The 56,490-nt window shown below is 72.0% G+C and carries 51 protein-coding genes (2 of these 51 cut by a window edge); 31 read left to right on the top strand and 20 right to left on the bottom strand.

All coding sequences use genetic code 11. The features are described from left to right. A protein-coding gene (locus FHX45_RS24290) for an ATP-dependent helicase (protein ID WP_167106374.1) crosses the window boundary here: on the bottom strand, positions 1–3,497 show its 5' portion. 1,135 nt of this gene lie to the left of the window's left edge; the window shows 3,497 of its 4,632 coding nt (coding positions 1–3,497); the start codon lies at positions 3,495–3,497; its stop codon lies beyond the left edge, outside the window. A gap of 109 nt (positions 3,498–3,606) precedes the next feature. Here FHX45_RS24290 and FHX45_RS24295 point away from each other — a divergent pair, with 109 nt between their 5' ends. Beyond that, positions 3,607–5,430, top strand: a complete 1,824-nt coding sequence (locus tag FHX45_RS24295; RefSeq protein WP_167106377.1) for an Hsp70 family protein — start codon at positions 3,607–3,609, stop codon at positions 5,428–5,430. On the opposite strand, the gene FHX45_RS28490 is transcribed toward FHX45_RS24295, so the two are convergent. Beyond that, entirely contained in the window at positions 5,431–5,556 is a 126-nt protein-coding gene (locus FHX45_RS28490; protein WP_279588894.1) for a hypothetical protein, read from the bottom strand. It lies immediately after the preceding gene. Between the two features lie 42 nt (positions 5,557–5,598). On the opposite strand from FHX45_RS28490, the gene FHX45_RS24300 reads away from it, so the two are divergent. The 3 genes from FHX45_RS24300 (at position 5,599) to FHX45_RS24310 (ending at position 7,580) form a co-directional block, all read left to right on the top strand. Beyond that, complete coding sequence (locus FHX45_RS24300) at positions 5,599–5,793, top strand: DUF3046 domain-containing protein (protein WP_167106380.1); 195 nt, start codon at positions 5,599–5,601, stop codon at positions 5,791–5,793. A 206-nt stretch (positions 5,794–5,999) separates the two neighbouring features. Next, positions 6,000–7,040 (top strand): recombinase RecA, encoded by a 1,041-nt coding sequence (gene recA / locus FHX45_RS24305; RefSeq protein ID WP_017983956.1) that lies wholly within the window; start codon positions 6,000–6,002, stop codon positions 7,038–7,040. A gap of 3 nt (positions 7,041–7,043) precedes the next feature. Further along, the gene (locus tag FHX45_RS24310) at positions 7,044–7,580 is read left to right on the top strand and encodes a regulatory protein RecX (RefSeq protein WP_167106383.1); all 537 of its coding nucleotides are present in this window, start codon (positions 7,044–7,046) and stop codon (positions 7,578–7,580) included. 422 nt (positions 7,581–8,002) lie between these two features. On the opposite strand, the gene FHX45_RS24315 is transcribed toward FHX45_RS24310, so the two are convergent. Next, positions 8,003–8,977: an ArsR/SmtB family transcription factor gene (locus FHX45_RS24315; RefSeq protein WP_208406086.1), complete on the bottom strand. Its 975-nt coding sequence runs from the start codon at positions 8,975–8,977 to the stop codon at positions 8,003–8,005. A 67-nt stretch (positions 8,978–9,044) separates the two neighbouring features. On the opposite strand from FHX45_RS24315, the gene FHX45_RS24320 reads away from it, so the two are divergent. Then, the gene (locus FHX45_RS24320) at positions 9,045–10,214 is read left to right on the top strand and encodes an MFS transporter (protein ID WP_167106386.1); all 1,170 of its coding nucleotides are present in this window, start codon (positions 9,045–9,047) and stop codon (positions 10,212–10,214) included. Here FHX45_RS24320 and FHX45_RS24325 read toward each other — a convergent pair. The 5 genes from FHX45_RS24325 to edd form a co-directional block, all read right to left on the bottom strand. After that, complete coding sequence (locus FHX45_RS24325) at positions 10,200–11,291, bottom strand: pyridoxal phosphate-dependent aminotransferase (protein WP_243869208.1); 1,092 nt, start codon at positions 11,289–11,291, stop codon at positions 10,200–10,202. The two genes, FHX45_RS24320 and FHX45_RS24325, sit on opposite strands and share 15 nt — an antisense overlap. Next, positions 11,248–12,732, bottom strand: a complete 1,485-nt coding sequence (locus FHX45_RS24330) for an aminotransferase-like domain-containing protein (RefSeq protein WP_167106389.1) — start codon at positions 12,730–12,732, stop codon at positions 11,248–11,250. The genes FHX45_RS24325 and FHX45_RS24330 overlap by 44 nt, the downstream gene beginning before the upstream one ends. A gap of 10 nt (positions 12,733–12,742) precedes the next feature. Further along, positions 12,743–14,179 (bottom strand): lipase maturation factor family protein, encoded by a 1,437-nt coding sequence (locus tag FHX45_RS24335; protein ID WP_167106392.1) that lies wholly within the window; start codon positions 14,177–14,179, stop codon positions 12,743–12,745. Positions 14,180–14,280: 101 nt separating this feature from the next. Next, entirely contained in the window at positions 14,281–14,904 is a 624-nt protein-coding gene (eda, locus tag FHX45_RS24340) for a bifunctional 4-hydroxy-2-oxoglutarate aldolase/2-dehydro-3-deoxy-phosphogluconate aldolase (protein ID WP_167106395.1), read from the bottom strand. Between the two features lie 23 nt (positions 14,905–14,927). Beyond that, positions 14,928–16,796 (bottom strand): phosphogluconate dehydratase, encoded by a 1,869-nt coding sequence (edd, locus tag FHX45_RS24345; protein WP_167106398.1) that lies wholly within the window; start codon positions 16,794–16,796, stop codon positions 14,928–14,930. A gap of 225 nt (positions 16,797–17,021) precedes the next feature. Here edd and FHX45_RS24350 point away from each other — a divergent pair, with 225 nt between their 5' ends. From FHX45_RS24350 to FHX45_RS24365, 4 genes are all read left to right on the top strand, one after another. Beyond that, positions 17,022–17,312 carry a hypothetical protein gene (locus FHX45_RS24350; RefSeq protein ID WP_167106401.1) on the top strand — a complete coding sequence of 97 codons (291 nt, stop codon included), beginning with the start codon at positions 17,022–17,024 and terminating at the stop codon, positions 17,310–17,312. Next, positions 17,309–18,118, top strand: a complete 810-nt coding sequence (locus FHX45_RS24355; RefSeq protein WP_167106404.1) for a hypothetical protein — start codon at positions 17,309–17,311, stop codon at positions 18,116–18,118. Before FHX45_RS24350 ends, FHX45_RS24355 begins: the two co-directional genes overlap by 4 nt. A gap of 67 nt (positions 18,119–18,185) precedes the next feature. Continuing rightward, positions 18,186–20,099 (top strand): fumarate reductase/succinate dehydrogenase flavoprotein subunit, encoded by a 1,914-nt coding sequence (locus tag FHX45_RS24360; protein WP_167106406.1) that lies wholly within the window; start codon positions 18,186–18,188, stop codon positions 20,097–20,099. Then, the gene (locus tag FHX45_RS24365) at positions 20,096–20,851 is read left to right on the top strand and encodes a succinate dehydrogenase/fumarate reductase iron-sulfur subunit (protein WP_167106409.1); all 756 of its coding nucleotides are present in this window, start codon (positions 20,096–20,098) and stop codon (positions 20,849–20,851) included. The genes FHX45_RS24360 and FHX45_RS24365 overlap by 4 nt, the downstream gene beginning before the upstream one ends. A gap of 7 nt (positions 20,852–20,858) precedes the next feature. Here the strand turns inward: FHX45_RS24365 and FHX45_RS24370 are convergent, their stop codons facing one another. Next, the gene (locus tag FHX45_RS24370) at positions 20,859–22,022 is read right to left on the bottom strand and encodes an ROK family transcriptional regulator (protein WP_167106412.1); all 1,164 of its coding nucleotides are present in this window, start codon (positions 22,020–22,022) and stop codon (positions 20,859–20,861) included. Positions 22,023–22,098: 76 nt separating this feature from the next. Between FHX45_RS24370 and FHX45_RS24375 the strand changes: the two genes are divergently transcribed. From FHX45_RS24375 to ggh, 5 genes are read left to right on the top strand one after another with little or no spacing between them, the layout of a single operon-like run. Next, positions 22,099–23,418 carry an ABC transporter substrate-binding protein gene (locus tag FHX45_RS24375; RefSeq protein ID WP_167106415.1) on the top strand — a complete coding sequence of 440 codons (1,320 nt, stop codon included), beginning with the start codon at positions 22,099–22,101 and terminating at the stop codon, positions 23,416–23,418. 1 nt (position 23,419) lies between these two features. After that, the gene (locus FHX45_RS24380; protein ID WP_167106418.1) at positions 23,420–24,295 is read left to right on the top strand and encodes a carbohydrate ABC transporter permease; all 876 of its coding nucleotides are present in this window, start codon (positions 23,420–23,422) and stop codon (positions 24,293–24,295) included. A 38-nt stretch (positions 24,296–24,333) separates the two neighbouring features. Next, complete coding sequence (locus FHX45_RS24385; protein WP_167106421.1) at positions 24,334–25,185, top strand: carbohydrate ABC transporter permease; 852 nt, start codon at positions 24,334–24,336, stop codon at positions 25,183–25,185. Positions 25,186–25,194: 9 nt separating this feature from the next. Beyond that, a complete protein-coding gene (locus FHX45_RS24390) occupies positions 25,195–26,271 on the top strand; it encodes an ABC transporter ATP-binding protein (RefSeq protein WP_167106424.1) in 1,077 nt (358 codons plus the stop codon). Positions 26,272–26,274: 3 nt separating this feature from the next. Beyond that, positions 26,275–27,663: a glucosylglycerate hydrolase gene (gene ggh, locus FHX45_RS24395; RefSeq protein ID WP_167106427.1), complete on the top strand. Its 1,389-nt coding sequence runs from the start codon at positions 26,275–26,277 to the stop codon at positions 27,661–27,663. Between the two features lie 6 nt (positions 27,664–27,669). Here the strand turns inward: ggh and FHX45_RS24400 are convergent, their stop codons facing one another. The 5 genes from FHX45_RS24400 to FHX45_RS24420 all read right to left on the bottom strand — a co-directional run bounded on the left by FHX45_RS24400 (position 27,670) and on the right by FHX45_RS24420 (position 32,373). Beyond that, complete coding sequence (locus FHX45_RS24400) at positions 27,670–28,992, bottom strand: hypothetical protein (RefSeq protein WP_167106430.1); 1,323 nt, start codon at positions 28,990–28,992, stop codon at positions 27,670–27,672. A 96-nt stretch (positions 28,993–29,088) separates the two neighbouring features. Beyond that, positions 29,089–29,949: an amino acid ABC transporter permease gene (locus FHX45_RS24405; RefSeq protein WP_167106433.1), complete on the bottom strand. Its 861-nt coding sequence runs from the start codon at positions 29,947–29,949 to the stop codon at positions 29,089–29,091. Next, complete coding sequence (locus FHX45_RS24410; RefSeq protein WP_167106436.1) at positions 29,946–30,593, bottom strand: amino acid ABC transporter permease; 648 nt, start codon at positions 30,591–30,593, stop codon at positions 29,946–29,948. Before FHX45_RS24410 ends, FHX45_RS24405 begins: the two co-directional genes overlap by 4 nt. Before the next feature lie 84 nt (positions 30,594–30,677). Then, entirely contained in the window at positions 30,678–31,592 is a 915-nt protein-coding gene (locus FHX45_RS24415) for a glutamate ABC transporter substrate-binding protein (RefSeq protein WP_167106439.1), read from the bottom strand. Positions 31,593–31,644: 52 nt separating this feature from the next. Beyond that, entirely contained in the window at positions 31,645–32,373 is a 729-nt protein-coding gene (locus FHX45_RS24420; RefSeq protein WP_208407603.1) for an amino acid ABC transporter ATP-binding protein, read from the bottom strand. A 258-nt stretch (positions 32,374–32,631) separates the two neighbouring features. On the opposite strand from FHX45_RS24420, the gene FHX45_RS24425 reads away from it, so the two are divergent. The 3 genes from FHX45_RS24425 (at position 32,632) to FHX45_RS24435 (ending at position 34,901) form a co-directional block, all read left to right on the top strand. Next, the gene (locus FHX45_RS24425) at positions 32,632–32,871 is read left to right on the top strand and encodes a hypothetical protein (RefSeq protein ID WP_167106445.1); all 240 of its coding nucleotides are present in this window, start codon (positions 32,632–32,634) and stop codon (positions 32,869–32,871) included. A gap of 90 nt (positions 32,872–32,961) precedes the next feature. Continuing rightward, on the top strand, positions 32,962–34,446 hold the full coding sequence (gene miaB, locus FHX45_RS24430; protein WP_167106448.1) for a tRNA (N6-isopentenyl adenosine(37)-C2)-methylthiotransferase MiaB: 1,485 nt from the start codon (positions 32,962–32,964) through the stop codon (positions 34,444–34,446). Then, positions 34,443–34,901, top strand: a complete 459-nt coding sequence (locus tag FHX45_RS24435) for an Rv2732c family membrane protein (RefSeq protein WP_167106451.1) — start codon at positions 34,443–34,445, stop codon at positions 34,899–34,901. The genes miaB and FHX45_RS24435 overlap by 4 nt, the downstream gene beginning before the upstream one ends. On the opposite strand, the gene FHX45_RS24440 is transcribed toward FHX45_RS24435, so the two are convergent. After that, a complete protein-coding gene (locus FHX45_RS24440) occupies positions 34,785–35,783 on the bottom strand; it encodes a LysR substrate-binding domain-containing protein (protein WP_167106454.1) in 999 nt (332 codons plus the stop codon). The genes FHX45_RS24435 and FHX45_RS24440 overlap by 117 nt on opposite strands. A 124-nt stretch (positions 35,784–35,907) precedes the next feature. Here FHX45_RS24440 and FHX45_RS24445 point away from each other — a divergent pair, with 124 nt between their 5' ends. Continuing rightward, positions 35,908–37,092: an MFS transporter gene (locus FHX45_RS24445; protein ID WP_208406088.1), complete on the top strand. Its 1,185-nt coding sequence runs from the start codon at positions 35,908–35,910 to the stop codon at positions 37,090–37,092. 415 nt (positions 37,093–37,507) lie between these two features. On the opposite strand, the gene FHX45_RS24450 is transcribed toward FHX45_RS24445, so the two are convergent. Beyond that, complete coding sequence (locus FHX45_RS24450; protein ID WP_167106457.1) at positions 37,508–38,818, bottom strand: DUF349 domain-containing protein; 1,311 nt, start codon at positions 38,816–38,818, stop codon at positions 37,508–37,510. A gap of 246 nt (positions 38,819–39,064) precedes the next feature. Here FHX45_RS24450 and FHX45_RS24455 point away from each other — a divergent pair, with 246 nt between their 5' ends. The 3 genes from FHX45_RS24455 to dapF are packed head-to-tail and all read left to right on the top strand — an operon-like array spanning position 39,065 to position 41,487. Next, positions 39,065–39,748, top strand: a complete 684-nt coding sequence (locus tag FHX45_RS24455; protein ID WP_167106461.1) for a class III extradiol ring-cleavage dioxygenase family protein — start codon at positions 39,065–39,067, stop codon at positions 39,746–39,748. Then, a complete protein-coding gene (miaA, locus tag FHX45_RS24460) occupies positions 39,745–40,644 on the top strand; it encodes a tRNA (adenosine(37)-N6)-dimethylallyltransferase MiaA (protein WP_167106464.1) in 900 nt (299 codons plus the stop codon). Before FHX45_RS24455 ends, miaA begins: the two co-directional genes overlap by 4 nt. Positions 40,645–40,653: 9 nt before the next feature. Further along, the gene (dapF, locus tag FHX45_RS24465) at positions 40,654–41,487 is read left to right on the top strand and encodes a diaminopimelate epimerase (RefSeq protein ID WP_167106466.1); all 834 of its coding nucleotides are present in this window, start codon (positions 40,654–40,656) and stop codon (positions 41,485–41,487) included. Here dapF and FHX45_RS24470 read toward each other — a convergent pair. After that, positions 41,393–42,712, bottom strand: a complete 1,320-nt coding sequence (locus tag FHX45_RS24470; protein WP_167106469.1) for an MFS transporter — start codon at positions 42,710–42,712, stop codon at positions 41,393–41,395. The two genes, dapF and FHX45_RS24470, sit on opposite strands and share 95 nt — an antisense overlap. 102 nt (positions 42,713–42,814) lie before the next feature. On the opposite strand from FHX45_RS24470, the gene FHX45_RS24475 reads away from it, so the two are divergent. The 3 genes from FHX45_RS24475 to FHX45_RS24485 are packed head-to-tail and all read left to right on the top strand — an operon-like array spanning position 42,815 to position 45,792. Next, on the top strand, positions 42,815–43,270 hold the full coding sequence (locus FHX45_RS24475; protein ID WP_208407615.1) for an ArsR/SmtB family transcription factor: 456 nt from the start codon (positions 42,815–42,817) through the stop codon (positions 43,268–43,270). Between the two features lie 43 nt (positions 43,271–43,313). Beyond that, positions 43,314–44,744, top strand: coding sequence for a GTPase HflX (hflX, locus tag FHX45_RS24480; RefSeq protein ID WP_167106475.1), 1,431 nt, complete (start codon positions 43,314–43,316; stop codon positions 44,742–44,744). Between the two features lie 19 nt (positions 44,745–44,763). Beyond that, the gene (locus FHX45_RS24485; protein ID WP_341771600.1) at positions 44,764–45,792 is read left to right on the top strand and encodes an SdiA-regulated/phytase-like domain-containing protein; all 1,029 of its coding nucleotides are present in this window, start codon (positions 44,764–44,766) and stop codon (positions 45,790–45,792) included. Between the two features lie 61 nt (positions 45,793–45,853). On the opposite strand, the gene lexA is transcribed toward FHX45_RS24485, so the two are convergent. Further along, positions 45,854–46,555 carry a transcriptional repressor LexA gene (gene lexA / locus FHX45_RS24490; protein WP_167106478.1) on the bottom strand — a complete coding sequence of 234 codons (702 nt, stop codon included), beginning with the start codon at positions 46,553–46,555 and terminating at the stop codon, positions 45,854–45,856. Between the two features lie 243 nt (positions 46,556–46,798). Here lexA and FHX45_RS24495 point away from each other — a divergent pair, with 243 nt between their 5' ends. The 6 genes from FHX45_RS24495 (at position 46,799) to FHX45_RS24520 (ending at position 52,686) form a co-directional block, all read left to right on the top strand. Further along, the gene (locus FHX45_RS24495; protein ID WP_167106481.1) at positions 46,799–47,272 is read left to right on the top strand and encodes a LysM peptidoglycan-binding domain-containing protein; all 474 of its coding nucleotides are present in this window, start codon (positions 46,799–46,801) and stop codon (positions 47,270–47,272) included. A 261-nt stretch (positions 47,273–47,533) separates the two neighbouring features. Then, positions 47,534–48,016: a transcriptional regulator NrdR gene (gene nrdR, locus FHX45_RS24500; RefSeq protein ID WP_167106484.1), complete on the top strand. Its 483-nt coding sequence runs from the start codon at positions 47,534–47,536 to the stop codon at positions 48,014–48,016. 29 nt (positions 48,017–48,045) lie between these two features. Continuing rightward, complete coding sequence (locus FHX45_RS24505; RefSeq protein ID WP_167106487.1) at positions 48,046–50,874, top strand: vitamin B12-dependent ribonucleotide reductase; 2,829 nt, start codon at positions 48,046–48,048, stop codon at positions 50,872–50,874. An 87-nt stretch (positions 50,875–50,961) separates the two neighbouring features. Continuing rightward, the gene (locus FHX45_RS24510) at positions 50,962–51,450 is read left to right on the top strand and encodes a prevent-host-death protein (RefSeq protein WP_167106490.1); all 489 of its coding nucleotides are present in this window, start codon (positions 50,962–50,964) and stop codon (positions 51,448–51,450) included. Between the two features lie 65 nt (positions 51,451–51,515). Continuing rightward, positions 51,516–51,875 carry a cytotoxic translational repressor of toxin-antitoxin stability system gene (locus FHX45_RS24515; protein ID WP_341771601.1) on the top strand — a complete coding sequence of 120 codons (360 nt, stop codon included), beginning with the start codon at positions 51,516–51,518 and terminating at the stop codon, positions 51,873–51,875. Positions 51,876–51,930: 55 nt separating this feature from the next. After that, complete coding sequence (locus FHX45_RS24520; protein ID WP_167106496.1) at positions 51,931–52,686, top strand: SDR family oxidoreductase; 756 nt, start codon at positions 51,931–51,933, stop codon at positions 52,684–52,686. Positions 52,687–52,702: 16 nt separating this feature from the next. Here FHX45_RS24520 and FHX45_RS24525 read toward each other — a convergent pair whose 3' ends face one another. Next, complete coding sequence (locus FHX45_RS24525; RefSeq protein WP_167106499.1) at positions 52,703–53,536, bottom strand: LysR family transcriptional regulator; 834 nt, start codon at positions 53,534–53,536, stop codon at positions 52,703–52,705. A gap of 96 nt (positions 53,537–53,632) precedes the next feature. Here FHX45_RS24525 and FHX45_RS24530 point away from each other — a divergent pair, with 96 nt between their 5' ends. Continuing rightward, on the top strand, positions 53,633–54,940 hold the full coding sequence (locus FHX45_RS24530) for an MFS transporter (protein WP_167106501.1): 1,308 nt from the start codon (positions 53,633–53,635) through the stop codon (positions 54,938–54,940). On the opposite strand, the gene FHX45_RS24535 is transcribed toward FHX45_RS24530, so the two are convergent. Then, positions 54,889–56,490, bottom strand: the 3' portion of a protein-coding gene (locus FHX45_RS24535; protein WP_167106504.1) for a prolyl oligopeptidase family serine peptidase. 408 nt of this gene lie beyond the right edge of the window; the window shows 1,602 of its 2,010 coding nt (coding positions 409–2,010); its start codon lies beyond the right edge, outside the window — the gene reads right to left on this strand; the stop codon is at positions 54,889–54,891. The two genes, FHX45_RS24530 and FHX45_RS24535, sit on opposite strands and share 52 nt — an antisense overlap.

A 56,490-nucleotide genomic window follows, 5' to 3' on the forward strand; every position in this document is an offset into this window, starting at 1 on the left:
CTCGGCAGGATCAGCGACTCCAGCGCGCTCGCCGGCAGCGGCGCGCCCGCGAGCTGCTCGACCACCGACAGCACGTCGTCGACGCTCGGCGCCGTCCGCATGCGCGCCCCGATCCCGTGCCAGGACGGCAGGAACCGGCCCAGCGCGGCGGGTTCCACCGGCTCGACCTCGGCTCGCAGGCGCGCCAGTGACGCGCGCCGCAACCGCCGCAGCACCGCCGCATCGCAGTACTCGGTGCCCGCGCCGTGCGTGTCCGGATGACCGACCGGGCGCAGTTCGCCGCGCACCAGCCGGCCTTCCGCGGTCAGCCGGTCGAGCACCCCGGTGACCACGGCGGGCCCGAGCCCGAACCGCTCCGCCGCCTGGTGCGCGGAGAACGGCCCGCGGGCGCGCGCGTACCGGGACAGCAGGTCCCCGAGCGGATCGGCCACCGGCTCGGTGAACGCCTCCGGCACCCCGATCGGCAGCGCCACCCCGAGTGCGTCCCGTACCCGGCCCGCGTCCTCGATGGACAGGTTGCGGTCCGCACCCGCGATGCGCACCCGGATCACGCGGCGCTGCCCGACCAGCTCGTCGAGCCACTCCGGCCGGACGCCGCGCGCCGCGGCCTCGGCGTCGGAAAGATCACCCAGGAACCGCAGCAGATCCGCGGTCTCCTCGGCGTTGCGCGCGTGCCGGTCGGGCTCCAGGCGTTGCAGCGACCGCTCGACCTCGTCGACCACGTCGGCGTCCAGCAGCTCCCGGATCGCCTCGGTGCCGAGCAACTCGGCCAGCAGCGTGGAGTCCAGGGACAGCGCCGCCGCCCGGCGTTCCGCGAGCGGCGCGTCCGTCTCGTAGAGGAACATGCCGACGTAACCGAACATCAGGCTGCGCGCGAAGGGTGACGGCGACGGCGTCTCCACCTCGGCGATCTTCACGCGCCGCGCCCGCACGTCGGCCATCAGCTCCCGCAGCCCGCCCACGTCGTAGACGTCCTGCAGGCACTCCCGCATCGCCTCCAGCACCACCGGGAAGCGCTCGTACTTCGCCGCCACCGCGAGCAGCTGCGAGGCTCGCTGACGTTGCTGCCACAGCGGGGTGCGCCGCCGCGGGTCGCGCCGCGGCAGCAGCAGCGACCGTGCCGCGCACTCCCGGAACCGCGCGGCGAACAGGGCCGAGCCGCCGACCTCGGCGACGATGATCTGCTCGACCTCCTCCGGATCGATCAGCACGTCGTCGGTGCCGATCGTCACCTCGGCGCCGTCGCTGTCCAGCGCCTCCGGCAGCCGCAGCACGATCCCGTCGTCGGAGTGCATCACCTGCGCGTCCACACCGCGCTGCTCGCGCAGCCGCGCCGCGATCGCCAGCGCCCACGGCGCGTTGACCTGCGCCCCGAACGGCGAGTGCAGCACCACCCGCCAGTCGCCCAGCTCGTCGCGGAACCGTTCGAGCAGGATCGTGCGGTCGTTGGGCACGTGCCGCGTCGCCGAGCGCTGCTCGGTCAGGTACGTCAGCAGGTTGTCGCAGGCCAGCTCGTCCAGACCGGCCTGCCGGGCGCGCATCCGGGCCTTCTCGTCGTCCGAAGTAGACAGTTCCCGGACGAACGCGCCGAGCGCGCGGCCGAGTTCGAGCGGGCGGCCCGGTGCGTCACCCTTCCAGAACGGCATCCGCGCCGGCTCGCCCGGCGCGGGGACCACGATGACCCGGTCGTGGGTGATGTCGGTGATCCGCCACGACGACGTGCCGAGCAGGATCGTGTCGCCCACCCGCGACTCGTAGACCATTTCCTCGTCGAGCTCGCCGACCCGCGAGCCCGGGCTGCCGTCGCTGCCCGGCGTCATCACCGTGAACAACCCGCGGTCGGGGATCGTGCCGCCGGAGGTGACCGCGAGCCGCTGCGACCCCGGCCGCCCGCGCAGCTCACCCGCCACCCGGTCCCAGGTGATGCGCGGGCGCAGCTCACCGAACTCCTCGCTCGGGTACCGCCCGGCCAGCATGTCCAGCACCGCCAGCAGCGCGTCGTCCGGCAGCGCGGTGAACGGGGCCGCGCGCCGGACCGTCGCCGCCAGCTCCTCGACCGACCACGGCTCCAGCGCCACCATCGACACGATGTGCTGCGCCAGCACGTCGAGCGGGTTGCGCGGGTAACGGATCGCCTCGATCGCGCCGGCCGTCATGCGCTCCGACACCACGGCGCACGACACCAGATCGCCCCGGAACTTCGGGAACATCACCCCGATGGACACCGCGCCGACGTGGTGCCCCGCCCGGCCGACGCGCTGCAGCCCGGACGCGACAGTCGGCGGCGCCTCGATCTGCACCACCAGGTCGACCGCGCCCATGTCGATGCCCAGCTCCAGCGACGACGTGGCGACCACGCACGGCAGGCTGCCGGACTTCAGTTCCTCCTCGACCCGGGTGCGCTGCTCGCGCGACATCGAACCGTGGTGCGCCTTCGCCACCGTCGCCCCGGCGCCCGTGGTGAGCCCGGACTCGCCGATCGCCTCGGCCGGGAACCGCTGGTCGGCCGCCAGCTCGGTCTGCTCCGCGGCCAGCTCGTTCAGCCGGGCCGTCATCCGCTCTGCGAGGCGGCGGGAGTTGGCGAACACGATGGTCGACCGGTGCTGCCGGATCAGCTCCAGCACGCGCTGCTCCACCGACGGCCAGATCGACGGCCGCCGGACCGCCGCGCCGCTGATCTCCTCCTGCGTGCCGATGCCGCCCTCCGAAGGCAGCAGGGCGTCCAGCCGCTCCAGCGGGCTCGGCGCCGGCGCGTCCAGGTTGGCCATGTCCTCGACCGGGACCTCGACCCGCACCTCGATCGTCTTCGCCGTCTGCGGCTGCACCACCCGCACCGGCCGGCCGCCGGTGAGGAACGAGCTCACCTCGTCGATCGGCCGGACCGTGGCGGACAGGCCGATCCGCTGCGCGGGCTTCGGCAGCAGCGCGTCGAGCCGCTCCAGCGACAACGCCAGGTGCGCGCCCCGCTTCCCGCCGGCCACCGCGTGCACCTCGTCCAGGATCACCGTCTCGACACCGCGCAGGGACTCGCGCGCCGACGAGGTGAGGATGAGGAACAGCGACTCCGGCGTGGTCACCAGGATGTCCGGCGGGGTCTTGAGGAACGCCCGCCGCTCGGCCGGCGAGGTGTCGCCGGTGCGCATGCCCACCGTGATCTCCGGTGGCGTCCGCCCGAGCCGGTGGCTGGCCTGCCGGATGCCGGCCAGCGGCGCCCGCAGGTTGCGCTGCACGTCGACCGCGAGCGCCTTCAGCGGCGACACGTAGAGGACGCGGCACCGGCGCCGGGCGTCGGCGGCGGGTGGTTCGGCCGCGAGCCGGTCCAGGGCCCACAGGAACGCGGCGAGCGTCTTGCCCGACCCGGTGGGCGCCACCACCAGCGCGTGCTCGCCCGCCTGGGCCGCCCGCCACGCCCCCGCCTGCGCCTGCGTGGGCGCGGCGAAGGCACCCGCGAACCAGTCGCGGGTGGCGGGCGAGAAGAGCTCGAGCACGTCGGTCACGGATCCATCATGAACTCCGGGTACGACAATTTCCCGCGGGTGCCCCGCGCCGGTCCTGCCGAGCGTGGCAGCATCAGTCCTGGCCTGGGTGATCGTGAGGGGAAGAGCTGTGCGCATCCTGTCGGTGGATCTCGGTACGTCCAACACCGTGGCGGTACTGTCCGCGCACGGCAGGGCGCCGCGCGTGGTCGAGGTGGACGGGTCCGCCACCATGCCCTCGGCGGTGTTCGCCGAGGAGAACGGCACCCTCGTGGTCGGCCGCGACGCCGAGCGGCGCGCCCGGCTGGACCCCACCCGCTTCGAACCCAACCCCAAACGCCGCGTCGACGAACAGACCCTGCTGCTCGGCCGGGACGTCGTCCCGGTCAACGAGGCGCTGGCCGCCGTGCTGCGCCGCGTGCTCGACGAAACCACCCGCCAGCTCGGCGGCGAGCTGCCCGACGAGGTCCGGCTGACCCACCCCGCCCAGTGGGGCCCCACCCGGCGCAACGTGCTGCTGTCGGCGGCCCGCCTGGCCGGCCTGAGCGGACCGCTGCTGCTCGTCCCCGAGCCGGTCGCGGCGGCCGCGCACTTCGCGTCCCTGGCCGGCCGCGCGCCCGCGCCCGGCCAGGCGCTCGCGGTGTACGACCTCGGCGCGGGCACCTTCGACGTCGCGGTCGTCGGGGCCACCCAGAACGGCTATGCAGTGCTGGCCGAGGACGGTCTGCCCGACCTCGGCGGGCTCGACGTCGACCAAGCGCTGATGGTGCACGTCGGCCGCGAGGTCTCGCATTCCGACCCGCAGCGCTGGCAGCGGTTGCTGCGCCCGGAGTCCACCGCCGACCGGCGGGCCCGGCGCGCGCTGCAGGAGGACGTGAAGGCCGCCAAGGAGTCGCTGTCCCGGCTGCCGCAGACCGAGGTGCCGATGCCCGAGCCGTTCAGCGACGTCCTGGTCACCCGCGGCGAGCTGGAGGCACTGGTCCGCCCGGCGCTGCTGCGCAGCGTCGAGCTGCTCGGCCGCACGATCGCGGCGGCCGGGCTGTCCCCGGACCGGCTGGCCGGCATCTACCTGGTCGGCGGCTCCAGCCGGCTGCCGCTGGTCGGGTCGATGATCGCGGAGAAGCTCGGGGTGGTCGCCAGCAGCCTGGACCAGCCGGAGACCGCGGTCGCGCTCGGCGCGCACCACGTGGCGCGGGACGGCATCAGCATGCGCACCCAGAACGTCGAGGGGCGGATGGCCTCCACCGGTGTCCCCGCCGCGTTCCCGCCACCGGTCGCCACCGTGCCCGGCACCCCACCGGGCGGGTACCCGTACCACCCGGCGGGGTTCCCGCCGGGTCCGTCGAACTTCCCGAGCCGTCCCGTGCCGCGCTCGAACCGGAAGAAGCTCGTCGCCGGCATCACCACGGTCGTCGTCCTGCTGCTCGCCGCCGGCGCCGCCGTCCTGTGGTGGCCGTCCGGCTCGTCGGCCGCCACCTTCAGCGCCGCCGACTGCGCCCGGCCCGGCCCGGTCGACGCCCAGGGCTTCACCGGCTGCCTGCGCCAGCTGGCCGGCACGATCGCCGACGGCAAGTGCACGCCCGGCGCGGGCACCGGGGACATCGCCCCGCCCCAGAACGAGAACATCGGCGTGCTGACCACCTGCTCGGCGCCCGCGCTGGCCGGGGCGCAGGTCACCTACCTGCACGGTGGCTCGCAGGCCAAGGTCAGGGAGTACACCGACCGGCTGCTGGGCGCCGTCGGGGGCAACCAGGTACGGGCCGCGTGGAAGGGCAACGGCCTGGACGGCAGCTACTCGTCGGCGTCCGGGCGCACCGCCGCGGTGCTGGTGTTCACCGTCGCCGACCGCCCGCTGGCCGGGGTGATCTACCAGAAGGCGGGTGGCGGGCAGGCCCCGCTGCCGGCGGGGGACCTGGCCACGTACTTCGAGCAGAACGTGCAGCCCGGCGAGTAGCTACTTCCGGTTGCGCATGTTCCACAGCGCGCGCAGGGCCACGACGATCGCGGCGATCAGGACAGCGGCCGAGGCGACGGCCATCGCCACCGGTCCCCAGGACGGCATCTCCTGCGCGGAGGTCATGCCCTCACCGTACCGGGCGCGCGGGCCGTTACCCTGGGTTCGATGCGCATCACCGTGTTCCGCAGGCTGATGGCCGACGAGTTCGGCCCCGGCCGGGCGGAGATCCTGGCGAAGGACCACGTTTTCAGCGGCCTGGGCGGCCGGACCGTCGAGCAGGCGCTGGCCGAGGGCACCCCGGCGAAGGAAATCTGGCGGGCGGTGTGCGCCGAGTTCGACGTGCCGCCGGAGCGCCGGTGAGCTCCGCCGGGAAAACCGGCGCTTCCGGGCGTGTCGCCCTTGCCTCGAACACGTGTTCGGCTATTGTGTTGTCCACATCGGGGTCAACGATCCACAGCCTCGTCTCGGCGCCCGGAATTGTCGGACCCCGCCCGTAGTCTCGGGCCCACAGCGAACAAACCCGAATACCAGCCCCACAGGCTCCGCAAACGACGAGGTGGATTTCCATGCCAGCAGCACCCGACAAGGACAAGGCGCTCGAGCTCGCCCTGGCCCAGATCGACAAGCAGTACGGCAAGGGCTCGGTCATGCGGCTGGGCGAGGAGACTCGCCCGCCCATCGGCGTGATCCCGACCGGCGCCATCGCCCTCGACATCGCGCTGGGCATCGGCGGCCTGCCGCGCGGCCGGGTCATCGAGATCTACGGCCCGGAGTCCTCGGGTAAGACGACCGTCGCCCTGCACGCGGTCGCGAATGCCCAGAAGGCCGGCGGCATCGCGGCGTTCATCGACGCCGAGCACGCCCTCGACCCGGAGTACGCCAAGGCGCTCGGCGTCGACACCGACGCGCTGCTGGTGTCCCAGCCCGACACCGGTGAGCAGGCGCTGGAGATCGCGGACATGCTGATCCGCTCCGGCGCGCTCGACATCCTGGTCATCGACTCGGTCGCCGCGCTCGTGCCGCGCGCCGAGATCGAGGGCGAGATGGGCGACTCGCACGTGGGTCTGCAGGCCCGGCTGATGAGCCAGGCGCTGCGGAAGATCACCGGCGCGCTGTCCAACTCCGGCACCACCGCGATCTTCATCAACCAGCTGCGCGAGAAGGTCGGCGTCATGTTCGGCTCGCCGGAGACCACCACCGGTGGTAAGGCGCTGAAGTTCTACGCGTCGGTCCGGCTCGACGTGCGCCGCATCGAAACGCTCAAGGACAGCGGCGAGGCCGTCGGCAACCGCACCCGTGTCAAGGTCGTGAAGAACAAGGTCGCGCCGCCGTTCAAGCAGGCCGAGTTCGACATCCTCTACGGCGTCGGCGTGTCCCGCGAGGGTTCGCTGATCGACATGGGGGTCGACCAGGGCATTCTGCGCAAGTCCGGCGCCTGGTACACCTACGAGGGCGACCAGCTCGGCCAGGGCAAGGAGAACGCGCGGAAGTTCCTGCGGGACAACCCGGACATCGCCAACGAGATCGAGAAGCGGATCAAGGAAAAGCTGGGCATCGGCCCGCAGGTCGACGCCGAGGCGGCCGAGCCCGCCCCGGTCGACTTCTGATCGATGCCGAGGTTCGACCCGGCGGAGCTGTCCCGGGACGAGGCGTGGAAGAAGGCCAAGGAGGTCTGTTTCGACCTCCTGGCCGTCCGCGCCCGCACCAAGGACGAGCTTCGGCAGGCGTTGCGGCGCAAGGGTTTCGACGAGGAGATCCGCGAGCAGCTGCTCGGCAAGCTGGACGACGCCGGGCTGGTCGACGACGCCGCGTTCGCCGAGCAATGGGTGCGTTCGCGCCACGCCTACCAGGGCCTGGCGCGCACCGCGCTGGTCGCCGAGCTGAAGCGCAAGGGCGTCGACGCCGAGGTAGCCGCGCAGGCGGCGGGGGAGATCGACCGCGAGTCCGAGGAGCAGCGGGCGCGTGAGCTGGTGCGCAAGCGCCTCCGCACGATGACCGCGCTGGACGAGCAGACCGCGACCCGCCGCCTGCTCGGCACGCTCGCGCGCAAGGGCTACCCGCAGGGCCTGGCCTACACCGTGGTGCGCGAGGAGCTCCGCAACGCCGGCGCCGACTCCACCCCACTGGACGACGTCGCCCTGGACTGACGGCGTTCGTTCGGATGGACGGCCCCGGCCGCCTGGCGTGCAAGGCCGTGCGCGAGGAGTTCTACCGGGTCGAGCCGGTCCGTCCGGATCACGCAGTCTCGAGGTGACGGCGGACGTCTGCCGGTGTGAGCTTCCGAATGCCGTTGGCACTACTCGGCTCGAAGCTGTCCTGGTCACGCTCGCACCGTCAGGGAAACCACCCGCCTCGGTGGCCAATCGTGCACAGCCCACCGCGTCGGTGGCGGGCTTTTCGCGCCGGGTGATCTGCCCGTTGGTGGTTGCCGCCGACGATCTGGCGGGAGTTCTACGCCTGCGCGTCCCTCCTCGTCACAGATCCCGCCCCTGTCGGCCATCCGGCGGTCACAACAGCGCATCTCGCGCCCATACCAACCGACGACGTCGCCTACCCACTGCCGGTCCACTCACCGACCCGCGACATCCAGCAAAGCCGCACCGAGGGGCGTCAGGACGTACAGCACGCTCCGCCCGGAACGCTCCCGCGCTACCAGGCCGTTCTCCCGCAGGATGCGCAGATGCTGCGAAACCGCGCTGGGCGTGACTCCCATTCGCCGAGCCAGGTCAGTCGTGGTCGCGGGGGAGCGGAGTGCCGCCAGCAGTTCGGCGCGGGGCCTGCCGATCAGCCGGACGGCGTTCCCGGAGGGTGGCCGGACCGACCACAGGGTCCCGCTGCCACGAACCGGATAGCGCACCGTGGTCTGCGTCGTGGTGTAGCATTTGATCATCACGTGTGTCGGGCCGAGCGCGACCGGCATCAGAACGAGTCCTCCCGGACCCGGCTGCACCGTCCGGTCCGCACCCGCCAGCACCAGCCTTTCCGCACGCCAGTCCAGGCTCGGGTGCAGGCCGGCGAACAAGGCGGCCGCCCCACCCGCCGCCAGCTGCCGTGCGCGGAAGGCCACATCCGCCTCGAGGACGGCCCGGATCCGCGGCCAGTGTGGCGCGATCAAGCGGTCGTACGCCGTCCGCAGCTCCCCGGCCAGCGACCGCAGCCCCTCGCACGGCCGGGCAGCCAGTGCGGCGGCGTAACCCGGGAGATCGTCACCGAAGACACGGCGCAGGCTCGCCCGTACCTGGTCGTCCGTGGTCCCGAGCACCGCTTCGAGGTCGTCCTCGAGTGACGGACCCGCGCCTCGCGGCGCCGGAACCAGGAACGAGGGCCAGCTCGCCCGGCAGCCCGTGATCAGCGGCCACACTCCCGGCAGCCGGAGCGGCTTCCGTGCCAGCTCCGCTTCGGCCCACCGCACCCAGGGGAGGTTGCCGGCCCGCCGGACCTGCGCGGCCAGCTGTTGCAGGCCGGCGACTGTCTCCGACAGGGGTGAGATCGCGAATCTGGTCGCCGCCCACTCGGACACACCGAGCTCCACCGTCAAGGGCATGGTCCCGAGTATGTAGCGCCAGGCTGAATCATGTCGCCGACGCCGCCGGCGCTCCACGCTCGATCACATGACGACGATCTTCTGGCGGATGTGGTGTGCCGTGGGCGTCGACGCCTTCGGCGACGGTCAGCTCACGGCCGCGATCCCCTTGCTGGCCGTCACACTCACAGCCGACCCGCGGCTCGTGGCGGTTCTGTCCGCGGTGACCTACCTGCCCTGGCTGTTGCTGGCACTCCCCGCCGGGGTGCTGGTGGACCGATGCGACCGGGCGAACCTGATGTGGCGTGCGCAGACCTCGCGGGCGCTGCTCGCCGCTTTCGCCGCCGCCCTCGCCGCGCTGGACGGCCTGAGCCTGCCCGCGCTGGCGGTCCTCGCGTTCGGGCTCGGCGCGGGTGAGGTGCTGTTGTCCACCGCCGCGCAGGCACACCTGCCCGACGTCGTCGGGAAACCGCTGCTGCCCCGGGCGAACGGCTACCTGCAGGCGATCTCCACGGTGGGCCAGCAGTTCGCCGGACCGCCCCTGGGCGCCCTGCTGGTCGTGGTCGCCGCCACGGTGCCCCTCACCGGCGGCGCCGTGATCTTCGCCCTCTCCGCCGCGATGCTGGCCATGCTGCCCCGGACAGCGCCGGCGACCGGGCCGCGCGCTCGGGTCGCCGACGGCGTCCGCTGGCTGGCCGGGCAGAAGCTGCTCCGCACCCTCGCCGGTTTACTCGCGGTCAACACCTTCTGCGGCCAGCTGGGCAACGCCACGCTCGTCCTGCTGGCCACCCGGGTGCTGCACGTGAGCGGTGGCGGGTACGGCCTTCTGCTCGCCGGCGCGGCTCTAGGCAGTGTGCTCGGCGGGCTGCTCAACGCGCGCCTGGCCGCCACTCTCGGTGCCCTGCGCGCACTGTGCACCGCCCTCTCCGCGAACGTCCTGATCTTTGCCGGGATCGGACTGAGCCCGAACGCGCTCGTCCTCGCCGTCCTGCTGGGCGCCAACGGTTTCGTCACCACCCTGTGGAACATCACCACCGTCGGTCTCCGCCAGCATCTTGTTCCGCCCGAACTCCTCGGCCGGGTCACGAGCCTTTACAAGATGCTCGGGTGGGGACTGATGCCCGTGGGGGCGCTCGCCGGTGGGTTCGTCGCGCACCTGGCCGGTCTCCGCGCCCCGTTTCCGGTAGCGGGAGCGGTTCGCGGGGTCGCGCTCCTCGTGGCGCTTCCGGCCCTGCGCGGGGCCTTACGAGTCCGATGAGGCCCGCAGCGCGGCGCCGATCAGCTCGAGCCCCTCGCGCAGCCGGTCGATCGGCTCGTGGGCGAAGCCGAGCCGGAAGCTGTCGGCGTCGTCGCCGAACCACTCGCCCCGCGCGACCGACACCCCGGACTCGCCCAGGCGCTCGGAGAAGTCCGCCACGCGCACCCGCGCGCCGAGCCGCAGGCAGCAGAACGCGCCCGCGTCCGGCCGGATCCACGTCACCCGGCCGTCCTGCCGTGAGATCCACTCCGCGACCACCTCGAGCGCCGCCGTCATCCGCGCCCGCTTGCCGGCGAGCACGTCGTCCGCCCGGCGCAGCAGCTCCAGCGCGAGGAACTCGTCCAGCGTGCCGCACGCCACCGCGCTCGTGAACTTCGCCCGGCGCAGCTCCTCGTACCACCCGGCGTCGCGCACCGTCAGCCACCCGATCCGCAGCCCGGGCGCGCCGTGCGCCTTCGAGAACGACCCGCACGTCATCACCTGGGGCGACAACGACGCGAACGACGGTATCGCGGTATACGCCGCTTCGCGGTAGTTCTCGTCGATCAGCAGCATCGCCTCCGGGCACACCGACGCCATGGCCGCCAGCGCCGCGTCGATCTCGTCCGGGGTGAACGCCACCCCCGCCGGGTTCTGCGGCGTCGCCAGCATCACCAGCCGCGTCCGCGGCGACAGCGCATCCCGTAGCGCGGCCACGTCCAGCCGGTATCCGTCGTCGAACCGCAGCCGCACCGTCCGCACCTGTTCGGCGAGCCCCTGCGCCAGCCCCAGCATCGGCGGGTACCCGGGCTGCACCACCACGACCTCGCCCGCGGCGATCAACCCGGTGAGGAACAGGGCCGTGCCCGCGCCCGTCGTGACCAGCACTTCGTCCGCGGACACCCCGAGCCGCTCGCCCAGCAGCTTGCGCAGCTCCACCTGCCCGGCGGAAGTGCCGTAGCCCAGCGGGAAGTCCGCCAGCCGGCCGGCGTCGACGAGGTCGGCGACCGTCAGGTCACCGCAGGTGCTCTCGGCGAGGTCGTAACGGGGGCGGTCATCCAGCAGGCCGGTCATCGCGCTGGGCGGGAAACGTCGCATGTCTGTCACCCTGACACTCCGGACCGGTACCGGCCAGTGCCAATGGGGCCGCATTGGCACCCGGGTAGGCGTCCCACGCCTGCCGCAGCCGCCGTACCGCCTCGGTCAACGTCTCCCTCGGGAGGGTGAACGGCACCCTGATGTGCTCGCCGCTGGACTCGTGCGCGGCCAGCGAACTGCCCTCGAGCAGCGCGACCCCGTACCGCAACGCGAACTGGGCGAAGCGCCGCGAGTCCACGCCCGGCAGCCGGATCCACAGCGTCTGCCCGCCCGCCGGGGTCCGGAACTCCCACGACGGGACCGCCGCGCGCAGGTCCCGCACCACCTGGTCGCGCCGGTCCCGCAGCTCACGCTGCCGCTGTTCGCGCAGCTCGCCCAGCCGCGCGAACAGCCCGACCCCGATCGCCTGCGCGACGACGTCGGTGCCGAGGTCGGCGACCGCCTTGAGCCGCGCCAGGTCCGCCGCCGTCCGGGCATCGGTGCGGACCCACCCGATCCGCACACCGCCCCAGATCAGCTTGCTCAGCGACCCGACGCTGATCACCCCGTCGCCGTGGCGGGCGAGCGGTGCGGGCGGCGGGCCGTCGAGCGCGAGGTCGGCGAGCACGTGGTCGTCCACCAGCGGTACCCCGTGCGCGGCGCACAGCGCCACCACCCGCCGTGCCGCGGCCGGCGGCAGCACCGAGCCGGTCGGGTTCTGGAACGCCGGCACCAGGTACACCAGCCTGGCCCCGGCAACCACCTCCGCCAGCGCCGGGACCGATACGCCGTCGGCGGTCAGCGGTACCCCGAGGATGCGCGCCCCGGTCCCGCGGAACGCGTCGATCGCCCCCGGATAGGTCAGCTCCTCGACCACCACCGTGTCGCCGGGCCGCGCGAACAGCTGGGCCAGCAGTGAAATCCCTTGCTGCGCACCCGAGGTCACCACGATCTGGCCGGGTTCGGTCGGCAGTCCCCGCGCCGTGTAGGAGTCCGCGATCGCCTGCCGCAGCGCCGGGATCCCGGACGGGTGGTAGCCGATCCCGAAGTCACCGACCATGCCGGCGGCCTCGGCGACCAGATCCGGGAAGTCCGCGGGCTGGGGTGGCGCGGCGCAGGTGAGGTCGATCAGGTCCGGCACCGGGTCGAGCAGGTGCAGGAACATCGGGTTGAACTGGCTGACCACGCCGCGGCCGGGCCGGGGCGGGCGGCGCACGAACGTCCCGCTGCCGCGCCGCCGATCGACGAGCCCGTGGTCACGTAGCACGTCGTAGGCGGCGACCGCGGTGTTGCGGCTGACCGCCAGCTCGGCCGCCAGTGCCCGTTCGGTCGGCAGCCGCCCGTCCGCCGGGATCTCGCCGCGCTCGATCAGCGCCTCCAGCCGCGCGGCCAGCTTCTGGTAGAGCGCCTCCCGCCCGCTCGACCACCGCCCGAGCAGCTCCGCGAGCCGGCCAGCGTGCATGTCGTCCTCCTCAATCGACGGCGACCACCGCGCCGTCCGGTCCCAGGCGGGTGGTCCGCAGCACCGGGCCGCGCGCTTCGCGCACCCACCACGCGCCAGTCTCCCGGCGCTCCCGTGGGGTGGTGAAGCGGTACCGGTAGAGATTCGCCCGCACGTAGGTCGGACGTCCGCCGTGGAACGGGTCGTGCCGCAGCAGCTTCAGCGTCTCCGGGTCGGCGGCCAGCAGCTTCTCCGCCAGACCCGGCAGCCACGACTGGGCGTACCGGGTGGACAGCGCGGCGAACCACATCAGCCAGTCCAGCCGCAGGTGGTACGGCGCGAACTGCGGTGGACGGCGCCGCGGGTCCCCGGGTTTGCCCTTGAACTCGTACTCACGCCACACCGCGTCCTCAGCGGGCCGGGGATCGTCGGTTGCCTCGATGACGATCTCGTGCCGCACCTTGGTGACGCTGCCGAACGCGCCGTAGGTGTTGACCAGGTGCAGCCGGTCGAAGCTGGTGTTCATGACCTGCCGCCGCGACACCAGGTTCCGGGCCGGGCGGTAGCTGAGCACGACGACCAGCACGGTCAGCCCGATCACGAGACCGCGGTGCCACCACGGCGATCCGGGCAGCGGTGGGGCCTGCACCGGGAAGATGTCCACAACGGACACCGCGAGGGTGATCGTGAGGAAGTTCAGCCACGCGAAGTTGCCGCTGGCGACCAGCCACAGCTGTGTCGCGATCATCAGCAGCGCGGCCGCGCTCGCGGCCGGCTGCGGCGCGAACAACGCGAACGGCACGACGAGCTGGGTGCCGTGGCTGGCCGCGGCTTCCACCTTGTGCAGTGGTCTGGGCAGGTGGTGGAAGTACCAGCTCAGCGGGCCGGGCATGGGCTGGGTTTCGTGGTGGTAGCAGAGGCAGGTCAGGTCGCGCCAGCACGCGTCGCCGCGCATCTTGATCAGCCCGGCGCCGAACTCGAGCCGGAACAGCACCCAGCGCAGCAGCCACAGCACGAGCACTGGTGGTGCCGTGTCCGCCGGGCCGAGGAAGATCGCCAGGAACCCGGTTTCGAGCAGCAGTGATTCCCAGCCGAAGGAGTACCACAGCTGCCCGACGTTGACGATCGACTGGTACAGCAGCCACGGCACCGTCCACCCCAGCATCGCGGCCCACACCGGCAGGTGGTCGGGCAACCCGAGTACGAGCGCCGAGGACACCACGACGCCGGCCCACGCCACGGTCGCGAACAGCCGGTCCGTGTAGCGCCAGTGGAACAGGCTGGGCGCGCGGCGGAACGGCACCCGGCGCACGAAGTCCGGTACCGGCAGCAGGCCGTGCTCGCCGAGCAGCGGCTTGAACTGCAACGCCGCGGTGAGGAACGCGACCAGGTAGATCGCCGCGAGCAGGCGCTGGAACACCAGCCGGGCCGCCCAGTAACCCGGATCGGTGAACCACTCCCACGTCACGGCGATCTCCCCGGTCGCGACCTGCCGCGGGGCGGGTACCCCGGCGGCCCGGCCCCCAACCGGGGAGCCGGGCCGTCCGCGGAGACGGGGGCCCGCTGGGGTCAGCGCAGTGCCGCGGCCTCGCGCGCCAGCTGCTCGATCCGGCCGAAGTCACCCGCCGTGACGGCATCCGCCGGCGTCAGCCAGGACCCGCCGACACAGCCCACTGTGGACAGTGCCAGGTACTTCGGCGCGTTCTCCGGGGAGATCCCGCCGGTGGGGCAGAACCGCAGCCCCGGCAACGGCCCGGCCAGCGCCTTGAGGTACGCCACGCCGCCGCTGGCCTCGGCGGGGAAGAACTTCAGCGCGGTGATCCCGTGCTCGGCGACCCGCATCGCCTCGGACACCGTGCTCACGCCCGGCAGGAACGGCAGCCCGGTGCCGGACACGGCTTCCAGCAGCCGGTCCGTGCAGCCCGGTGTGACCAGGAACGCCGAGCCCGCGTCCGCCGCCTGCCTGGCCTGTCCGGGCGTCACCACGGTGCCCGCACCGACCACGATGTCCGGCACCTCGGCGGCCACCCGCTCGATGGCGGCGAGCCCGGCGGGCGTGCGCAGCGTCAGCTCGATCGCCCTGATCCCGCCCGCGACCAGCGCCTTCGCCAGCGGCACCGCGTCCGCCGCGTCGTCCACCACGACGACCGGCAGCACCGCGGACAGCTGGAGCACGTCATGACCTGTCTTCACGTCTCTCCTCACACTCGCGCGAATCACACCCGCGCCGGTGCACCGAAGTGCGCCGGGGTCATCGGCCCGAAGACACCGGCGCCCTGGTCGGCCGGCCCGACCGCGCGCCGCAGCGCGGTGAACAGCTCGCGCCCGGTGCCGACCCAGGCTGCCTCGTCCGGCGGTGCGTCCCGCACCGGCCGCGCGGCCAGCTCGGCCTCGTCGACCAGCACGTCGAGCCGCCCGGCCCCGGCGTCGACCACCACGACGTCGCCGTCGGCGACCCGGGCCAGCGGGCCGCCGGCGGCGGCTTCCGGGGTCACCTGGATCGCGGCCGGGATCTTGCCGGACGCGCCGGACATCCGGCCGTCGGTGACCAGTGCCACCCGGTGGCCGCGGTCCATCAGCACGCCGAGCGCGGGCGTGAGGCCGTGCAGCTCCGGCATGCCGTTGGCCTGCGGTCCCTGGTTGCGGATCACCACCACGACATCCCGGTCGAGCTCACCGGCCCGGAACGCCTCCGTGAACGCGTCCTGGCTGGTGAAGACCCGGGCCGGCGCGCGCACCACGCGGTGCTCCGGGGCGACCGCGGACACCTTGATCACGGCGCGGCCGAGGCTGCCGGAGAGCATCCGCAGCCCGCCGTCGGGTGCGAACGGGTTGTCCACCGGCCGCAGTACGTCCTCGTCCAGGCTGTGGGCCGGCACCTCGCGCCACCGCAGCGAACCGCCGTCCAGCACCGGTTCCGAGCGGTACCGCGACAGCCCGTCCCCGGCGACCGTCCGGACGTCGGGGTTCAGCAGCCCGGCGTCGAGCAGCGTGCCGACCAGGACCTGCACGCCGCCGGCCGCGTGGAAGTGGTTGATGTCCGCGCTGCCGTTGGGGTAGACGCTGGCGAGCAGCGGCACGACCGAGGACAGGTCGGCGAAGTCGTCCCAGGTCAGCTGGATCCCCGCGGCGGCCGCGATCGCGACCAGGTGCATGGTGTGGTTGGTGGACCCGCCGGTGGCCAGCAGCGCCACCACGCCGTTGACCACCGAGCGCTCGCTGACCACCTCCGCCAGCGGCGTGTACTCGCCGGTCCGGGACAGCGCGACCACGCGGCGCGCGGCCTCCTCGGTCAGCGCCTTGCGCAGCGGCGTGCCCGGGTGCACGAAGCTCGCGCCGGGCAGGTGCAGGCCCATCACCTCGACAACCAGCTGGTTGGAGTTGGCGGTGCCGTAGAACGTGCAGGTGCCCGCCGAGTGGTAGGACGCGGACTCGGCCGCCAGGAGCTCCTCGCGGGTGGCGCGGCCCTCGGCGTGCAGCTGCCGCACGCGGGCCTTCTCCTTGTTGGGCAGACCGGAGGTCATCGGCCCGGCCGGCACCAGGATCGCCGGCAGGTGCCCGAAGGCCAGCGCGCCGATCAGCAGGCCGGGCACGATCTTGTCGCACACGCCGAGCAGCAGCGTGCCGTCGAACATCTCGTGGGACAGGGCGATGCCGGTGGCCATCGCGATGACCTCGCGGCTGAACAGGGACAGCTCCATCCCGGCGCGGCCCTGGGTGATGCCGTCGCACATGGCGGGCACGCCGCCGGCGAACTGGGCGACCCCGCCTGCCTCGCGCGCGGCGTCCTTGATCCACGCGGGGAACTCGTCCAGCGGCTGGTGCGCGGACAGCAGGTCGTTGTAGGCCGAGACGATCGCGATGCCGGGCTTGCGCAGCCCGCGCAGTGCGATGCGATCGGCTCCGCCGCAGGCGGCGAATCCGTGGGCGAGGTTGCTGCAGGCGAGGCCGGCGCGGGCGGGTCCTTCGGCACGGGCGGCGGCCATGCGCGCCAGGTAGGCGCTGCGGGTGGCGGCACTGCGCGCGGCGATGCGCCGGGTGACTTCCTCGACGACGGGGTGGACGGGTGTTCGGGCTTCGGGCACGGGAGAACCACCTGGAACTCGTCGGCTGGTCCGGCTGACGGCTTCGCTGGCGTCGCACGGTCGTGGCAGTGGCCACAGTAGCTGGCGGGCGGGCCTGTACAAAATCGATTAAGAAGATCGTTTCAGGTGACCGTCGTCACATACCCGATCTAGGGTGTGTTACTTGTCACATTGCAGACCGGGCGGCAGAGTCGCTAGTAGCCGCCGCATCAACCGGAGGTAGTCATGACCACCACCGAACTCGCCGAACTGCGCCGCACGATCGGCCAGCTCAAGCAGTGCGTCGGCGCGCTGCGGTCGCGCTACGGCGACGCCTCCGCGGTCCGCCGGCTGGCCAACGACATCGAGCGGCTGGACATCGACGCGAGCGACCTGGAGCAGCCCGGCGTCCCGGCGCAGCCGCGGCCGCTCGACCCGTCGGCCGTCGTGAAGATCCCCGACGGCCCGTACGACCCGGCCCTGTGGCAGGGGGCCGACGACGAAGGGGTCGGCGGATACCACCGTGACCAGCGGTGAGCGCGCCCGCCACCGGCGACACCACGGCGGGGCGCGCCCGGATCAGCGCGCGCACCCTGCGCACCGACCGGTGGTGGGTCCCCCCGCTGTTCACCACGCTGGGCCTGGCCGCGTTCGTGATCTACGCGGGCGTCCGGTCCTTCGTGCGCACCGCGTACTACGTGCCGGAGTACCACTACCTGACGCCGTTCTACTCGCCGTGTCTGAGTGACTCGTGCGTGCCGGGGTCGTCCCACTTCGGCACGCCGTTCGGCGCGCTGCCGGGCTGGATCCCGCTGGCGTTCCTGTCGCTGCCGTTCCTGCTCGGCTTCCGGCTGACCTGCTACTACTACCGCAAGGCGTACTACCGGTCGGTGTGGTTCTCCCCGCCCGCGTGCGCCGTCGCCGAACCGCACGGCCGCTACACCGGGGAGACGCGGCTGCCGCTGATCCTGCAGAACGCGCACCGCTACTTCTTCTACGTCGCCTTCCTCATCTCGGTCATCAACACCTACGACGCGGTCATCGCCTTCCACGGCCGCACCGGCGGGTTCGGCTTCGGGCTGGGCAACCTGGTCCTGGCCGGCAACGTGATCATGCTCTGGGCCTACACCCTGTCCTGCCACTCGTGCCGGCACGTGGTCGGCGGGCGGCTCAAACACTTCTCCCGGCACCCGGTGCGGTACTGGCTGTGGACCCAGGTCACCCGCCTCAACAACCGGCACATGCTGCTGGCCTGGATCACCCTCGGGACGCTCGTCGTCACCGACCTCTACGTGATGCTCGTGGCGAGCGGCGTGTTCCCCGATCCGCGTTTCGTGGACTGACCGGCACGACGTGGACTGACCGGCACGACAAGGACGACAAGGACGACAAGGACCAGGTGGGCAGGCCATGGCGGAAGTCGAGCGGCACAGCTACGACGTGGTGGTGATCGGCGCCGGTGGCGCCGGTCTGCGCGCGGTGATCGAGGCGCGGCAGCGCGGGCTGTCGGTGGCGGTGGTGTGCAAGTCGCTGTTCGGCAAGGCGCACACGGTCATGGCCGAGGGCGGGTGCGCCGCGGCGATGGGCAACGCGAACGAGCGGGACAGCTGGCAGGTGCACTTCCGGGACACCATGCGCGGCGGCAAGTTCCTCAACAACTGGCGGATGGCCGAGCTGCACGCGAAGGAGGCACCGGACCGGGTGTGGGAGCTGGAGACCTACGGCGCGCTGTTCGACCGCACCCCGGACGGGCGGATCAGCCAGCGCAACTTCGGCGGCCACACCTATCCCCGGCTGGCGCACGTCGGCGACCGGACCGGACTCGAGCTGATCCGCACCATGCAGCAGAAGATCGTTTCGTTGCAGCAGGAGGACCTGCGGGAGTTCGGCGACTACGAGGCCAAGCTGAAGGTCTTCGCCGAGTGCACGATCACCGAACTGCTCAAGGACGGCGACCGGATCGCGGGGGCGTTCGGGTACTGGCGGGAAAGCGGCCGGTTCATCCTGTTCGAGACGCCGGCCGTGGTGCTCGCGACCGGCGGCATCGGCAAGTCGTTCAAGGTCACCTCGAACTCGTGGGAGTACACCGGTGACGGGCACGCGCTCGCGCTGCGCGCCGGGGCCGATCTGATCAACATGGAGTTCGTCCAGTTCCACCCGACCGGCATGGTGTGGCCGCCGAGCGTCAAGGGCATCCTGGTCACCGAGGGCGTGCGCGGGGACGGCGGCGTGCTGAAGAACTCCGACGGCAAGCGGTTCATGTTCGACTACGTGCCGGACGTGTTCAAGGGCCAGTACGCCGACTCCGAGGACGAGGCCGACCGCTGGTACACCGACCAGGAGAACAACCGCCGCACGCCGGACCTGCTGCCGCGCGACGAAGTGGCGCGGGCGATCAACTCGGAGGTCAAGGCCGGGCGCGGCTCCCCGCACGGGGGCGTGTTCCTGGACATCGCCAGCCGGATGAACGCGGAGGAGATCCGCCGCCGGCTGCCGTCGATGTACCACCAGTTCAAGGAACTGGCCGATGTGGACATCACCGCCGAGGCGATGGAGGTCGGCCCGACCTGCCACTACGTGATGGGCGGCATCGAGGTCGACCCGGACACGGCGGCCTCCAGTGTGCGCGGGCTGTTCGCCGCGGGGGAGTGCTCCGGCGGGATGCACGGGTCGAACCGGCTGGGCGGCAACTCGCTGTCCGATCTGCTGGTGTTCGGCCGCCGGGCGGGTCTCGGCGCGGCGTCCTATGTGGAGAGCCTGGAGTCCCGCCCGTCGGTGCGGGAGTCCGATGTGGACCGCGCGGCCCGTACCGCGCTGGTGCCCTTCGACCCGCCCGCGGAGGGGGTCGAGGAGAACCCCTACACGCTGCACAGCGAGCTCCAGCAGTCGATGAACGACCTGGTCGGCATCATCCGCAAGTCCGAGGAGATCGAGCAGGCGCTGGCGAAGCTGGACGAGATCAAGAAACGGATCCGCAACGTCACCGTCGAGGGGCACCGGCAGTTCAACCCGGGCTGGCACCTGGCGGTGGACCTGCGCAACATGCTGCTGGTCAGCGAATGCGTGGCGCGCGCGGCGCTGATGCGCACCGAGAGCCGCGGCGGGCACACGCGGGACGACTACCCGCAGATGGACTCCCGCTGGCGCAACACGCTGCTGGTGTGCAGCGCCTCCGGCGACGATCCGCTGGCCCTGCACGTCAGCGTCACACCGAAGGACCAGCAGCCGATGCGGGCCGACCTGCTGGAGCTGTTCGAGCTGAGCGAGCTGGAGAAGTACTACACCGGTGACGAGCTGACCGGGCACCCGGGGAGGCGGTCATGAGCTACAAGGCGTCGTTCCGGGTCTGGCGCGGCGACGCGTCCGGCGGCGGGCTGCAGGAATTCACCGTCGAGGTCAACGAGGGCGAGGTCGTGCTCGACATCATCCACCGGCTGCAGGCCACCCAGTGCTCCGACCTGGCCGTGCGGTGGAACTGCAAGGCCGGCAAGTGCGGCTCGTGCTCGGCGGAGATCAACGGGCGGCCCCGGCTGCTGTGCATGACGCGGATGTCGGTGTTCGCCGAGGACGAGGTCGTCACCGTCACGCCGATGCGGACGTTCCCGGTGATCCGCGATCTGGTCACCGACGTGTCGTACAACTACACCAAGGCACGCGAGATCCCCGCGTTCACGCCGCCGCCGGGCCTGAAACCGGGCGAGTACCGGATGAAGCAGGCCGACGTGGAACGGTCGCAGGAGTTCCGCAAGTGCATCGAGTGCTACCTGTGCCAGAACACCTGCCACGTCATCCGCGACCACGAGGAGAACAAGGAGCACTTCGCCGGGCCGCGGTACCTGATGCGGATCGCCGAGCTGGAGATGCACCCGCTCGACGTGGCCGACCGCCGCCCGGCCGCGCAGGCCGAGCACGGGCTGGGCTACTGCAACATCACCAAGTGCTGCACGGAGGTCTGCCCGGAGAACATCCACATCACCGACAACGCGCTGATCCCGATGAAGGAGCGCGTGGCGGACCGCCGGTACGACCCGGTGGTCTGGCTGGGCAGCAAGATCTTCCGGCGGAAGGCGGAGTAGCTGGCCGTCACGGGGACACCATCGCGTCCACGGTCTCCGGCGCGAGCATCTCGTCCGCGACGATCCCCGCGACGCCGGTGAGCGTGGTGTTCACGCCGACCGCGCACGGCCCGATGTCGAGGCTGTCCAGGGAGCTGGTGTGCGCGTGGGACAGCACCACCTCGCGCAGGCCGTCCAGGAACGGCGGCAGCACCCCGATCGCCCCGCCGACCCGCACGTACCTCGGGTTGACGATGGTCACCACGGTCGCCAGGACCGTGCCCACCAGCCGCCCGGCCTCCCGGGTCACCCGGACCGCCTCGGCCTCCCCCTCGCGGACCCGGCGCAGCACGTCGCCGGAGGTGCGCACCCCGGTCGGGCGCAGTGTGCGGATGACCGCCTGCCCGCTCGCGATCGCCGACACGCATCCCCGGCGCCCGCAGTCGCACCGCAGCTCGGACCCCTCGATGCGGATGTGCCCCACCTCGCCCGCGCACCCGGTCTCCCCGCGGTGCACCCGCCCGGAGATCACCATGCCCGCGCCGATACCGGTGCCGACCTTCACCCCGACCAGCGCGGCCCGTGGCCGGTTCATCTCGCAGTACGCGCCGAACGCCAGAGCGTTCGCGTCGTTGTCCAGGAACACCGGCACCGACAGCGTGTCCGCGAAGGGGTCGCGCAGCCGCACGCCGCGCCAGTCCGGCATCGACGGCGGGGCGATCGTGGTGCCCGCCTCGTAGTCGATCTGCCCCGGCACGCTCAGCCCGACGGCGCACAGGCTGTCCGCGCGGCCCGACCCGGCGAGCAGCTCACGGCCGGCCGACAGCAGGAACGACAGGGTGTCCTCCGGCCGGTGCCCGGCCGGCAGCGCGCGGTGGGTCTGCCCGAACACCGTGCCGCGCAGGTCGGCCACCGCGATCGTGGCGTGCCGCTGGCCGATGTCGGCCACCAGCGCGGTGCGGCCCACGTCGTTGGCCGCCAATACCTCGGCCGGGCGGCCGCCGCTGGACGCGCGGTGGCCCTCCTGCCGGAGCAGTCCCAGTCGCTGTAGCACGTCGAGGCGCTCGACCAGCGTCGCGCGGGACAGGCCGATCCGGTCCTGCAGTTGCTGCCGCGTCAGCGGTCCCTCGCTGCGCAGGATCGCGAGGATGTGGCCCGCCGAGGTGGGCGGGCCGGTGCGTGCCGGGGGCATGTTGACAGGATCTCCCGCGAGGACTTATGTTCAGCGCCCAGACAGAAGTGTAGACGAAGACATGGGGTGGAACTGAATGCGCGCGGCCAGCCCGATCGGCAGCGGCCCCACCCGTCGTACCGTCCTCCGGGGGCTCTTCCTGGCCGGCACCGCCTCGATGGCGGCCGGCTGTGTCGGCTTCGCGACGACGGGCGGCGGCGGGATGGTCTTCCTGTCCACGCAGTTCCGCCCGGTCGCCGAGGCCGAGCGTTTCCGCGGGTTCCTGGCGCGGACGTTCCCGGGCGCGGTCAGTTACGTCACCATCGAGGAAGGCCCGTTCGCCAGTCAGGTGCAGAGCCAGGTCGGCGCCGGCCGCACCCAGGTCGGCCTGCTCGGCGGTTCGCACAGCGACCTCGCGCCGCTCGCCGGGAAGTACCTGGAGGACGTCTCCGGAGTGCCCGCGGGCCACGGCTACCCGGCGGAGTACCTGGCGCTCGCCAAGGCCGGTACCGGGCAGTCCTGGTACGTCCCGTGGGCGCAGGCCAGCTTCGTGCTCGCCGCGCACGAGGACGCCCTGCAGCACCTGCCCTCCGGCGCGGACCCGGACACGCTGACCTACGACCAGTTCCTGGACTGGGCCATCGCCGCGCGCCGCGCCAACGGCAACCGGCCGGTGCTCGGCCTGCCGTGCGGCCCGAAGGGGCTCATCCACCGCTTCCTGCAGGGTTACCTGCTGCCCTCGTTCACCGGCGGCCAGATCACCACCTTCCGCTCGCCGGAGGCGGTCACCGCCTGGCAGTACCTCAAGGAGCTGTGGGCCAACACCAGCCCGTCCAGCACCACCTACGACTTCATGCAGGAGCCGCTGCAGTCCGGTGCGGTGCGCATCGGCTGGGACCACGTCGCGCGACTGGTGTCCGCGCCGGGCACCGAGCCGCAGCGGTGGCGCATGCTGCCCGCGCCACGCGGTCCGCACGGCCTCGGCTACATGGCGGTCGTGCTCGGCCTCGCGATCCCGAAGGGCAGCACCGACCGCCGCCAGGCCGAGCAGGTGATCGCCGCGCTGTCCACGCCGCAGGCGCAGGTCGAGCTGCTGCGGTCGAACGGGTTCTTCCCCGTGGTCGACGCGCCGATCCCGGACGACCTGCCGCCCGCCCTGCAGCTGGAGGCCGGCGCGGTGCGGCGCCAGCGGGACGCGCCGGGCGCGATCCTGTCGCTGCTGCCGGTCGGCCTGGGCACCCGCGAGGGCGAGGTCACCAAGGCGTTCAAGGACTCCTTCCGGGCGATCGTCCTGGAGGGTGCCGACATCCGGTCCACACTGGACAACCAGGCGAGGGTGCTGCAGAAGGTGTTCGACGACCTGAAGGTGCCGTGCTGGGCGCCCGACCCACCGGCACAGCGTTGCGAGGTGGCCTGACATGGCGGTGGCCACCATCCGTGCGGGGAGCAGGCGCCGCCTGGGCGGGTCGCCCTGGCTGCTGCTCGCGCCGTCGATCGTGTTCATGCTGGCGCTGTTCGGCTGGCCGGTGGTGCAGGCGCTGATCTCGGCGTTCACCGACGGCTCCGGCTTCACCCTCGCCGCGTGGGAGCGCCTCTTCGGCGACCCGTACTTCCTCAAGGCCCTGCGCAACACCCTGCTGCTCATCGTCATCGTGGTGCCGGTCCAGCTCGTGCTGGCGGTGGCGATGGCGCTGCTCGTGCAGGCCCGGCCGAAGTTCCTGTCCGGCCACTTCTACCTGTGGACCGTCCCGCTCGCGGTGTCCGAGCTGGCCGCCGGGCTGGTGTGGCTGTCGGTGTTCGACAACCGCGGCTACCTGAACTCGCTGCTGGTGTCATGGGGCCTGTCCGACACCGGTGTGCAGTGGCTGAACTACACCCACACCGGCACGATGCTGCTGGCCGTGGTGATCGCCGAGGTCTGGCGCGCCACCTCGCTGGTGTTCGTGATCGTCGTCGCCGGCATCCAGATGGTGCCCAAGGACTTCGACGAGGCCGCCCAGGTGCTCGGGGCGAGCGCGTGGCAGCGGTTGTGGCACGTGACGCTGCCGCAGCTCAAGCCGAGCCTGCAGGTCGCGCTGATCCTGCGGACGATCCTCGCGTTGCAGGCCTTCGCGGTCGCGCAGGCGCTGACCGGCCGCGATTTCCCGCTGCTCGTCGGCGAGACCTACCAGTGGTACGTCAACCTGCAGAACCCGGCCGTGGCCAGCGCCGCCGCCCTCGTGGTGCTCGTCCTGTCGCTGGTGACCGCGGTGGTCTACCTGCGCACCATGCGGCCGCGGGAGGCAGCGCAGTGACGACAAGGACCACAACGGCCACCACGACCGCGACGACCATGACGACCACGGCACTGCCCCCGCTGGACCGGGCGCCGCTACGCCGACGTCGCCGCCGCGCGATCGCGGTCCAGGTCGCCTGCATCCTGGTCAGCCTGTTCATGCTCGTGCCGATGATCCTGATCGGGCTGGCCGCGGTGTCCTCGCCGCAGGCACTGCTGGAGTTCCCGAAGCCGCTGATCCCCAGCAGCTTCTCCGCCGACACGCTGCTCGCGTTCATCCAGGCCACCGGAACCGTTCCGGCGCTGGGCAATTCGCTGCTGACCGGCATCTACACCGTGGTGCTGTCGGTGCTCGTCGGCGCCCCGGCCGGATACGCGCTGGCCCGCCAGGTCTTCCGCGGCAAGGACGCCTACCAGGTGTTCATGCTGCTGGCCCGCGCGCTGCCGATCGTCGTGCTGTCCGTGCCGCTGGCCACGATGTTCCTGAACTCCGGCGTCTACGACACGGTGTTCTCGGTGACGCTGCTGCACACCACGCTCGCCATGCCGACGACCGTGCTGATCAGCGCGAGCATCTTCGTGTCGGTGCCCGCCGACGTCGAGGAAGCCGCCCGGGTGTTCGGCTGCGGCCGGTTCGAGGCGGCGCGCCGGGTCGTGGTCCCGCTCGCGCTGCCCGGCCTCGCCGCGTCGTCGATCTTCACGTTCGTGTTGTCCTGGAACGAGATCCTCGGCGCCGCCGTGATCACACTGGGGCACCGGACACTGCCGGCCCAGGTGCTGGCCTCGCTCGGGGAGGCGCCGCAGGCGTACCGGTTCGCCGGTGGCTTCGCGCTGATCCTGCCCGCGCTGGTGTTCATCCTCGTGATGCGCCGGTACCTGGTGAACATGTGGGGGACCACGCTGCGATGAGGGAGCACAATGGCTGAGGTCGTCCTGCACGAGCTCGTGAAGACCTACCCGGGCGGCACCACCCGCGCCACCGACGAGGTGTCGCTGCACGTGGCCGACGGCGAGTTCATGGTCCTGCTCGGCCCGTCCGGCTGCGGCAAGACCACGCTGCTGCGGATGGTCGCCGGCCTGGAGACACCGGATGCGGGCCAGATCGTCATCGGCGGCCGGGACGTCACCTACCTGGAACCGCGGCGGCGCAACCTGTCCATGGTCTTCCAGTCCTACGCGGTGTTCCCGAACAAGAAGGTCGCCGACAACATCGGCTTTGGCCTGCGGGTGCACGGGGTGCCGGCGGACGAGGTGCGCAAGAAGGTCGAGTGGGCGGCGGAGCTGCTGCAGCTCACGCCCTACCTGGACCGGTACCCGGCGAAGCTGTCCGGCGGCCAGCGGCAACGCGTCGCGGTGGCGCGCGCGATCGTGATGGACGCCGACGTGCTGCTGATGGACGAGCCGCTGTCCAACTTGGACGCCCTGCTCCGGCTGTCGTTCCGGGCCGAGCTGAAGAAGCTGGTCAACGAGATCGGCGTGACCACCCTGTACGTCACGCACGACCAGGTCGAGGCGCTGTCGCTGGGGGACCGGGTCGCGGTCATGCGGGACGGGCGCATCGCGCAGTGCGGTGACCCGGTTGCCGTCTACACCGAACCCGCGGACGAGTTCGTCGGCGGCTTCCTGGGCAGCCCGCCGATGAACTTCCTCACCGGGACCGTCACCGGCGACGGGACGCGGATCGACCTCGGCGGCCAGACACTGCCCATTCCGCGGGCACTGGAGACCTTCCGCGGCCGGGAACTGCGGCTGGGCATCCGGCCCGAATCGATCGTCGTGAACCCGGAGGGGGACGGCCTGCGCGGCGAGGTGCAGGTGTTCGAACCGCTCGGCTCCGCTTCCCTGCTCACCACCGAGCTGTGCGGCCAGGTGCTGAAGGTGCGGGCACCGGCGAGTTTCCGCGCCGAGCCCGGTCAGACCTTGCGCCTGGGCCTGCCACCGGAACAGTGCCGGTGGTACGACCCGGAAACCCAGCTCCTGCTGGCGGCGGGGTAGCACGTGGACGTCACCAACCGTGCCGGAGGACCCTCCGGCGGCAGAAGGCCGGCCCGCTACGCCAGCGCCACCCTGGCCGCGCGGGCCGCCCGCGTGCTGCGGGACAACGACACCGGTGCGGTGATCACCGCCGCGCCACGGCTCTACCCGCACATGTGGAGCTGGGACGCGGCGTTCATCTCCGTCGGCCTCGCCCGGCTGGACCTGCCGCGCGCGATCGCGGAACTGGAGACCCTGTTCCGGGCGCAGTGGCGCAACGGCATGGTGCCGCACATCGTCTTCACCGGCGACGAGGACGCGTACTTCCCCGGCCCGGACCGCTGGGGCACCGACGCGGCCGCCGACGGACCGCGCGGCGTCCGCACCTCCGGGATCTGCCAGCCGCCGGTGCACGCGATCGCCGTGCAGCGGATCCTCGAGGTCGCCCGCGCCTCCGGACCGCAGGAGCGGGCCGAGGCGGAACGGTTCGGCCGGTCGATCTGGCCGGCGCTGTACTCCTGGCACCGCTGGCTGGTCGAGTACCGCACCCCGGGGCCCAGCGGCCTGATCGCGATCGTGCACGGCTGGGAGTCCGGAATGGACAACTCGCCGCGCTGGGACCTGCCCTACGCGGCCGTGCGGCCCGGTGACGAGCTGCCTCCGTACGTGCGCAAGGACGTGCGGATCGTCGGTGACCCGACCGAGCGGCCGACCGACCAGGAGTACGACCGCTACCTGTGGCTCATCGAGGAGATGCGCCGCGCCGGCTACGACCAGCGGGAGGTCGTCCGCGACTCCAGCTTCCTCGTCGGCGACGTGTTCATCACCGCGCTGTTCGCGGTGTCCTGCGACGTGCTGGCGGAGCTGGGCGCCGAGTTCGGCCGGCCCTCCTCGCAGCTGGCGGACCTGGCGGAGTGGGCCTCCCGGGCACGGGACGCGGTGGCGGCGAGCTGCCACCCGGTGTCCGGCATGGCCCGCGACCGCGACCTGCGCGCCGGCCGCTGGCTGGACACGGAGACCATCGCCGGGTTCGCTCCGCTGCTGTGCGGGGCAGCGCCGGACGAGGTGCAGCTGCGCCTGCTGTCGCTGCTGGACGGCGACCGCTGGTGCGGGCACCCGGACCTGCTGGCACCGGTGCCGCCGTCGGTCTCGCCGATGCGCCCCGGCTTCAACCCGCGCCAGTACTGGCGCGGTCCACAGTGGCCGGTCATCGCCTGGTTGTTCGGGTGGGCGTTCGAACGCCGCGGGTGGCACGAGCGCGCGCGCACGCTGCGGGCGGCCGGGCTGCGCCTGACCGGCGACGGCGCGTTCGGGGAGTACTACGAACCGTTCACCGGCGAGCCGCTCGGCAGCACCGACCAGTCCTGGACCGCGGCGGTCGTGCTCGACTGGCTCTGCGACGACGACGGCTGACACCGGTCACCAGACGCTGCCGGTACCACCGAGCTCGAGGCGGCCGTCGCGCATCTCGAACACGGCGCCGTCGGTGAGGTTGCGTGGCAGCGGCGCGTCCCGGGGGCGCCAGAGGGGCACCGCCAGGGGCGCGGACCAGACCTCGTCCCGCCCGTCCACCCGGAATCCCAGCGAGATCTCGTAGGTGCCCGAGCTGACCGAGGCCAGCGCCACGTGGAAGCGTTCGGCACCGCCGGGCTCGATCGTCCTGGACAGCGCGTAGTCACGGCGTTCCCCGGCTCGCGCGCCGAGCACCACCGCGTACACCTCCGATGCCGGCCGCATCGCCGGCAGCCGGAGGTGGTGGTCGTAGGAGAACCCGGACTCGTCGAGCCAGAGCGGATCCGACCCGAGTTCCGTGCGGGCGATCTCGCGAATCTCCCCGTCGGGAGTCTCGTGGGTGCCTTCGACGACGACCCGCACCGGCAGCCGGTCCAGCGGCGGGCCGAGGCTGAGCCAGTGGCGCGCGATCGGCGGCCGGTCCCGCTCGGCGTCGGAGAGCAGGACCCGGTACTCCGGCGACCGGCGGACCTCGTCGTCCCCGTCCCGGCCTGATCCGGCGAGCGCGTCGAGGAGTTCCCGTCGGCGCCGCCGCAGCTCGCTGATCGTGGCGGCGAGGGCGGCGTCCGGTTCGAGGGTGAGCACGGTCGTGGTGGCGCCCGGACCGACCACCGGTGCGGTGCCGGTGGCGCGGGCGCCGAACAGGTCCGGCAGCAGCGGATCGGCGAGCCGCAGCCGTACGTTCCGGGCGGGGCCCCAGCCGGTGTTGTGCACCCGCACGCTCAGTGCTCCCCGCACCACCCGCTGGTCGAGCGACAGCACCGGCGTCCGGTCCAGGGTGAACGCCGCCACCCGTACCGAGAAGGCGTCCAGGACGGCGGTGGCGTCACCCCGGTTGACGAACTTGCAGTCGATCGCGCCCACCGCGAACCGCTGTCCGATCACCTCGAACCGGGCGGGCTCCGCCGGTTCGGACAGCGCCGGGTCGAGCGAGGTGCTGACGAGCGAGACCGCCGACCGCTTGAGCGGCGGGCGCAGCCGGACGAGGGCGGTGAGCACGAAACCGGCGAACCCCAGCACCACGGCCAGCACGGCCAGCCAGAACACCTTCGAGACGATCGAGTCGACCACCGCGAACGTGTCGCTCGACTGGAGCGGGGTCAGCACCGGCAGGCCGAGCACCTGCTCGTAGATCAGGTACAGGATCAGCGCCGTCAGCCCGGCAAGGGTGAGCGGCGTCCGCAACCGGCCGGCGACCCGGACGAGACTTTCGAGGTGGTTCCCCTCCATGATCCGATGCTATCGGCGGATCGGGCGCGCACGGGGGCGAACAGCGGAACGGGGGCGCGGCGATCCCTCGCCACGCCCCCGTTCCGCGCGCGGGGATCAGGCCACGCCCACGACGTCCTCGGTCGCCGGCGGGCGTTCGGTCTCCACGTGCTTCTTGCTGCGCCGCTGGCGGCGTTCGATGAAGTTGGCCAGCGCGGTGAGCAGCAGGCACAGCGCGATGTAGATCGCCGCGACCACGATCGTCGACGGGACGATCGGCCGGCTGAACGCGCCCTGCGAACCGATGTAGCGCGCGTAGTACAGCAGCTCCGGGTAGGTCACCAGGAAGCCCAGCGCGGTGTCCTTGAGCAGCACCACGAGCTGGCTGATGATCGTCGGCAGCATCGAGCGGATCGCCTGCGGGATCAGGACGAGCGTCATCACCTGGGTCTTGCCCATGCCCAGCGCGTAGGCCGCCTCGCTCTGCCCCTTCGGCAGCGCCTGGATACCGGCGCGGAACACCTCCGCGAGCACCGAACCGTTGTAGAGGGTCAGGCCGAGCACCACCGCGGCGAACGGCGGCAGGGTCACGCCCAGGGCCGGGGCGCCGTAGTAGAAGAGGAACATCAGGATCAGCAGCGGAATGGCGCGGAAGAACTCGACGATGAACGTCGAGATGCCCCGCGCCCACGCGTGGTCCGACAGCCGGCCGGCGGCGAAGATCGCACCGAACACCAGCGCCAGCACGGCGCCGAGCGCGAACGCCTTGACCGTCGCCAGCAGCGCGGTCACCAGGTCACGCTGGACCTGCGCGTACTGCAGCCACTGCCACTTGCGGGCGGTGAACTGCCCGCTGTCGTAGAAGCGGTAGACGATGTAGGTGAGGATCGCCACCACGACCACGATCCCGAGCACCGCCATCAGCCGGTGCCGCATGCGGGCCTTGGGGCCGGGAACATCGAACAGGACGTTGCTCATCGCGCCACGCTCCAGCGCCTTTCGAGAGCCCGCTGCGCGAACGACAGGATCGCGACCAGGATGATGAAGCCGAGCGCGACCCACAGCAGGCCGATCAGCTGGTTGTCGCCGCGCTCGGACAGGTACTGGCGGATCGCGCCGGCTTCGGTGACCGAGAACCCGGCGGCGATCGTGGTGTTCTTCAGCATGCCGATCAGCGTGCTCATCAGCGGTGGCACCACCGAGCGGATCGCCTGCGGCAGGACGATCTGGCCGAGGATCTGGCTGAACGTCAGGCCGAGCGCACGGGCGGCCTCGGCCTGCCCGACCGGCACCGTGTTGATGCCCGAGCGCACCACCTCGCAGATGAACGCCGACGTGTAGATGGTCAGCGCCACCGCGGCGGCGGTGAAGTAGGACAGCTCAAGGATCTCGAGCAGCGGATAGGCGAACACGAGGAACACGAAGACCAGCGTCAGCGGTGTGTTCCGCAGCAGCGTCACGTAGGTGGCGCCGATGGCGCGGAACACCGGCACCGGGCTGACCCGCAGGCCGGCCAGGAACGTGCCGAAGATCAGGCTGGCCACCCCTGAGATCAGGAACAGCTTGATCGTGGTCCAGAAGAACGGACCGTAGAGGTCCAGGTTGTCGAGCAGGACGTCCATCGAGCCTTCCCCGCCGCGGTTGGTGAATGGGTGCACAGGGAGCGGCCGGTGAGCGCGAGCGCGCTCACCGGCCACAACGGATGGTCAGTAACGCTGGATCGCCGGCGGCTGGGCGGGCGAACCCGACTTGCCCAAGGTGGCGTCGTAGATCTTCTGCCACGTGCCGTTGTCGATGGCGGCCTGGAGCAGGTCGTCGATCTTGCCGCGCAGGGCGGCGTCGTCGTGGTTCAGGCCGATGCCGTAGGGCTCCTGCGAGAACGTCTTGCCGACGACCTTGAGGTTGTCCGGGTCCTGCGCGGCGAAGCCCTTGAGGATCGCGTCGTCGGTGGTGACGGCGTCGACCTCCTTGGTCAGCAGCTTGTCCACGCACTGCGAGTACTTCTGGAACTCGACGATGTTGCCCGGCTCGGTGAGCTGCTGGTCACGGACGCGCTGGATCGGGGTCGACCCGGTCACCGAGCAGACCTTCTTGCCCTTCAGGGTCTCCGGACCGGTGATCGAGGTGTCGTCCTTGCGCACCAGGAGGTCCTGGCCGGCCATGAAGTACGGGCCGGCGAAGGAGACCTGCTGCTTGCGCTTGTCGGTGATGGTGTAGGTGCCGACGTAGTAGTCGACGTTGCCGTTGCTGATCGCGGCCTCACGCGCGGCCGAGTCGACCGTGGTGAAGTTGATCTTGCTCTCGTCGAAGCCGAGACCCGCGGCGACCATCTTGGCGATCTCGATGTCGAAACCCTGGAACTTGCCGGTCGTGGGGTCCTTCAGGCCCAGGCCCGGCTGGTCGTCCTTGACGCCGATGGTCAGCTTGCCGGCGCCCTTGACGCGGGCGAAGGTCGGCGAACCGGCCACGTCGACGTTCTGCGCGACGGTGTAGGTCGGCAGCGCGGCGGCGTTCGAGCCGGTGTCGCCGGTGCCGGAGCCGGAGGGGGTGCCCTCCTTGCCGCAGGCGGTCAGCGTCAGGGCGCCGACGAGCAGCCCCGCTGCCAGGGTGCGGATCTTCATCTGGATTCCTGTTCTCCCGGGATCAGGCGGCGCACGCGCCGCGGGAACTGAACTAGTGCGTCAGGATCTTGCCGAGGAAGTCCTTGGCGCGGTCCGACCTCGGCTTGGTGAAGAACTCGTCCGGCGTGGTGTCCTCGACGATCTCGCCGTCGGCCATGAACACCACCCGGTTCGCGGCGCGGCGGGCGAAGCCCATCTCGTGGGTCACCACGAGCATGGTCATGCCCTCGCGGGCCAGCCCGGTCATGGTGTCCAGCACCTCCTGGACCATCTCCGGGTCCAGTGCCGAGGTCGGCTCGTCGAACAGCATCACCTTCGGCTTCATCGCCAGGGCGCGCGCGATCGCCGCCCGCTGCTGCTGACCCCCGGACAGCTGCGCGGGGTACTTCTGCGCCTGGTTCGCGATGCCCACCCGGTCGAGCAGCTCCATCGCCGTCTTGCGTGCCTCGTTCTGCCTGATCCTGCGGACCTTCACCGGCGCGAGCATCACGTTCTCGACGATGGTCTTGTGCGCGAACAGGTTGAACGACTGGAACACCATGCCGACCTCGGCCCGCAGCGCGGCCAGCGCCTTGCCCTCCGCGGGCAGCGGCTGACCGTCCACCGAGATCTCCCCGGAATCGATCGGTTCCAGCCGGTTGATCGCGCGGCACAGCGTGGACTTGCCGGAGCCGGACGGCCCGAGGACCACCACGACCTGGCCCTGCGGCACCTCCAGGTTGATGTCCTTGAGCACGTGCAGGTCGCCGAAGAACTTGTTCACGCCGGCAGCCCTGATCATCGCTGGTGCTGACGTAGCTGTGCTCATCTGCCCTCCATAGCCCGGCTCATGCGGCGATCTAACACCGTGTGGCAACGCGGCGCCCGCATCTCGCGGCAAACGCAACCCAGGTGTCATCCGTTCTGCCCGTTTTCCTGCGGACGGCGACCCCGGGTGCGGGTAACTGTAGTCAGGCAAGCCGCGCAGCTCGGAGGGGGTCGGTTCACTCGAACGGGGTACCGCCCTGCGCTCGGCTTCGTCGCGCTCGATACTCGGGTGGTGACTGTACGCAACCTGCGCACGGCGGTCGCCGCGCTCGTGCTCGCCGCGCTGTGCACCCTCGCCGTCCCGGCCCAGGCCGCACCCGGCTACTCGGTGACCCTCAAGGCCGGCCCCTACCGCACCCAGGCGGACTGCCAGGCGGTGCTGCCGTCCTGGCCCGGCCACGTCTGCACGTTCATCCCGGACCTGCTCCCCGGGCCCATTCCGGAAGGCTGGTACGTCGCGCTCCAGAGGTGACGCGCGCGCGGCCGGGTGAACCGGCAGCGTTACGCTGGTAGCCGTCATGTCTCGTCCGACCAGCGAACCTACCAGCGAACACGGTGCCCGATGACCGGTGGCAAGACGTTCCAGATCCGCACGTTCGGCTGCCAGATGAACGTGCACGACTCCGAGCGCCTCGCGGGGCAGCTGGAGGAGGCGGGCTACGTTCCGGCAGGCACCGGTGACGTGCCCGACCTCGTCGTGTTCAACACGTGCGCGGTGCGGGAGAACGCGGACAACAAGCTCTACGGCACCCTCGGGCACCTGCGCCCGGCCAAGGACGCCAACCCGGGCATGCAGATCGCCGTCGGCGGCTGCCTGGCCCAGAAGGACCGCAGCGAGATCGTCCGGCGCGCCCCCTGGGTGGACGTGGTGTTCGGCACGCACAACATCGGCGCGCTGCCGGTGCTGCTGGAACGTGCCCGGCACAACGCCGAAGCCCAGGTGGAGATCCTCGAGTCGCTGGAGACGTTCCCCTCGACGCTGCCCGCCCGCCGGGAGTCGGCCCACTCCGGGTGGGTCTCCATCTCGGTCGGCTGCAACAACACGTGCACGTTCTGCATCGTGCCCGCGCTGCGCGGCAAGGAACGCGACCGGCGGCCGGGCGAGATCCTCGCCGAGGTCGAGGCGCTCGTCGCCGAGGGCGTGCTGGAGGTGACGCTGCTCGGGCAGAACGTCAACTCCTACGGCGTGGAGTTCGGCGAGCGGGACGCGTTCTCGCGGCTGCTGCGCGCCTGCGGCCAGATCGACGGGCTGGAGCGGGTGCGGTTCACCTCGCCGCACCCGGCGGCCTTCACCGACGACGTCATCGACGCGATGGCGCAGACGCCGAACGTCTGCCCGCAGCTGCACATGCCGCTGCAATCGGGTTCGGACCGGATCCTGCGCGAGATGCGCCGGTCCTACCGGTCCAGCCGGTTCCTGTCCATCCTGGACAAGGTGCGGGACCGCATCCCGGACGCGGCGATCACCACCGACATCATCGTCGGGTTCCCCGGCGAGACCGAAGCGGACTTCCAGGCCACCCTCGACGTGGTGCGCCAGGCGCGGTTCTCCAGCGCGTTCACCTTCCAGTACTCCAAGCGGCCCGGCACCCCGGCCGCGGAGATGCCGGACCAGCTGCCCAAGCAGGTCGTGCAGGAGCGCTACGAACGGCTGGTCGAGCTGGTCGACGAGATCGCCTGGGACGAGAACCGCAAGCTCGTCGGGCGCAAGGTCGAGCTGCTGGTCGCCGAGGGCGAAGGCCGCAAGGACACCGAGACCCGGCGGATGAGCGGCCGGGCCCGGGACGGGCGGCTCGTGCACTTCACGCCCACCGGCGATGCGGTCGCCGGATCGGTGCGGCCGGGCGACGTCGTCGAGACGGTGATCACCTACGGCGCGCCGCACCACCTCGTCGCCGACGGCGACGTGCTCACGCACCGGCGCACCCGCGCCGGGGACAACGTGGAGGCGGGCCGCCGGCCCAAGACCGGCGGGGTGAGCCTCGGCCTGCCCGCGTTCGGCCGCCCGGCGCCGCAGCCGGTGACGACGGGCGGGTGCGGCCTGTGAGCGACGACTACGACCGGCTCGCCGCCGACGTCGACCACGCCGTGACCAAGGCGTCCCGGACGGTCGAGCTCGGCCGCCGCGGGTTCGTCATCGCGGTGCTCGTGTTCGTGCTGCTGGTCGGGCAGCTGCTGCCCTGGGTCGGGGACCACGTCGGCTGGGAGGTGCTGCTCGGCCGTGGCGGCGGCATCCCGCAGCTGTTCGCCACCACGTCCACCGTGATCGGGGTGCTGGCCTCGGCGCTGACCCTGATGACGCGCCGCTGGTGGCTGGCCTGGGTGTGCGCGATGGGCGGCTGGTTCGCCTCCGTCGACGGGTTGCTCGCGATCTGGTCGCAGCAGTCATCGGTGGCCAACGGCGCCGCCGGCCGCGGGCCCGGCATCGGCATGATCATCGCCCTGATCGCGATGATCCTGCTGGCCGCCCAGTGGATGCGCACCGCCTGGTCCCGCACCTGAGGCGAACCGCGGCGCCAGGGACCGCGCGAGCCGGCGGAACAGCGCCACGTCCGGGTTCCGGTCGCGGGTCCGGGTGGCGAGCACGCTGTGGTCCCACGGCGCGTCCACCACGGGCACGCACACCGTCCCGGGCCAGCGGTAGAAGCGCGCGAACGAGCTGAGCGCGGAGCCCGCACCGCGGCCCGCGGCCACGCTCATCAGGACTTCCTGCGGGGTGACCGCGTGGTCCGGCCCCGGCCGCGGGGCCTCGCCGCCGCGGGCGTGCGTGAAGTACAGGTAGTCGGTGAACGGCCGCGGGGTGTGCCGCGGCAGCGCGACGAACGGCAGGTCCAGTACGTCGGCGAGGCGCAGTTCGCCGGCCGCGGCGAGGTCGGAGCGCGCCGGGATGACGACGATGCGGGCCTCGGTGGTGAGCACGTCGACGGTGACCCGCTCGTCGGTCACGGCGGGGCGGACGAACGCCACGTCGACACGGTGCTCCAGCAGCGCGCTGGTGTGCTCGGTGAAGGTGAGCGCCTCCAGGGTCAGCTGCACGTGCGGGCGCAGGTGCCGGAAGGCGGAGATGACGGCCGGGGTCAGCTCGGCCGAGCCGTGCCCCATGACCCCGACGCGCAGGACGTCGTCGTCCGTGGCGAGGCCGGCGATGTCCTCGAACGCGGCGTTGGCGGCGTCGACCAGGCCGCGGGCGTGACCGAGGAAGCGGTGCCCGGCGGGCGTGAGCCGCACCGGCGACCGGTCGAACAGGGCGGTGCCGAGCTCGCGTTCGAGCTGCTGGATGTGGGCGGTGACCGCGGGCGGGGACAGGAACAGGCGCGCCGCGGCCCGGCCGAAGTGCCCTTCCTCGGCCACCGCCAGGAAGGACGAGAGGCGGCGCAGATCCACCCCCCGACGGTAGGCCGGGGCACGGCGTTCGCCAAGGTGATCCGTGGCATCCCCGGCGGGGGCGGCGCGTTCGGGATTCGTGAACGAGCTGGCTCGCGCGCGCCGGGTGGGTTAAAACCCGGGTATGACGGAGAGTGCCGTGCTGCCCGCGACCCGGCCGATGTGGCCGCGGGCGGCCTGGTTGATCACGGCGGCCGGGTGGGGGGCGAACCAGTTCTCGCCGATGCTGGGTGCCTACCGCCGCGAGCTGGGCCTGTCCGCGGCGACCGTGACGGGGCTCTTCGCGATCTACGTCCTGGGCCTGGTGCCCGGCCTGCTGCTCGGCGGGCCCGGCGCCGACCGCTACGGGCGGCGGGCCGTGGTGCTCGGCGCGGTGGCGCTGTCGGCGCTGGCGACCGGCGCGCTGCTGCTCGGCGAGGTGGGTGTGCCGTGGCTGGGGGTGGGGCGGTTCGCGTCCGGGTTCGCGATGGGTGCGGTGCTCGCGGCGGGCAGTGCGTGGGTGAAGGAGTTGTCCCACCCGCCGCACGACGACGCCCCGGAGGGCACCGGCGCGCGCCGGGCGAGCTTGTTCCTGTCCGCCGGATTCGGCCTCGGCGGCCTGGTCGCGGCGCTGATCGCGCAGTGGGCGCCGCTGGATGTGGCGTACCTGCCGCACCTCGTGCTGTCCGCGGTCGCGCTGGTCGCCGCGGTGAAGGTGCCGGAAACCGCGCCGCGGGTGGCGCCGGGCAGGCGGGTGACCGGGATCCGCGATCCGCGGTTCCGGCGGATGGTCGTGCCGGTGGCGCCGTGGGTGTTCGCCGCACCCGCGACCGGGTTCGCGGTGTTGCCGTCGGTCGTGGAGAGGCGTCTGGGCGGGGCGGAGACGGTGTTCGCCGGGGTGGCGATCGCCGTCGTGCTCGGCGCCGGGCTGCTGATCCAGCCGGTCGGCCGGCGGCTCGCGGCGCGCGCCGTCCTGCTGCCCGCGCTGATCGGCCTGGCGGCGATCGGGTCCGGAATGCTGTTCGGTACCGCGGCGGCGGTCACGGGACGGCCGGTGCTCGCGTTGCTCGCCGACGCGGTACTGGGGTGCGGCTACGGCTTGTGCGTGACCTTCGGACTGACCGAGATCGCCCGGATCGCCCCACCGGAGGGCCTCGCGCGGTTGTCGGCGGTGTGGTGGGCGCTGACCTACATCGGGTTCTGCGCGCCGTACGTGTTCGCGCTCCTGACGAAGGTGACGACACCGCCGGTCATCCTCGGCGCTGCGGCGGCGCTGGCGTTCCTGACCGGCGCCGGCGTTGCGCTGCGGCACCGCACCGCGCCGTCATAACGCCGCCGCGAGCGGCAAACACGCCGCCGTAACCGGCGAACACGCCGCGGCCGGCGGGCCCGGCGCCGGCCTGCCCCCGGGAATCGCGGCCGGGGGCCACCGTGCACTGGCGCCGGCTTACCTGGGGAGCCGTCGCCGGTTGACCGGGGAGTGCGAGCGCGGGACGACCTGCACTGCACGGCGGTGCGGATCATGGGCGGCGATCCGGAACGGCTCGAGTTCGAGCCACGGCCGCCGCCGGCCTCGGGCTCGAAGTCTGGTTCTCGCCCTGCCCGCTGGAGCTGACAGGGCGCGACCTACCCCGGCCTGCGCTGGGAACCCAAGGCCGCGTTCACCGCGCTCGCCGGGTAATACGGCGAGGAGTGAGCGAGCGGCCCCTCCGCACGCTGCGGAGGGGCCGCTCGCAGCGTGAACCTCAGCGGTCGGCGACCGCCTGCTCGGCGGCGCGCATCCACTCGCGCCACTGCGCCGCCTGCTCTTCGGCCTTCTTCGCGCGGCGCTCGTCACCGGCGGCGCGGGCCTTGGCCGCCTGCGCCTCGAACTGCTCGACCCGCTCACGGAACTGCGCGGCGCGTGCCTGCGCTTCCGGGTCGCTGCGGCGCCACTGGCTGTCCTCGACCTCGCGGACGCGGTCCTGCACCGCCTTCAGCCGGCCGTCCAGCTCGCGGATCCGTTCCCGCGGCACCTTGCCGATCTCGTCCCACTGCTCCTGGATGCGCCGCAGCTGAGCCTTCGCCGCGTCCAGGTTCACCCCCGGGTCGATCTTCTCGGCCTCGGCGAGCAGTTCCTCCTTGCGCGTGGCGTTCGCGGCGAACTCGGCGTCGCGCTCGGAGAAGATCGCCGACCGGCGGGAGAAGAACGCGTCCTGCGCGCCGCGGAAGCGCTGCCACAAGGCGTCGTCGGCCTCCTTGGGCGCCCGGCCCGCGGCCTTCCACTCCGCCATGAGCTCCTTGTACCGGGCGGCGGTCGGGCCCCAGTCGGTCGAGTCGGCCAGCGCCTCGGCCTCGGCGATCAGCTCTTCCTTGCGGGCCTTGGCCGCCGCGCGCTGCTTGTCCAGCTCGGCGAAGTGCGAGCCACGGCGCCGGTTGAACGCCTCGCGTGCCTTGGAGAAGCGTTTCCACAGCTCGTCGTCGGTCTTGCGGTCGACGCCCTTGATCGTCTTCCACTCGTCCAGGATCGCGCGCAGCCGGTCACCCGCGGCCTTCCACTGCACCGATTCGGCGGCGATCTGCTCGGCCTCCTCGGCGAGCGCCTGCTTGCGCCCGACCGCGGCCGCCCTGGCCTCCTCGCGCTCCTGCTTCGCGGCGGCGAGCGCGGTCTCGGCGTGCGCCACGATCTGGTCGATCCGGGCCGACAGCGCCTCGAGGTCACCGACCACCGCGGCGGTCGGCAGGCCGTCCCGCAGCTGGGTTGCGGTGGCGAGCGCGTGCTTGGGATCGCCGGCACCGGACGACAGGCGCGTGCCGAGCAGTTCCACCTCGGTGCGCAGGTCGTCGAAGCGGCGCGCGTAGTGCAGCAGCCCTTCCTCCGGCGAACCGGCCTGCCACACCCCGACGGCGCGTTCCCCGTCCGCGGTCCGCACGTAGACGTTGCCCTCGTCGTCCACCCGCCCCCACCGGGCGGGGTGCGGCTCGGCCGGCGGGACCGGCACGCCGTGAGCGGCGGCGGGCGTGTGGCCGTGGGGCACCTGGTGGGGCGCCGGGGTGCCGGTGTTCTCGTCGGACATCGCAGGCTCCTTATCGCCTGTCGGCCCGCCTGGCGGCGGGCGCCCCGCGGGCGCGCGGGGCCGGGTCATGCTGGTATCGGTCCTCTGGCCGCATTCAAGCAGTTCAGCGCCGCTCGTGGTACTCGGTTGGCGAGTCGGAGCGGGTGATTCTACTTCCGGGCCGCGTGGGATCGCTGTGATCGCCCGAGTCGCTGCGCTCCGTGTCCACCGGCTGCCCGCCGGTGGCTGCCGGTAACCTCGGCGGGTGTGATCGTGCAAGCCGTGGTGGTACCGCAGCCCCCGCTGCTCGTGCCCGCTCTGTCACCGGGTGCGAGTGCCGACCTGGAGTCCCTGCGCGCGGCGTGCCGCACCGCGGTGCGGCGGCTCGCCGCCGTCACCCGGGAGTGGATCGCGGTCGGCGCCGGGGCTCACGAAGGGGTGGTCGATCCGGGCTTGTCCGGATCGTTCCGGGGCTACGGGGTGGACGTTGCGGTCGCGTTGTCCGCCGGTCGCGTCACCCCGGCCGAGCTTCCGCTGCCTGCCCTCGTCGCGGGCTGGCTGCGCGAGCAGGCGGCCGCGGACTCCGTCCGGGTGCACCTGGTGGACGGTGACCCGGCCGAGTGCGAACGCCTCGGCAAGCAGCTGGCCCACGGCGAGCGGACCGGCCTGCTGGTCCTCGGTGACGGCTCGAACCGGCACGGCCCGAAGTCCCCCGGCAGCGAGGACGAGCGCGCCCCCGGCTTCGACGACACCGTCGCGCGCGCCCTGGCGACCGCGGACACGGCCGCGCTGCGAGCGCTCGACCCGGACCTGGCGGCGGAGCTGGGCGCCGGCGGCCGGGCACCGTGGCAGGTCCTGGCCGGCACCGGCGACGACTGGCGCGCCGAGCTGCTCTACTCCGCGGCGCCGTTCGGCGTCGGCTACCACGTCGCGGTGTGGGAGCGCGGGTGAACCCGATCGCCGTCGTCGGCCCCACCGCGACCGGCAAGTCCGAGCTGGCCATCACGATCGCCCGCGCGGTCGGCGGCGAGGTGGTCAACGCCGACGCGCTCCAGCTCTACCGCGGCATGGACATCGGCACCGCCAAGGTGCCGGAGGCGGAGCGCCGCGGCATCACCCACCACCTGCTCGACGTTCTCGAGGTCACCGAGACGGCGTCGGTCGCGGCCTACCAGCGCGACGCGCGGGCCGTCATTGAACGCCTGCTGGCCGAGGGCACGGTTCCGGTGCTGGCCGGTGGTTCCGGTCTGTACGTGCAGGCCGTGCTCGACGATCTGCGCTTCCCGGGCACCGACCCCTCGGTGCGGGCGCGCCTGGAGGCCGAAGCGGCCGAGGTCGGCGCGCCGGTCCTGCACGCGCGGCTGAGCAGCCTCGACCCCGCCGCGGCCACCGCGATCCTGCCCAGCAACACCCGCCGGATCGTCCGGGCACTGGAGGTCATCGAGATCACCGGGCAGCCGTTCTCGGCGAACCTGCCCCAACCCGGCCCGGCGCGCTACGGCACCGTGCTGATCGGCGTGGACCGGGACACCGCGGACCTGGACCGCCGGGTCGACGTGCGCGTGGACCGCATGTTCGCGGCGGGCCTGGTCGCCGAGGTGGAGTCGCTGCTGGAGCGCGGCCTGCGGGAGGGCAGGACCGCCTCCCGGGCGCTGGGGTACCAGCAGGTGCTGGCCGAGCTGGACGGCGGCCGGGACTTCGCGGCCGCGGCCGAGGCCACCAAGCAGGCGACGCGCCGATTCGTTCGCAGGCAACGATCCTGGTTCCGCCGCGACGCGCGGATCCGGTGGTTCGACGGAGCCGATCCGGACGTGGCCGCGCGAGTGCTCTCCGTGCTGGCCCAGTAGTCTGAACGTGTGGCAATCGAGTTCCTCAAGGGGCATGGCACCCAGAACGACTTCGTGGTGCTCCCGGACCCCGACGGACGGCTGGACCTGACAGCCGGGCGGGTCGCCGCGTTGTGCGACCGGCAGCGTGGGCTCGGTGCCGACGGCGTCCTGCGGGTGGTCCGCCGGGAAGCGGCAGACGCCCCGGCCGCGGCCGGCTCGGCGGGGGAGTGGTTCATGGACTACCGCAACGCGGACGGGTCCATCGCCGAGATGTGCGGCAACGGGACGCGGGTCTTCGCGCGGTACCTCGTCGAGACGGGGCTGGTGTCCGGGCGCGACTTCGTGATCGGCACGCGCGCCGGCGACCGGCCGGTGGTGGTGCACCCCGACCTGTCGGTGACGGTGCAGATGGGCCCGGCCTCGATCACCGGTGCGTCGGTCGCCATCGTGGACGGGCACGACTTCTCCGGCGTCGCCGTGGATGTGGGCAACCCGCATCTGGTGTCCATTGTGGATGATGATGTCGACGAGCTGGACCTCACCCGTGCGCCGCGCTACGACAGCGATTTCTTCCCGGAAGGGGTCAACCTCGAGTTCGTCAACCCGCTCGGCGAGCAGCGCCTGAAGATGCGCGTCTACGAGCGCGGCGTGGGCGAGACGCGGGCGTGCGGCACCGGCACGGTGGCGGCCGTCGCGGCCGCGCTGCACCTGGCCGGCACCGACACCGGGAAGTCCGCTGTGGACGTACCCGGTGGCCGTGTCGAGGTCACCGTGGAGCGGGGGGCGTCGACGCTGACCGGCCCGGCGGAGTTCGTGGCCCGGGGTGAGCTGGATCCGGCGTGGTGGGAGCAGGCCGGCTGACCGGCAGGTCCCGCATCGTCCGCAGCGGCGACAGCAGCACCGGTAGCATCGACACCGCGGCCAGGGCGCACCCGGCCCACACGGTGGCCCGGACCCCGATCGTCTCGCCGAGCGCGCCGCCGGCGAGACCGCCCAGGGGCATCGTGCCCCACACCACGAACCGCACGGTCGCGTTCATGCGGCCGAGCAGCCGGTCCGGGCAGATGGCCTGGCGGTAGCTCACCTGCGCGACGTTGTAGACGACGATGCCGTACCCGGTGACGGCCAGGCCCAGCACGCCCAGCGCCACCGACCACCCCGGCCGCGCGAGCGGCAGCAGCAGTTGCAGTGGCCAGGTCACCAGCGGCACCAGCCAGATCGATCTGGCCTGGCCGATCAGCCGCGTCCAGAACCCGGCCGTCAGCGCGCCCAGTACCCCGCCGCCGCTGCCGATCGCCAGCACCAGGCCCACCGCCGACGGGCTCAGGCCCAGGTCCCGGGTGAGGAACAGGACCTGCATGGAGATCACGACGGTGCCGGCGAAGTTGCCGCCCGAGGTGCACAGCACGACGGCGCGCAGCGTCGGGTTGCCGAACACGAACCGCAGGCCCTCGGCGATCTGCGCGCGCAGCGGGGTGCCGTCGTGCGGTTCGGGCTCCGGTTCCGGGGTGCGGATGCGCAGCAGGAACAGCGCCGACGCGAGGTAGCCGGCGCCGGTCGCGAGCACGGCGTTGGCCGCGCCCGCCAGCTGCACGAGGCCACCGCCGATCCCGGGTCCGGCCACCTGCGCCACCGACTGGCTGGTTTGCAGCTTCGCGTTTCCCTCCAGCAGGTGCTCCCGGCCGACCAGGGACGGCAGGTACGACTGGTAGGAGATGTCGAAGAAGACCGTCCCCACGCTGACCAGCAGGCCCACCACGATCAGCTGGGCCAGCGACAGCGCACCGGCCCACCACGCCACCGGGACGGTCAGCAGCAGCGCGGCGCGGGTGAAGTCCGCGCGCAGCATCAGCGGGCGGCGCCGCATCCGGTCCACCCATACCCCGGCGGGCAGCCCGATGAGCAGGAACGCGGCGTTCTCCGCCGCGGTGAGCAGGCCCATCTCGCCCGGGGTGGCGGCGAGCACGGTCGCGGCCAGCAGGGGGAGCACGGTCTGCCCGACGAAGGTGCCGGCCTGGCTGACCGTGTCACCCGCCCAGAGCAGCCGGAATCCCGGGTGGAACCAGAGGGAGTCACGTCGGGGCACCCCGATAGGGTGAACGACTGATTGGAATCCGTCAATCACTGGGCGGACTACGCTGAGCCGGTGGGAGACCGCCGCCGCGCCAGCGAGGCCGAAGCCAGTGCTCTGGCCTCGGGAATACGCCTGCGCATCATCCGGTTGACGTTTGCGGAGGCGCTGACGAACAAGGAGATCGCGCAACGCCTGGACCGGGACCCGGCCACCACGCTGCACCACGTACGCAAGCTGGTCGACACCGGCTTCCTGGCGCCGCAATCACCCCGCCGGGGCAACCGCGGGGCGAAAGAAATCCCGTACCGTTCCACCGGTAAGTCCTGGGAGCTGGACGGCACCGGCGACCGCGCCCTGGCCGAGGCGATCCTGGAGGCGTACCTGGCCGAGGTCGCCGAGCTGGACCGCGGCGAGCTGGACCAGTCCCGCCTGGTCATCCGGGTCGATCCGGACGGGCGGCGCGAGTTCGAACACCGCCTGGCCGACCTGCTGGACGAGTTCAAGAACCGCTCCACCCCCGGCGGCGGCGAGCAGTTCGCCGTGTACGTGGCGGTGTACCCCAGCCGCTAAACGATTCGGACAATCCCGCGACCCGTGGGACCATGGAAGGACGATGACAGAACTGACCTACACCGACCCCGGCCAAGACCCGTCGACGGGCGAGCTGGAGCTGTCCGACCGCGCCTCGCTGCGGCGGGTGGCGGGGCTCTCCACCGAACTGTCGGACATCACCGAGGTCGAGTACCGCAAGCTCCGCCTCGAACGCGTGGTGCTGGTGGGCGTGTGGACCGAGGGCACGGCGGCGCAGTCCGAGGCCTCCCTCGCCGAGCTCGCGCGCCTGGCCGAGACCGCGGGCTCCGAGGTGCTCGAAGGACTCGTGCAGCGCCGCGCCAAGCCCGATCCGGCCACCTACATCGGCTCGGGCAAGGTGCGTGAGCTGTTCGACATCGTGGTCGCCACCGGCGCCGACACGGTCATCTGCGACGGCGAGCTCTCGCCCGGCCAGCTGCGCCAGCTGGAGGAGCGGCTCAAGGTCAAGGTGATCGACCGGACCGCGCTGATCCTGGACATCTTCGCCCAGCACGCACGCTCGCGCGAAGGCAAGGCCCAGGTCGAGCTCGCCCAGCTGCAGTACCTCATCCCGCGCCTGCGCGGCTGGGGTGAATCACTGTCCCGGCAGGCCGGTGGCCGTGCCGGCGGCGCGAACGGCGGTGTCGGCCTGCGTGGTCCCGGTGAGACGAAGCTGGAGACCGACCGCAGGCGCATCGGCAAGCGGGTGGCGAAGCTGCGCCGCGAGATCGCCGCGATGGACACCATCCGTGCCACGAAGCGGGGCCGCCGGGTCGCCAACGAGGTGCCCAGCGTCGCGATCGTCGGCTACACCAACGCGGGCAAGTCCAGCCTGCTCAACGCGATCACCGGCGCCGGTGTCCTGGTGGAGAACGCGCTGTTCGCCACCCTGGACCCGACCACCCGGCGGGCGGCGACCCCGGACGGGCGGACGTTCACGCTGACCGACACGGTCGGTTTCGTCCGGCACCTGCCGCACCAGCTGGTCGACGCGTTCCGCTCGACACTGGACGAGACGGCCGACGCGGACCTGCTGCTGCACGTCGTGGACGGGTCCGACCCGGCACCGGAGGAGCAGGTGAACGCGGTGCGCCAGGTGCTCACCGAGATCACCGCTAGCCACGAGAGCCCGCTGCCGCCGGAGCTGATCGTGATCAACAAGGCGGACGCGGCCGACGAGCTGTCGCTGGTCCGGCTGCGGCACCTGCTGCCGGGCGCGCTCGTGGTGTCGGCGAGGACCGGGGAGGGCGTGCCGGAGCTGGTCGAGGCGCTGGCCGAGCGGTTGCCGCGGCCCGACGTGGTCGTCGAGGCGCTGGTGCCCTACACCCGTGGCGAGCTGGTCGCCCGGGCGCACGCCGAGGGCGAGGTCCTCGCCGAGGAGCACCTGCCCGAAGGCACCCGGTTGAGCGCGCGGGTCCGCCCGGACGTGGCGTCCGCCCTGGAGGCGTACGCGGTGAACGGTTCGCCGGCCTGAGATCGGTACCGTGGCTCGGGTGAGCCTCGGAAGCACTGCGCTGGCGCCGGTCCTGTCCGTCCTGCTGGGGCTGGGCGCGGGACCGGTGAGCGCGGCGCAGGTGCCCGCGCCGCAACCGCTGTGCTCGGTGACGGACAAGCGGCTCGGTGAGCTCTCCGGGCTGGTGAGCGACGGGTCGCGGTGGTACGCGATCAACGACGGCGGAACGAAGGTGCAGATCTTCGTGCTGGGCCGGGACTGCGCGGTCCAGCGGGTGATCACCGGTAGCACCGATCCGTACGACGTGGAGGACCTGGCGCGGGCCGCGGACGGCACGTTCTGGCTCGCCGACACCGGCGACAACCGCAAGCAACGCGACACCGTCGCCCTGCTGGCCGTCACGCCGGAGGGCAGGGTGACGTTGTACCGGCTGACCTATCCCGACGGGCAGCACGACACGGAGGCGCTGCTGCTGGACGCGTCCGGCACGCCGTACCTGGTCACGAAGTCCCCGCTCGGTGAGGCCGGGATCTACCGGCCGGCGAAGCCTCTCGCCGGTCCAGGGCCGACGCCGCTGGAGCGGGTCGGCTCCATCACCGTCAAATCCACGGACACGCCCGGCGGCCCCGTCGCTGGGTTCGGGTCGGTGCTGGTCACCGGCGGTGCGGTGAGCAAGGACGGCACGGTCGTCGCATTGCGGACCTACACCGATGCCTACCTGTTCCCGGCGCCCGACCGGGACGTGGCGGCCGCGCTGCGACGCGAGCCGGTGCGCATCCCGCTGCCGGGCGAACAGCAGGGGGAGGCGATCGCCTTCGAGCCCGACGGCACGCTGCTGTCGGCGTCCGAAGGGACCGGTCAGCCCGTGCGGGCGGTGCGCGGCGCGGCGGCGCTGGTCGCCACGGAGACGACGGCGAACGGCCAGGCGTCCGGCGCGGGCGGGGAGGCGCCCGGCCCCTCCGCCGGGCCGGGCGGGATGGCGCCGGTGCCCGCGCTGTTGCTCGCGATCCTGGTCGCCGGCGGCGCGGTGTTCGCCTGGACGAAGCTGCGGAAGCGGTTCGGCCGCTGATCGTTTCGAACGATCGGGCGATCTTGCGCGTGCACGCGGCCAAGCCGCCGGAAACCCTCGCTCAGAGGCGGCGGATCACCGCGACGACCTTGCCCAGAATCGTCGCCTCGTCGCCGGGGATGGGGTCGTACGCCTCGTTGTGCGGCATCAGCCAGACGTGGCCGTCCTTCTGCTTGAACGTCTTCACCGTGGCCTCGCCGTCGATCATCGCGGCCACGATCTCGCCGTTGTTGGCGGTGGGCTGCTGGCGCACGACCACCCAGTCCCCGTCGGTGATCGCGGCGTCGACCATCGAGTCACCGGTGACGCTGAGCAGGAACACCTCGCCCTCGCCGACGATGTCCTTGGGCAGCGGGAAGACGTCCTCGATGGACTGCTCGGCCAGGACCGGCCCACCGGCGGCGATCCGGCCGACCAGCGGCACGTACGCGGGCTTGGGCATCGGCGTGGTCTCCACCTCGGCCTGGGCGGTCAGGACCCCGACGGCACGCGGGCGGTTGGCGTCCCGGCGCAGGTAACCCTTGCGCTGCAGCGTGCGCAGCTGGTGCGACACCGACGAGGTGGACGTGAGCCCGACCGCCTCGCCGATCTCGCGCACGCTGGGCGGGTAGCCGAAGCGGTCGATCCACGCCTTGATGACCTCGAGGATCTGCTGCTGGCGCGGGCTCAGGCCCTCCTCCACGGACTCGGGATCGGGGAGGGGATGCACGTCCCCGAACCGGCCCCCGGGCCTGCGGATCGTCTCGCCCGTCTCTTGCGACACCCTGCTGCCTCCCAGCTCTGGAGCGGCCGGGACGCGCACCCGCGCGACCGGCGCTGTCCGCCTCTGCTGGTCACCCACAGTAGTGCACCGGACAGCAAACATCAAACAACTGTTCGACGACACGCCGGGGCGTGCTCGATTTTGTCGTACCCGGGTGGTACACATTCGCACGGGAGTTCGATAGAACGGTTGTTCGACCGGCGGTCGCCGCCGCGGGTCGGGGATCTGCGAGGAGGTTCCGCCATGTCGGTACTGACGCACCAGGGGCCGGAGAGCGGGCAGCGGCTGGTCCGGGGCGCGCCGGAGGACGGCGGGCGCACGGCACTGCGCCCGCGTCGGCCGGAGGTTCGGCGGCCGCCGACGCGCTCGCGCGCCGTCGCCGGACGCCGCCCCGGTCCGGTCGCCGCGTGCCCGCGCCGGGTCGCGCCGCGCTGGCCGTGGCTCGCCGCGATCGGCGTCGCCATCGCGCTCACCGTCACCGGGTTGGGTGCATTCGCCGGTTCGTTCGGGCCGCACGTTCCGGCACGGACGGCCATGGTCGCGGTCGCGCCGGGGGAGACGCTGTGGGATCTGGCGCGGCAGTACGCGCCGGACAGCGACACGGGTGCCGTGGTCGAGCGCATCGAAGCGCTGAACCACCTGCCGGCCGGTTCCGTGGTCCCCGGTCTGTTGCTCACCGTGCCGGTGGAGTCCGGCTCCGTGACGCCGGCGCCGTGAACCCCGTCGCCATACCGCATCGCTCGCTCGTGTCGCTTGCGCCCCGCCTGCACGCGATCTAAGGTCCACCGCTATATCTAGTAGTTACATGGCTGTAGTTGGTCCACAAGTTGGGGTAGACTGAGGACGAGTTGTCCACAGGCGGTGGGCGTTCACCCACCGGATATCCACAAGTCGATCACCAGGCCGGGCCGTAGCGTGGCGGCACGGGCTGGGGTGGATGTCGCCCGTGCGGCGCGAGAGGGGAAGGTGGCGGAGAAGATGCGGTGTCCGTTCTGCCGTCACGCCGATTCCCGGGTCGTCGACTCACGGGAGGTGGACGAGGGGCAGGCCATCCGCCGCAGGCGGTCCTGCTCCGCGTGCGGGCGCCGGTTCACCACGTCCGAGACGATGGTGCTGGCGGTCGTCAAGCGGTCTGGCGTCACCGAGCAGTTCAGCCGGGACAAGGTGGTCCGGGGCGTGCGCCGGGCCTGCCAGGGCAGGCCGGTCGACGACGACGCCCTGCAGCAGCTCGCCCAGCGGGTCGAGGAGTCGATCCGCGCGGCCGGAGTCGCCGAGATCCCGAGCCACGAGGTCGGCCTGGCCATCCTCGGGCCGCTCCGGGAGCTCGACGAGGTCGCCTACCTCCGGTTCGCCAGCGTCTACCGCTCCTTCTCCTCGGTCGAGGACTTCGAGAAGGAGATCGCGGACCTGCGCAAGGCCATGGCTGAGAAGCACGGCGACGACAGCGCGGCCCGGGCATGAGCCCGGCGCGTAGCGGGAGGGACGGATCCATGACCGAAACCGTGGGCGCGAACACGGCGAGCGGCAAGGCGGCCAAGCGGGGCAAGCGGGGGCTGAAGATCAGCCGGGTGTTCACGACCGAGGGCGTGCACCCGTACGACGAGGTCACCTGGGAGCAGCGTGACGTCGTCATGACCAACTGGCGGGACGGGTCGATCAACTTCGAGCAGCGGGGCGTCGAGTTCCCCGAGTTCTGGTCGATGAACGCCACCAACATCGTCACCAGCAAGTACTTCCGCGGCGCGGTCGGCAGCCCGCAGCGCGAGCGCAGCCTCAAGCAGCTCATCGACCGCGTGGTGAGCGCGTACGTCAAGGCCGGCACCGAGCACGGCTACTTCGCGACGGCCACCGACGCCGAGGTCTTCGAGCACGAGCTCACCTGGATGCTGCTGCACCAGGTGTTCAGCTTCAACTCGCCGGTGTGGTTCAACGTCGGCACCTCCTCCAAGCAACAGGTCTCCGCCTGCTTCATCCTCGCCGTCGACGACACCATGGAGTCGATCCTCGACTGGTACAAGGAAGAGGGCATGATCTTCCGCGGCGGCTCCGGCGCGGGCATCAACCTCTCCCGCATCCGGTCGTCGAAGGAGCTGCTGTCCTCCGGCGGCACCGCGTCGGGTCCGGTGTCGTTCATGCGCGGCGCCGACGCCTCGGCGGGCACCATCAAGTCCGGTGGCGCCACCCGCCGCGCGGCGAAGATGGTCGTCCTGGACGTCGACCACCCGGACATCGAGGAGTTCATCCAGACCAAGGCGCGCGAGGAGCAGAAGATCCGCGTCCTGCGCGACGCCGGGTTCGACATGGACCTCTCCGGCGCCGACATCACGTCGGTGCAGTACCAGAACGCCAACAACTCGGTGCGCGTCACCGACGAGTTCATGCGTGCCGTCGAGTCCAGCGGCGAGTTCGGCCTGCGTGCCCGCCTCACCGGTGAGGTGCTGGAGACCGTCGACGCCAAGAAGCTGTTCCGCTCGATGGCGCAGGCCGCGTGGGAGTGCGCCGACCCTGGCCTGCAGTACGACGACACGATCAACGACTGGCACACCTGCCCCGAGTCGGGCCGGATCACCGCGTCGAACCCGTGCAGCGAGTACATGCACCTGGACAACTCCAGCTGCAACCTGGCGTCGCTGAACCTGCTGAAGTTCCTCTCCGACGACGGCACGTTCAACGGTGAGCTCTTCGTCAAGGCGGTCGAGTTCATCATCACCGCGATGGACATCTCGATCTGCTTCGCGGACTTCCCGACCGAGGCGATCGGTGACACCACCCGCAAGTTCCGCCAGCTGGGCATCGGCTACGCCAACCTGGGCGCGCTGCTGATGGCCACCGGTCACGCCTACGACTCCGACGGCGGCCGCGCGCTCGCCGCGAGCATCACCTCGCTGATGACCGGGACCTCCTACCGCCGTTCGGCGGAGATCGCGGGCGTGGTCGGCGCGTACGAGGGCTACAGCCGCAACGCCGAGGCGCACCAGCGGGTCATGCGCAAGCACGCCGCGGCCAACGACGCGATCCGCACCATGCACACCAACGACGCCGCCATCCGCGACCTCGCCACCCGCGAGTGGCAGAGCGGCATCGAGATCGGCATGAAGAACGGCTGGCGCAACGCGCAGGCCAGCGTGCTCGCCCCGACCGGCACCATCGGCTTCATGATGGACTGCGACACCACCGGGATCGAGCCGGACTTCTCGCTGGTGAAGTTCAAGAAGCTCGTCGGTGGCGGCTCAATGCAGATCGTGAACCAGACGATCCCGCGGTCGCTGAAGGCCCTGGGTTACCAGGACGAGCAGATCGAGGCGATCGTCGAGTACATCGCCGAGCACGGTCACGTGGTCGACGCGCCGGGTCTGCGCCCGGAGCACTACGAGGTGTACGACTGCGCCATCGGCGAGCGCTCCATCGCGCCGATGGGGCACGTGCGGATGATGGCCGCGGTGCAGCCGTTCCTGTCCGGCGCCATCTCCAAGACGGTCAACATGCCCGAGTCGGCGACGGTCGAGGACATCGAGGAGATCTACTTCCAGGGCTGGAAGCTGGGCCTCAAGGCGCTGGCGATCTACCGCGACAACTGCAAGGTCGGCCAGCCGCTGTCGAGCGCGAAGAAGCAGGCCGAGACCGCCGAGGTGGCGGAGCCGGAGAAGGTCGTCGAGTACAAGCCGATCCGCAAGCGGCTGCCGAAGAAGCGCCCGAGCCAGACGCTGTCGTTCACGGTCGGCGGTGCCGAGGGTTACCTGCACGCGGGTTCCTACCCGGACGACGGGCTGGGCGAGATCTTCGTCAAGCTCGGCAAGCAGGGGTCGACGCTGGCCGGTGTCATGGACGCCTTCTCGATGTCGATCTCGGTGGGTCTCCAGTACGGCATCCCGCTGGAGTTCTACGTCTCGAAGTTCTCGAACCTGCGCTTCGAGCCGGCCGGGATGACGGACGACCCGGACATCCGGATCGCCACCAGCGTGCTGGACTACCTGTTCCGCCGGCTGGCGCTGGACTACCTGCCGTACGAGAAGCGGGCCGAGCTCGGCATCTTCACCGCGGCGGAGCGGGCCGCCCAGGTCGAAACCGGTTACGGCGCTCAGCCCGCCGAGCCGGAGAACGTGGACCTGGAGGAGCTGCGCAGCACGGTCGATTCGAGCCCGGCGAAGTCCGAGTCCGCGGAGCAGCCCCACGTGGCGCACAGCACGGCCGAGTTGATGGAGCTGCACCTCGGCAAGGCCGCCGACGCCCCGCTGTGCATGACCTGCGGCACCAAGATGCGCCCCGCGGGTTCCTGCTACGCGTGCGAGGGCTGCGGCGCCACCTCCGGCTGCAGCTGAGAGTGAACGCCCTCGTCGGGTGAAGTGACTGGTCGGAGCCGGGACGGCAGTTGCCGTCCCGGCTCCGCCGCGTCTGGTCCCGATGGCGTGCGAGTACGTCACGTACTTGACGTACTCGAGCGTGCGGGGTCTCCTGGTGGAGATCACCGGGAGGCTGGCACGTCCGCTGTTCACCACGACAGCTACAGCGATGCGCGCGCACATCTGAAGGACCTGTTGGATGCCGCCGAGAAGGGCCGGGTCGCCACGGTCAGGCGGGACTCCGCGACGGCCGCCGTGGTGGATGTCAAGCGGCTGCGCCACTTCCTCGCGTCGCTCGTCCCCTCGCGCGCCCAGGTCGTCGCGGAAGCCGGGGGCTGGTCGGTGTTCATTCCGGGGCTGCCGGTGGCCGTGGACGGCGCGTCGTTCGACGAGGCGGTCGACGAGATGATCGACGCTCTGCGGGAGTACGCGCAGGACCGGCAGGAGCGCCTGCTGGATGCTTCCAACCACCGGGACAACTGGGGTTTGGTGCAGTTGATCAGCCTCAGTGACGACGGGCGACTACGCGACTGGCTTGTCGGCGCAGCAGGGTGACAACCTGGCCACAGCCGGCTCGCCAGGATCACGAGACGTTCTGCCGGGTCGAGGAGTGGCGCCGGGTGCGCGACGCTCACGGCCGGGCCGGAACACACCACGTCACGTACGAACTCGATCTCGCCGACGGCAGGATTCTCCGTACCCGCATCTCGCACCCGGTCGACCGCAGCGGCTACGGCCGGGGCAGGGGGAAGCACATCCTGCGCGACCAGCTCGACGCCGGGGAACCGGAATTCTGGTCGTGCGTGCAGGACGGCGTCACACCGGCTCGCGGGACACCGGAGCCGCCGGCGGGGGCCCTGCCGGCCGATCTCGTGTTCCTGCTGATCTCGCGTGCCGGTCTCGACGAGGCGGAGGTGGCGGGGATGAGCAAGGACGAGGGGATCGCGCGGCTCCAGCGCTACTGGTCCGAGGGCGCGTGACCGGCGCCTCCGGCCCCGGCTGTCACATCCCGGCTCCCTGTCCGGTCTCCCCGGTATGAGCGAAACCATCCTCGTCACGGGCGGAACCGGAGTCCTCGGCCGGGAGGTCGCCCGCTGCCTCCGCGCGCCGGGGCGGGAGGTCCGGATCCTGAGCCGCCGGGCCGCACCCGCCGGCACGCCCTACTCCTGGTACACCGGTGACCTGCGCACCGCGGACAGCCTGGACGCGGCTGTCGCGGGGGCGGGCGCGATCGTGCACTGCGCGACCACTCTCGGCACGAAGGACGCCACCACCACGCGGACCCTCGTCGAAGCCGCCCGTCGGGCCGGCGTGCCGCACGTCGTGTACATCTCGATCGTCGGCGTCGACCGGATTCCGCTGCCGTATTACCGGGCCAAGCTCGCCGCGGAGGAGGCCGTGATCGCGTCCGGTCTACCGTGGACCGTCCTGCGGGCCACGCAGTTCCACGATCTCCTGTTCCGTGGGCTGGAGGTCCAGCGGCGCCTCCCGGTTGTCCTCCACCCGGCCGGGTTCCGCTTCCAGCCGGTCGACTCGCGCGAGGTCGCGCAGCGCCTGGCCGGCCTCGCGCTCGGCGACCCCGCCGGCCGCGCACCCGACATGGGCGGCTCGGAGGTCCGCGACGCCACCGACCTCGCCCGGATCTACCTCCGCGCCCGCAACCGCCGTCGCCCGCTCGTGCCGGTCCCCATCCCCGGCGCGATCGGGCGGGGATACCGGGCGGGGCACCACCTCACCTCGAACGCCACCGGCCGCACCACGTTCGAGCAGTTCCTGGCGGACCGAACGTGAGGCGCCGCGCGGACGGCTACGCCGCCATCGCGTAGAGCACCTCGCGCAGCGTGTCCTCCCGGTCGGTGCGCCACACCACCCGCAGCGCCAGTTCCGCGCTGTCCGGTACCGGCAACGCGACCAGCGTGCCGTCCGCGAGGTCGCCGCTGACCACGAAGTCCGGCAGCAGCGCCACGCCCAGCCCCTGGGTGACCCACGCGCGGATCGTGGAGACGCTGTCGAACTCCAGCCGCCGGCCGGTCGTGCCGAGCAGGCGGTCGGCCGCCATCCGGAACGAACACCCCGGCGGGGTCACCAGCAGCACGTCCTCACGCGCGGTCTCGCCGGGCCGCGCGACCAGGTACAACCGCACGGTGTCGATGTCGGCGAACGACAGATCACCGCCGTCGAACCCCAGCGTCCCCAGTACCGGTCCGGTGTCCAGCAGCAGTCCCGCGTCCAGTGATCCGTCCGACACCGCCCGCAACATGGGCTGCCGCATCAGGGACCGCACCGCCAGGTCGACGTCCGGCCGCCGGTCGCCGAGGCGGGCGACCACCGCCGGCAGCCGGGTCGCCACCAGCGTCTCGAGGGCGCCGACGGTGAACCGGGTGCGTTCGTCGCTCACCAGCCGCCGGATCGACTCGGCCTGGTCGAGCAGCCGCCGTGCCTCGGGCAGCAGCAACCGGCCACGCTCGGCCAGCTCCATGCCCGTCGGCTTCCGGTCGAACAACACCACCCCGAGCGAGGTCTCCAGCGACCGCACGTGCTCGGACACCGTCGCCGGGGACAGCTCGAGCCGCTGCGCCGCCCCGGTCACGGTGCCCGCCGAGGCGACGGCGACGAACGCCCGCAACTGCCGCAGCTCCATGAGAACCACCCTAACGATGCGTCGTTCGGGAAAACCGAAAGGGGCGTCCGGACCGGCCGGTTGAGCGGTGAGGGCCGGAACCGGAGAGTCACCGTCGTGACGACAACGGCTCGCCGAGGCAGTCTGCTCGGCATCTCCCTCGCCTACTTCCTGGTCCTGCTGGACACCACTGTGCTCACCGTCGCGCTGCCCGGCATCCGCGCCGATCTCGGCGGATCGGTCGCCGGGCAGCAGTGGGTGGTCAACGGCTACACCGTCTCCTTCGCCGCGTTCCTGCTCGGCGGTGGCGCACTCGCCGACCGGTTCGGCCCGCTGCGCGTGTTCCGCTGGGGCGTCGCGAGCTTCGGCGTCCTCTCCCTGGTGTCGGCGGCCGCCCCGGACCTGGCCCTGCTCGTCGTGCTGCGCGTCCTGCTCGGCGTCGCGGGCGCGGCGTGCCTGCCCAGTTCGCTCGCCCTGATCAGCCGCCTGCACCCGGAGCCGGCCGCGCGCGCGAAGGCGCTCGGCGCCTGGGCGGCGATCACCGGGGTGGCGCTCGCGGCCGGCCCGATCGCCGGCGGGCTGCTGGTCGATCTGGCGGGCTGGCGAGCGGTGTTCCTCGTCAACGTGCCGCTCGCGGTCATCGGTCTCGCCCTGACCCGCGGCCGGGAGACGACGCCGGCCGGGCGCGGTTTCGACGTGAAGACCCAGCTCGCCGCGTGCGCGTTCCTCGGCCTGCTGACCGAGGCGATCGTGGACGCGCGTCCGCTCGCCGGGGTCCTCGCGCTCCTGGTGCTCGTGCTGTTCGTCCACCGGGAGCGTCGCGCCACGGCACCCACCGTGCCACCGGTGCTGGTGCGCAGCCGTGGCGTCGCGGTGAACCTGTTCGCCGGCGCGGCGGTGAACTTCGTGCTCTCCGGCGCGTTGTTCGCGGTGACGCTGCTGCTGCAGAACGAGCGGCACCTCACCCCGGTCCAGGCCGGGCTGGCGTTCCTGCCCCTGACCCTGCCGACCGCGTTCAACCCGCTGCTGACCAGCCGGATCGTCGCCGCCCGCGGGCCGCGCCTGCCGGTCGTGGCCGGTCTGACGCTGCTGACCGCCGGGGCGGCCGTCCTGGCCGCGACGGTCCACGCGCCCTACCCGCTGCTGGCGTGTGGTCTCCTGCTGCTGGGGTTCGGTGTGTCCCTCGCCCTGCCCGCACTGGTCACCGGTGTGGTGACCGCCGCGCCCGAAGGGTACGCCGGTACCGCCGGTGGCCTGCTCAACGCCGTCCGCCAGGTCGGGGCGACCGTGGGGGTCGCGGCGATGGGCGCGGTGGTGGCTGCCGGCCAGTTCGGCTGGGCGTTCCTGCTCGCCGCCGCGGTGGCGGCGGCCGGTCAGCTGCTGAGCTTCTGCCAGAGGAACTCGAACAGCAAGGCCCACTTGTAGGCCAGCTGCTCGTTGTCCGCCGCGGCGCCGTGCCCGCCCTCGATGTTCTCGTAGTACCGCACGTCGTGCCCCTGCTCGCGCATCCGCGCCATCATCTTGCGCCCGTGCGCGGGGTGCACCCGGTCGTCGCGGGTGGACGTCATGAACAGCGTGGGCGGGTAGTCCCGTCCCTTGTGGACGTTGTGGTACGGCGAGTACTGCGCGAGGTACTCCCAGTCGGCCGGGTCGTCGGGGTCGCCGTACTCGGCCATCCAGGAGGCGCCGGCCAGCAGCAGGTGGTAGCGGCGCATGTCCAGCAGCGGCACCTGGCTGACGATCGCGCCGAACAGCTCCGGGTACCGGGTGAGCATGACGCCCATCAGCAGGCCGCCGTTGCTGCCGCCCTGGATGCCCAGCCGTTCCGGCGTCGTGATGCCCCGGTCGACGAGATCCCGGGCGACCGCGGCGAAGTCCTGGTAGACCAGGTACCGGTTCTCCTTGATGGCGCCGGTGTGCCAGCCGGGGCCGTACTCGCCGCCGCCCCGGATGTTCGCGAGCACGTAGGTACCGCCGCGCGCCAGCCAGCCGCGGCCGATCACCCCGCTGTAGGCGGGCAGGCGGGACACCTCGAACCCGCCGTAGCCGGTGAGCATCGTCGGCCCGTGGCCGCCTCGCGGCCGCACCACGAAGTACGGGATGCGGGTGCCGTCGTCGGAGGTGGCGAAGTGCTGTTCGACGGTGATGCCCGTGGCGTCGAAGCGGGCCGGGGCCTGCTTGAGGATCTCGGTGCCACCACCCACGTGCCCGTAGGACAGCGTCGCGGGCTGGGTGAAACCGCTGGTGTTGAGCAGGTACTCGTCGCTGTGGTCGGGATCGGTGTCGATGATCTCCGCGGTGCCCAGTTCCGGCGCGCCGCCCAGCGGCTCCCGTCGCCAGCCGCCCTCGCCGGGCGTGAGCACGTGCAGCTCGGTGTGCACGTCGGCGAGGGTGGTGAGCAGCAGGTGGTGCCGCGTCCAGTCCCAGGACTCCAGCGACGTCCGCCCGTCCGGTTCGAACAGGACGGTGAGCTCGCGTTCCCCGGCGAGGTAGGCGTCGAAGTTCGCGGCGAGCAGGGTGCCCGGCGCGTACTCCCGGCCGCCGACGGTCCACGCGGTGCGCGTGCGGATCAGCAACCACTCCCGGTGGCTGGTGGTCTGCGCGTCCTCGGGCACGTCGAGCTTCACCAGTCCGCCCGGCGTGCGGAGGAACTTCTCCGTGCGGTAGAAGTCGATGGCGCGGCCGACGAAGTCGCGCTCGAACCCCGGCGTCGGATCGTGGTAGGCGAACACCGCCACGTCGTCCGGCTTGCCTTCGAAGACCGTGACGGCCTCGGACAGCGGGGTGCCCCGCCGCCACTCCTTCATGACCCGCGGATAACCCGAGGCGGTCATCGACCCGGGGCCGAAGTCGGTGCCGACGTAGATCAGGTCCTCGTCGATCCAGCCGACCCGGCTCTTGGCCTCGGGCAGTTCGAAGCCGCCCACGACGAATTCACGCGACTCCAGGTCGAACTCGCGCACCACCGCCGCGTC

The organism is Amycolatopsis granulosa, from assembly GCF_011758745.1.
Classification (GTDB): domain Bacteria; phylum Actinomycetota; class Actinomycetes; order Mycobacteriales; family Pseudonocardiaceae; genus Amycolatopsis_E; species Amycolatopsis_E granulosa.

Bases quoted from the DNA above. Each gene is read 5' to 3' on its own strand.
- FHX45_RS24415 (WP_167106439.1), bottom strand. From the start codon at position 31,592: ATGAAGATCCGCACCCTGGCAGCGGGGCTGCTCGTCGGCGCCCTGACG.
- FHX45_RS24410 (WP_167106436.1), bottom strand. From the start codon at position 30,593: ATGGACGTCCTGCTCGACAACCTGGACCTCTACGGTCCGTTCTTCTGG.
- FHX45_RS24525 (WP_167106499.1), bottom strand. From the start codon at position 53,536: ATGGAGCTGCGGCAGTTGCGGGCGTTCGTCGCCGTCGCCTCGGCGGGC.
- miaB (WP_167106448.1), top strand. From the start codon at position 32,962: ATGACCGGTGGCAAGACGTTCCAGATCCGCACGTTCGGCTGCCAGATG.
- FHX45_RS24300 (WP_167106380.1), top strand. From the start codon at position 5,599: ATGCGCATCACCGTGTTCCGCAGGCTGATGGCCGACGAGTTCGGCCCC.
- FHX45_RS24330 (WP_167106389.1), bottom strand. From the start codon at position 12,732: ATGCACGCTGGCCGGCTCGCGGAGCTGCTCGGGCGGTGGTCGAGCGGG.
- FHX45_RS24365 (WP_167106409.1), top strand. From the start codon at position 20,096: ATGAGCTACAAGGCGTCGTTCCGGGTCTGGCGCGGCGACGCGTCCGGC.
- FHX45_RS24390 (WP_167106424.1), top strand. From the start codon at position 25,195: ATGGCTGAGGTCGTCCTGCACGAGCTCGTGAAGACCTACCCGGGCGGC.
- FHX45_RS24400 (WP_167106430.1), bottom strand. From the start codon at position 28,992: ATGGAGGGGAACCACCTCGAAAGTCTCGTCCGGGTCGCCGGCCGGTTG.
- FHX45_RS24370 (WP_167106412.1), bottom strand. From the start codon at position 22,022: ATGCCCCCGGCACGCACCGGCCCGCCCACCTCGGCGGGCCACATCCTC.
- FHX45_RS24385 (WP_167106421.1), top strand. From the start codon at position 24,334: ATGACGACCACGGCACTGCCCCCGCTGGACCGGGCGCCGCTACGCCGA.
- FHX45_RS24315 (WP_208406086.1), bottom strand. From the start codon at position 8,977: ATGCCCTTGACGGTGGAGCTCGGTGTGTCCGAGTGGGCGGCGACCAGA.
- FHX45_RS24495 (WP_167106481.1), top strand. From the start codon at position 46,799: ATGTCGGTACTGACGCACCAGGGGCCGGAGAGCGGGCAGCGGCTGGTC.
- FHX45_RS24450 (WP_167106457.1), bottom strand. From the start codon at position 38,818: ATGTCCGACGAGAACACCGGCACCCCGGCGCCCCACCAGGTGCCCCAC.
- FHX45_RS24380 (WP_167106418.1), top strand. From the start codon at position 23,420: ATGGCGGTGGCCACCATCCGTGCGGGGAGCAGGCGCCGCCTGGGCGGG.
- FHX45_RS24505 (WP_167106487.1), top strand. From the start codon at position 48,046: ATGACCGAAACCGTGGGCGCGAACACGGCGAGCGGCAAGGCGGCCAAG.
- FHX45_RS24325 (WP_243869208.1), bottom strand. From the start codon at position 11,291: ATGCGACGTTTCCCGCCCAGCGCGATGACCGGCCTGCTGGATGACCGC.
- FHX45_RS24360 (WP_167106406.1), top strand. From the start codon at position 18,186: ATGGCGGAAGTCGAGCGGCACAGCTACGACGTGGTGGTGATCGGCGCC.
- FHX45_RS24350 (WP_167106401.1), top strand. From the start codon at position 17,022: ATGACCACCACCGAACTCGCCGAACTGCGCCGCACGATCGGCCAGCTC.
- FHX45_RS28490 (WP_279588894.1), bottom strand. From the start codon at position 5,556: ATGACCTCCGCGCAGGAGATGCCGTCCTGGGGACCGGTGGCGATGGCC.
- hflX (WP_167106475.1), top strand. From the start codon at position 43,314: ATGACAGAACTGACCTACACCGACCCCGGCCAAGACCCGTCGACGGGC.
- FHX45_RS24375 (WP_167106415.1), top strand. From the start codon at position 22,099: ATGCGCGCGGCCAGCCCGATCGGCAGCGGCCCCACCCGTCGTACCGTC.
- nrdR (WP_167106484.1), top strand. From the start codon at position 47,534: ATGCGGTGTCCGTTCTGCCGTCACGCCGATTCCCGGGTCGTCGACTCA.
- FHX45_RS24420 (WP_208407603.1), bottom strand. From the start codon at position 32,373: ATGATCAGGGCTGCCGGCGTGAACAAGTTCTTCGGCGACCTGCACGTG.
- recA (WP_017983956.1), top strand. From the start codon at position 6,000: ATGCCAGCAGCACCCGACAAGGACAAGGCGCTCGAGCTCGCCCTGGCC.
- FHX45_RS24310 (WP_167106383.1), top strand. From the start codon at position 7,044: ATGCCGAGGTTCGACCCGGCGGAGCTGTCCCGGGACGAGGCGTGGAAG.
- FHX45_RS24445 (WP_208406088.1), top strand. From the start codon at position 35,908: ATGACGGAGAGTGCCGTGCTGCCCGCGACCCGGCCGATGTGGCCGCGG.
- FHX45_RS24520 (WP_167106496.1), top strand. From the start codon at position 51,931: ATGAGCGAAACCATCCTCGTCACGGGCGGAACCGGAGTCCTCGGCCGG.
- FHX45_RS24405 (WP_167106433.1), bottom strand. From the start codon at position 29,949: ATGAGCAACGTCCTGTTCGATGTTCCCGGCCCCAAGGCCCGCATGCGG.
- FHX45_RS24320 (WP_167106386.1), top strand. From the start codon at position 9,045: ATGACGACGATCTTCTGGCGGATGTGGTGTGCCGTGGGCGTCGACGCC.